Source organism: Streptomyces sp. NPDC085932 (assembly GCF_044540525.1).
GTDB classification, from domain to species: domain Bacteria; phylum Actinomycetota; class Actinomycetes; order Streptomycetales; family Streptomycetaceae; genus Streptomyces; species Streptomyces levis.
In genome coordinates this window covers 57672-114410 of sequence record NZ_JBITSJ010000002.1, presented here as the reverse complement: position 1 = coordinate 114410, position 56739 = coordinate 57672, and the positions used below count along the sequence as shown (strand labels likewise).

The 56739-nt window shown below is 72.9% G+C and carries 48 protein-coding genes, 1 tRNA gene and 1 other RNA gene (1 of these 50 cut by a window edge); 9 read left to right on the top strand and 41 right to left on the bottom strand.

The genetic code is table 11. From position 1 onward, the window contains the following. Positions 1 to 32: 32 nt before the first annotated feature. Together ACIGAQ_RS09690 and ACIGAQ_RS09685 are read left to right on the top strand one after the other, a co-directional pair. A complete protein-coding gene (locus ACIGAQ_RS09690) occupies positions 33 to 620 on the top strand; it encodes an ArsR/SmtB family transcription factor (RefSeq protein WP_399783097.1) in 588 nt (195 codons plus the stop codon). Position 621: 1 nt separating this feature from the next. Then, positions 622 to 795, top strand: coding sequence for a hypothetical protein (locus tag ACIGAQ_RS09685; RefSeq protein WP_362275313.1), 174 nt, complete (start codon positions 622 to 624; stop codon positions 793 to 795). On the opposite strand, the gene ACIGAQ_RS09680 is transcribed toward ACIGAQ_RS09685, so the two are convergent. The 6 genes from ACIGAQ_RS09680 to ACIGAQ_RS09655 all read right to left on the bottom strand — a co-directional run bounded on the left by ACIGAQ_RS09680 (position 792) and on the right by ACIGAQ_RS09655 (position 6955). Continuing rightward, positions 792 to 1583, bottom strand: a complete 792-nt coding sequence (locus ACIGAQ_RS09680) for a S16 family serine protease (protein ID WP_362275316.1) — start codon at positions 1581 to 1583, stop codon at positions 792 to 794. The genes ACIGAQ_RS09685 and ACIGAQ_RS09680 overlap by 4 nt on opposite strands. A gap of 120 nt (positions 1584 to 1703) precedes the next feature. Further along, the gene (locus ACIGAQ_RS09675; RefSeq protein ID WP_311688227.1) at positions 1704 to 2345 is read right to left on the bottom strand and encodes a helix-turn-helix domain-containing protein; all 642 of its coding nucleotides are present in this window, start codon (positions 2343 to 2345) and stop codon (positions 1704 to 1706) included. A gap of 300 nt (positions 2346 to 2645) precedes the next feature. Next, positions 2646 to 4445 carry a DEAD/DEAH box helicase gene (locus ACIGAQ_RS09670; protein WP_311688226.1) on the bottom strand — a complete coding sequence of 600 codons (1800 nt, stop codon included), beginning with the start codon at positions 4443 to 4445 and terminating at the stop codon, positions 2646 to 2648. 137 nt (positions 4446 to 4582) lie between these two features. Continuing rightward, positions 4583 to 4978, bottom strand: coding sequence for a type II toxin-antitoxin system death-on-curing family toxin (locus ACIGAQ_RS09665; protein WP_399780897.1), 396 nt, complete (start codon positions 4976 to 4978; stop codon positions 4583 to 4585). Beyond that, complete coding sequence (locus tag ACIGAQ_RS09660) at positions 4975 to 5175, bottom strand: hypothetical protein (RefSeq protein WP_311688224.1); 201 nt, start codon at positions 5173 to 5175, stop codon at positions 4975 to 4977. Before ACIGAQ_RS09660 ends, ACIGAQ_RS09665 begins: the two co-directional genes overlap by 4 nt. Positions 5176 to 5461: 286 nt before the next feature. Continuing rightward, on the bottom strand, positions 5462 to 6955 hold the full coding sequence (locus ACIGAQ_RS09655; RefSeq protein WP_399780893.1) for an MFS transporter: 1494 nt from the start codon (positions 6953 to 6955) through the stop codon (positions 5462 to 5464). 241 nt (positions 6956 to 7196) lie between these two features. On the opposite strand from ACIGAQ_RS09655, the gene ACIGAQ_RS09650 reads away from it, so the two are divergent. Further along, a tRNA-Cys gene (locus ACIGAQ_RS09650) sits at positions 7197 to 7268 on the top strand. Between the two features lie 51 nt (positions 7269 to 7319). Here the strand turns inward: ACIGAQ_RS09650 and ACIGAQ_RS09645 are convergent. After that, entirely contained in the window at positions 7320 to 7802 is a 483-nt protein-coding gene (locus ACIGAQ_RS09645) for a DUF6083 domain-containing protein (protein ID WP_362275323.1), read from the bottom strand. A 258-nt stretch (positions 7803 to 8060) separates the two neighbouring features. Between ACIGAQ_RS09645 and ACIGAQ_RS09640 the strand changes: the two genes are divergently transcribed. Beyond that, positions 8061 to 9266 carry an LAETG motif-containing sortase-dependent surface protein gene (locus tag ACIGAQ_RS09640; RefSeq protein ID WP_399780890.1) on the top strand — a complete coding sequence of 402 codons (1206 nt, stop codon included), beginning with the start codon at positions 8061 to 8063 and terminating at the stop codon, positions 9264 to 9266. Positions 9267 to 9277: 11 nt separating this feature from the next. On the opposite strand, the gene ACIGAQ_RS09635 is transcribed toward ACIGAQ_RS09640, so the two are convergent. From ACIGAQ_RS09635 to ACIGAQ_RS09585, 11 genes are all read right to left on the bottom strand, one after another. Next, a complete protein-coding gene (locus tag ACIGAQ_RS09635; RefSeq protein ID WP_399780887.1) occupies positions 9278 to 10444 on the bottom strand; it encodes an SUKH-4 family immunity protein in 1167 nt (388 codons plus the stop codon). A gap of 168 nt (positions 10445 to 10612) precedes the next feature. Beyond that, on the bottom strand, positions 10613 to 11152 hold the full coding sequence (locus tag ACIGAQ_RS09630; protein ID WP_399780884.1) for an AAA family ATPase: 540 nt from the start codon (positions 11150 to 11152) through the stop codon (positions 10613 to 10615). Continuing rightward, entirely contained in the window at positions 11152 to 13461 is a 2310-nt protein-coding gene (locus tag ACIGAQ_RS09625) for a xanthine dehydrogenase family protein molybdopterin-binding subunit (protein ID WP_399780882.1), read from the bottom strand. The genes ACIGAQ_RS09630 and ACIGAQ_RS09625 overlap by 1 nt, the downstream gene beginning before the upstream one ends. After that, a complete protein-coding gene (locus tag ACIGAQ_RS09620; protein WP_399780879.1) occupies positions 13458 to 16037 on the bottom strand; it encodes a 2Fe-2S iron-sulfur cluster-binding protein in 2580 nt (859 codons plus the stop codon). Before ACIGAQ_RS09620 ends, ACIGAQ_RS09625 begins: the two co-directional genes overlap by 4 nt. Next, a complete protein-coding gene (locus ACIGAQ_RS09615; protein WP_311688216.1) occupies positions 16034 to 16927 on the bottom strand; it encodes an FAD binding domain-containing protein in 894 nt (297 codons plus the stop codon). The genes ACIGAQ_RS09620 and ACIGAQ_RS09615 overlap by 4 nt, the downstream gene beginning before the upstream one ends. Positions 16928 to 17197: 270 nt before the next feature. Then, positions 17198 to 18817: a beta-N-acetylhexosaminidase gene (locus tag ACIGAQ_RS09610; RefSeq protein ID WP_399780876.1), complete on the bottom strand. Its 1620-nt coding sequence runs from the start codon at positions 18815 to 18817 to the stop codon at positions 17198 to 17200. Between the two features lie 13 nt (positions 18818 to 18830). Then, positions 18831 to 19676: a carbohydrate ABC transporter permease gene (locus ACIGAQ_RS09605; protein ID WP_362275343.1), complete on the bottom strand. Its 846-nt coding sequence runs from the start codon at positions 19674 to 19676 to the stop codon at positions 18831 to 18833. Then, positions 19673 to 20755 (bottom strand): carbohydrate ABC transporter permease, encoded by a 1083-nt coding sequence (locus tag ACIGAQ_RS09600; RefSeq protein ID WP_399780872.1) that lies wholly within the window; start codon positions 20753 to 20755, stop codon positions 19673 to 19675. The genes ACIGAQ_RS09605 and ACIGAQ_RS09600 overlap by 4 nt, the downstream gene beginning before the upstream one ends. A gap of 5 nt (positions 20756 to 20760) precedes the next feature. Beyond that, the gene (locus ACIGAQ_RS09595; RefSeq protein ID WP_399780869.1) at positions 20761 to 22059 is read right to left on the bottom strand and encodes an extracellular solute-binding protein; all 1299 of its coding nucleotides are present in this window, start codon (positions 22057 to 22059) and stop codon (positions 20761 to 20763) included. A 233-nt stretch (positions 22060 to 22292) separates the two neighbouring features. After that, positions 22293 to 22577 carry a DUF3039 domain-containing protein gene (locus ACIGAQ_RS09590; RefSeq protein ID WP_311688212.1) on the bottom strand — a complete coding sequence of 95 codons (285 nt, stop codon included), beginning with the start codon at positions 22575 to 22577 and terminating at the stop codon, positions 22293 to 22295. A 29-nt stretch (positions 22578 to 22606) separates the two neighbouring features. Then, positions 22607 to 23179 (bottom strand): YqgE/AlgH family protein, encoded by a 573-nt coding sequence (locus ACIGAQ_RS09585; protein ID WP_311688211.1) that lies wholly within the window; start codon positions 23177 to 23179, stop codon positions 22607 to 22609. A 252-nt stretch (positions 23180 to 23431) separates the two neighbouring features. Here ACIGAQ_RS09585 and murA point away from each other — a divergent pair, with 252 nt between their 5' ends. Continuing rightward, positions 23432 to 24772 carry a UDP-N-acetylglucosamine 1-carboxyvinyltransferase gene (gene murA, locus ACIGAQ_RS09580; protein WP_311688210.1) on the top strand — a complete coding sequence of 447 codons (1341 nt, stop codon included), beginning with the start codon at positions 23432 to 23434 and terminating at the stop codon, positions 24770 to 24772. Positions 24773 to 24936: 164 nt separating this feature from the next. Here murA and ACIGAQ_RS09575 read toward each other — a convergent pair whose 3' ends face one another. From ACIGAQ_RS09575 to ACIGAQ_RS09510, 14 genes are all read right to left on the bottom strand, one after another. After that, the gene (locus ACIGAQ_RS09575) at positions 24937 to 25218 is read right to left on the bottom strand and encodes an HU family DNA-binding protein (protein ID WP_003990598.1); all 282 of its coding nucleotides are present in this window, start codon (positions 25216 to 25218) and stop codon (positions 24937 to 24939) included. A 331-nt stretch (positions 25219 to 25549) separates the two neighbouring features. Next, positions 25550 to 26983, bottom strand: a complete 1434-nt coding sequence (locus ACIGAQ_RS09570) for an NAD-dependent malic enzyme (protein ID WP_311688209.1) — start codon at positions 26981 to 26983, stop codon at positions 25550 to 25552. 347 nt (positions 26984 to 27330) lie between these two features. Further along, positions 27331 to 29619, bottom strand: a complete 2289-nt coding sequence (locus ACIGAQ_RS09565; protein ID WP_399780864.1) for a HelD family protein — start codon at positions 29617 to 29619, stop codon at positions 27331 to 27333. A gap of 60 nt (positions 29620 to 29679) precedes the next feature. Next, positions 29680 to 30513, bottom strand: coding sequence for a zf-HC2 domain-containing protein (locus ACIGAQ_RS09560; RefSeq protein WP_362275356.1), 834 nt, complete (start codon positions 30511 to 30513; stop codon positions 29680 to 29682). Further along, entirely contained in the window at positions 30513 to 31034 is a 522-nt protein-coding gene (locus ACIGAQ_RS09555; RefSeq protein WP_010039908.1) for a sigma-70 family RNA polymerase sigma factor, read from the bottom strand. Before ACIGAQ_RS09555 ends, ACIGAQ_RS09560 begins: the two co-directional genes overlap by 1 nt. A gap of 352 nt (positions 31035 to 31386) precedes the next feature. Beyond that, positions 31387 to 31980 carry an ABATE domain-containing protein gene (locus ACIGAQ_RS09550; RefSeq protein WP_311688206.1) on the bottom strand — a complete coding sequence of 198 codons (594 nt, stop codon included), beginning with the start codon at positions 31978 to 31980 and terminating at the stop codon, positions 31387 to 31389. A 572-nt stretch (positions 31981 to 32552) separates the two neighbouring features. Next, on the bottom strand, positions 32553 to 33704 hold the full coding sequence (locus ACIGAQ_RS09545) for a uroporphyrinogen-III synthase (RefSeq protein ID WP_399780859.1): 1152 nt from the start codon (positions 33702 to 33704) through the stop codon (positions 32553 to 32555). 117 nt (positions 33705 to 33821) lie between these two features. Beyond that, complete coding sequence (locus ACIGAQ_RS09540; protein WP_311688204.1) at positions 33822 to 35207, bottom strand: nitrate/nitrite transporter; 1386 nt, start codon at positions 35205 to 35207, stop codon at positions 33822 to 33824. Between the two features lie 195 nt (positions 35208 to 35402). Then, positions 35403 to 36620, bottom strand: coding sequence for an acyltransferase family protein (locus ACIGAQ_RS09535; RefSeq protein ID WP_399780855.1), 1218 nt, complete (start codon positions 36618 to 36620; stop codon positions 35403 to 35405). Beyond that, positions 36617 to 38809 carry a bifunctional polysaccharide deacetylase/glycosyltransferase family 2 protein gene (locus ACIGAQ_RS09530; RefSeq protein ID WP_399780852.1) on the bottom strand — a complete coding sequence of 731 codons (2193 nt, stop codon included), beginning with the start codon at positions 38807 to 38809 and terminating at the stop codon, positions 36617 to 36619. The genes ACIGAQ_RS09535 and ACIGAQ_RS09530 overlap by 4 nt, the downstream gene beginning before the upstream one ends. A gap of 569 nt (positions 38810 to 39378) precedes the next feature. Then, positions 39379 to 40473, bottom strand: a complete 1095-nt coding sequence (locus ACIGAQ_RS09525) for a hypothetical protein (RefSeq protein WP_399780849.1) — start codon at positions 40471 to 40473, stop codon at positions 39379 to 39381. A 165-nt stretch (positions 40474 to 40638) separates the two neighbouring features. Next, positions 40639 to 41604 carry a LysR family transcriptional regulator gene (locus ACIGAQ_RS09520; RefSeq protein ID WP_399780846.1) on the bottom strand — a complete coding sequence of 322 codons (966 nt, stop codon included), beginning with the start codon at positions 41602 to 41604 and terminating at the stop codon, positions 40639 to 40641. A 35-nt stretch (positions 41605 to 41639) separates the two neighbouring features. Next, on the bottom strand, positions 41640 to 42443 hold the full coding sequence (locus ACIGAQ_RS09515; protein ID WP_399780843.1) for a hypothetical protein: 804 nt from the start codon (positions 42441 to 42443) through the stop codon (positions 41640 to 41642). Positions 42444 to 42454: 11 nt separating this feature from the next. Further along, a complete protein-coding gene (locus tag ACIGAQ_RS09510) occupies positions 42455 to 42700 on the bottom strand; it encodes a hypothetical protein (RefSeq protein WP_399780840.1) in 246 nt (81 codons plus the stop codon). Positions 42701 to 42984: 284 nt separating this feature from the next. On the opposite strand from ACIGAQ_RS09510, the gene ACIGAQ_RS09505 reads away from it, so the two are divergent. Both ACIGAQ_RS09505 and ACIGAQ_RS09500 read left to right on the top strand, forming a co-directional pair. Next, positions 42985 to 44193 carry an MFS transporter gene (locus ACIGAQ_RS09505; RefSeq protein WP_399780837.1) on the top strand — a complete coding sequence of 403 codons (1209 nt, stop codon included), beginning with the start codon at positions 42985 to 42987 and terminating at the stop codon, positions 44191 to 44193. 116 nt (positions 44194 to 44309) lie between these two features. Beyond that, positions 44310 to 45275, top strand: a complete 966-nt coding sequence (locus tag ACIGAQ_RS09500) for a LacI family DNA-binding transcriptional regulator (RefSeq protein WP_399780834.1) — start codon at positions 44310 to 44312, stop codon at positions 45273 to 45275. A 48-nt stretch (positions 45276 to 45323) separates the two neighbouring features. Here ACIGAQ_RS09500 and ssrA read toward each other — a convergent pair. The 5 genes from ssrA to ftsE form a co-directional block, all read right to left on the bottom strand. Beyond that, positions 45324 to 45712, bottom strand: a transfer-messenger RNA (tmRNA) gene (ssrA, locus tag ACIGAQ_RS09495). A 99-nt stretch (positions 45713 to 45811) separates the two neighbouring features. Continuing rightward, positions 45812 to 46294, bottom strand: a complete 483-nt coding sequence (smpB, locus tag ACIGAQ_RS09490; RefSeq protein WP_311688373.1) for an SsrA-binding protein SmpB — start codon at positions 46292 to 46294, stop codon at positions 45812 to 45814. Positions 46295 to 46340: 46 nt separating this feature from the next. Next, positions 46341 to 47507, bottom strand: coding sequence for a S41 family peptidase (locus ACIGAQ_RS09485; protein ID WP_399780830.1), 1167 nt, complete (start codon positions 47505 to 47507; stop codon positions 46341 to 46343). Between the two features lie 68 nt (positions 47508 to 47575). Then, positions 47576 to 48493 (bottom strand): permease-like cell division protein FtsX, encoded by a 918-nt coding sequence (gene ftsX, locus ACIGAQ_RS09480; RefSeq protein WP_094052196.1) that lies wholly within the window; start codon positions 48491 to 48493, stop codon positions 47576 to 47578. A gap of 41 nt (positions 48494 to 48534) precedes the next feature. Then, positions 48535 to 49224 (bottom strand): cell division ATP-binding protein FtsE, encoded by a 690-nt coding sequence (ftsE, locus tag ACIGAQ_RS09475; protein WP_003990615.1) that lies wholly within the window; start codon positions 49222 to 49224, stop codon positions 48535 to 48537. A gap of 236 nt (positions 49225 to 49460) precedes the next feature. Here ftsE and ACIGAQ_RS09470 point away from each other — a divergent pair, with 236 nt between their 5' ends. Then, a complete protein-coding gene (locus ACIGAQ_RS09470; RefSeq protein WP_094052195.1) occupies positions 49461 to 49652 on the top strand; it encodes a hypothetical protein in 192 nt (63 codons plus the stop codon). A gap of 128 nt (positions 49653 to 49780) precedes the next feature. Here the strand turns inward: ACIGAQ_RS09470 and ACIGAQ_RS09465 are convergent, their stop codons facing one another. The 4 genes from ACIGAQ_RS09465 to ACIGAQ_RS09450 all read right to left on the bottom strand — a co-directional run bounded on the left by ACIGAQ_RS09465 (position 49781) and on the right by ACIGAQ_RS09450 (position 55089). Then, entirely contained in the window at positions 49781 to 50389 is a 609-nt protein-coding gene (locus tag ACIGAQ_RS09465; RefSeq protein WP_311688371.1) for a hypothetical protein, read from the bottom strand. Positions 50390 to 50677: 288 nt separating this feature from the next. Continuing rightward, positions 50678 to 51784, bottom strand: a complete 1107-nt coding sequence (gene prfB / locus ACIGAQ_RS09460; protein WP_311688370.1) for a peptide chain release factor 2 — start codon at positions 51782 to 51784, stop codon at positions 50678 to 50680. 231 nt (positions 51785 to 52015) lie between these two features. Next, the gene (locus ACIGAQ_RS09455) at positions 52016 to 53263 is read right to left on the bottom strand and encodes a serine/threonine-protein kinase (RefSeq protein WP_311688369.1); all 1248 of its coding nucleotides are present in this window, start codon (positions 53261 to 53263) and stop codon (positions 52016 to 52018) included. A gap of 122 nt (positions 53264 to 53385) precedes the next feature. Beyond that, positions 53386 to 55089: a serine/threonine-protein kinase gene (locus ACIGAQ_RS09450; protein ID WP_399780825.1), complete on the bottom strand. Its 1704-nt coding sequence runs from the start codon at positions 55087 to 55089 to the stop codon at positions 53386 to 53388. Between the two features lie 363 nt (positions 55090 to 55452). On the opposite strand from ACIGAQ_RS09450, the gene ACIGAQ_RS09445 reads away from it, so the two are divergent. Then, positions 55453 to 56739, top strand: partial view of an FHA domain-containing protein gene (locus ACIGAQ_RS09445; RefSeq protein ID WP_399780822.1) — the 5' end (the start) only. 2952 nt of this gene lie beyond the right edge of the window; 1287 of the gene's 4239 nt are visible here — the first part of the coding sequence; the start codon lies at positions 55453 to 55455; the stop codon falls past the right edge of the window.

The window sequence follows — 56739 nt, the reverse complement described above, 5'->3', positions numbered from 1 at the left end:
TTGCAAGGGTTCCTTTGCAAGGATATCTTTGCATCGTGACGGAACCAGAGAAACCAGAAGTAAGGCAGCTCGACGCCCGTTCCCTGCGCGGGCTCGCACACCCCTTGCGGATCCAGTTGCTGGACGCGCTGCGCTTCGGCGGCCCGGCCACGGCCTCCCAACTGGCGGCGAGGCTCGGCGAGTCCAGCGGCGCCACCAGCTACCACCTGCGCCAACTCGCGGAGTACGGCTTCGTCGAGGACGCCCCCGAGCGGGGCAAGGGACGCGAGCGGTGGTGGAAGGCGGCCCAGCTGGGCCTCCGCTTCGACGACGCGCTGCTCACCGACGCGGACCCGGCCGTACGCGGCGCGGCGGACCTGTACGTGCACGAGGTCGCCACCGCGCAGACCCGGGCCGTGTCGACCTGGCTGGGCAACCGCGACTCATGGCCCGAGGAGTGGACCCGCGTCTGGGACCTGAGCAGCTGGACGCTGCGCCTGACACCCGAGACGACCCAGGAACTCGTCGAGAAGATGCACGCGCTGCTCGACAGCTACCGCGACCGCGTGTCCGACGAGGACACCCCCGGATCCGAGCAGGTCCGCTTCCACACCCACGCCTTCCCGATCAGGACGGACTGAGATGCACCCCGACATCCACCTCGCCCTGCACCACGCCCGTGCCGCCGATCTCCGTGCCGAGGCCGGTCTCCGGCCGGCGCGCCGCAGCGACCTGCGGACGCGTCTGGGCTGGACCCTCGTCGAGGTCGGGCTGAAGCTCGCCACCCGGCCCCGGCAGGCCGCCGCCGCCGTCTAGCAGCTCGGCACGGACCCCTTGCCCGTCTGCAGGGCCAGCAGGGAACTCACCGTGCCCTTGAGCGTCGTGACCGGGATCAGCCGCAGGCCCTTCGGCAGCTCGGCGCGCGCGTCCGCGCACTCCGCCTTCGGCACCAGGAACACGGTCGCGCCGTCCCGCTTCGCGGCCTGCGTCTTCAGGGCGACGCCCCCGACCGCGCCGACCGTGCCGTCCGCCTCGATCGTGCCCGTACCCGCGATGACACGGCCGCCCGTGAGGTCACCGCCCGTGCCGTCGCCGTCGAGCTTGTCGACGATCCCGAGGGAGAAGAGCAGCCCCGCACTGGGTCCGCCCACGTCGGCGAGCCTCAGGCTGACCTTGACGTCGCCGGCGTCGAGTCCGAGGTAGTCGAGCGCGGCCTCGGTCGCCGCGTCCTGGGACTCCTTCATCTGCTTCTCGTTGTGCCGCTCGATCTCCTTGACCGTGTCCCCGCGCGGGTACAGCGCGTCGCGCGGCATCACGGCCTCGTCGGTGCGGAACCAGCTGTCCACGACGTCGGGCAGGGTGACGCGGGTGTCCGGCGAGGTCGCGACGATGGTCGTCATCCGCAGCTGCCCACGGGTGTCCCGGGTCGGCGCGCCCGAGATGGTGATCACCGGCTCGCCCTTGTGCTCGCCGAGCACGTTCGCCGTCTCGCCCGGCTGCGCCACCGAGAACGGCAGCGGCGCGAACACGGCCGTGGCGAGCAGGGCCACGACGGGCAGGGCGCAGACGGCGAGGGCCTGGGGGCGCGTGAGGCGAGAGAACACGGGATCAATCTAACGCGGGGCGGGGAAACCTCCCGAGGGCAGGTCGTCACGCTCGCGCGCGCACCCGGCCCGAGCCGTCGGCCCAGGAGCGAGCTGTCGGGCCCGGGCCGCCGGTTCGGTTCAGCGCAGTGCTTCCGCGACCTCGCGGGCCGCGTCGACCACGCGCTCTCCGACCCGTTCCGGTACGACGTCGGCCAGCATCACCACGCCCACGCTGCCCTCGACGCCCGTCACGCCCAGCAGCGGGGCCGCCGCCCCGCACGCGCCCGCTTCCAGTTCGCCGTGGGTGAGCGTGTAGCCCGGGTCCGACCGAGGGTGCTGCCGGGCGGCGAGGATGGCCTTGCCGGCGGCGCCCCGGTCCAGCGGGTGCCGGAACCCGGCCCGGTAGGCGACGTGGTAGTCCGTCCAGGTCGGCTCCACCACTGCCACGGCGAGCGCGTCCGCCCCGTCGACCAGGGTCAGGTGCGCGGTGGCGCCGATGTCCTCGGCCAGCGACCGCAGCGCCGGCATCGCGGCCTCCCGGACCAGCGGGTGGACCTGCCGCCCCAGACGCAGCACACCGAGCCCGACCCGGGCACGTCCGCCCAGGTCACGGCGTATGAGTGCGTGCTGCTCCAGCGTGGCGAGCAACCGGTACACCACGGTCCGGTTCACCCCCAGGCGGAGCGAGAGCTCGGTCACGGTCAGTCCGTGGTCGGTGTCGGCGAGCAGCTTGAGGACCCGCAGTCCCCGGTCGAGCGTCTGGGAGGTCTCCGCGGTCACGACGCCCACTCCTTAGTGGTGAGGTCGGCGGCCCCCTGGTCGGCGGATGCGTCACCGAGTCCCGTCGGCAACGCGCTTCAGAGGCCGCCGATCGGCCGGCGGCCCGGCCTGTCCGGGCCGCGTCGCTTCACGGCTGCGCTCCGCGGCGGCGCTGCCACGGGGCGTGTGCGTAGCGGGACAGTAGCGAAGGGGGTTCGCTGAGCGGAAGGCTCCGTCCAGAATCCGGGCACGGCCCCGGGCGTAGTGCTTCTGTTTGGGGCGGTATGCACGCCCCCCAGGTTGTGAGGGCCTCCGGGCACGTCACTTCATGCGGGTGGCCCACTCCTGCACCTTGGCGATGCGCTGGCGCAGCTGCCCGGCCGTCGCCTCGGCCGCGGGCGGTCCCCCGCACACGCGCCGCAGCTCGGTGTGGATCACGCCGTGCGGCTTGCCGCTCTGGTGGACGTACGCACCGACCATGGTGTTGAGCTGGCGGCGCAGTTCCATCATCTCCTTGTGGGAGACGACCGGCCGCCGCTCGGCGGGCAGTTCGAGCAGGTCGGCCTCCTCGTCCGGCTTCTTGCGGCTGTGCGCGATCTGCCGGGCCTGCCGCTTCTGCAGCAGCAGCTGGACCTGGTCGGGCTCCAGCAGTCCCGGGATGCCGAGGTAGTCCTGCTCCTCCTCGCTGCCGGGGTGGGCCTGCATGCCGAACTCGGCGCCGTTGTACATGACCCGGTCGAAGACGGCGTCGGACTCCAGCGCCTCGAAGGGCAGCATGTCCTGCTCGCCGGTGTCCTCGTCCTGCTCCTTGTTCGCCTCGTCCATCTCCTTCTCGGACTCGGCGTAGGGGTCCTCCTCGCCCTCCTTCTTGGGCTTGTCGAGGACGTGGTCGCGCTCGCGCTCCATCTCGTTGGCGAAGGAGAGCAGGTCGGGCACGGTCGGCAGGAACACGGAGGCGGTCTCGCCGCGCCGCCGGGACCGCACGAAACGGCCGACGGCCTGGGCGAAGAACAAGGGTGTGGAGATGGTGGTGGCGTACACGCCGACCGCCAGGCGCGGCACGTCGACGCCCTCGGACACCATCCGCACCGCGACCATCCACCGGTCGGTGTTGTTGCTGAACTCGTCGATCCGCTCGGAGGCGCCGGAGTCGTCGGACAGCACGAGGGTCGCCTTGCTGCCGGTGATCTCCCGGATCAGCTTGGCGTAGGCGCGGGCCGAGTCCTGGTCCGAGGCGATGACGAGCGCGCCGGCGTCCGGGATGGCCTTCCTGACCTCGGTCAGCCGCTGGTCGGCCGCGCGCAGCACGGACGGCATCCACTCCCCGCGCGGATCGAGCGCCGTCCGCCAGGCCTGGCTGATGGCGTCCTTGGTCATGGGCTCGCCCAGCCGGGCGGCGACCTCGTCACCGGCCTTGGTGCGCCAGCGCATGTTGCCGCTGTAGGAGAGGAAGATGACCGGCCGGACGACGTTGTCGGCGAGGGCGTTGCCGTAGCCATAGGTGTAGTCGGCGGCGGAGCGCCGGATGCCGTCGTTGCCCTCCTCGTACGTGACGAAGGGGATGGGGTTGGTGTCGGACCGGAAGGGCGTACCGGTCAGCGCCAGCCGCCGGGTCGCCGGCTCGAACGCCTCCAGGCAGGCCTCGCCCCAGGACTTGCTGTCACCGGCGTGGTGGATCTCGTCGAGGATGACGAGGGTCTTGCGCTGCTCGACGCGGTTGCGGTGCAGCATGGGCCGGACGCCGACGCCGGCGTACGTCACGGCGACCCCGTGGTACTCCCGGCCGAGCGGCCCCGCGCTGTACTCCGGGTCGAGCTTGATCCCTATCCGCGCGGCGGCCTCGGCCCACTGCTTCTTCAGGTGCTCGGTCGGGGCCACCACGGTCACCTGCTGCACGACGTGGTGGTGCAGCAGCCAGGAGGCCAGCGTCAGGGCGAAGGTCGTCTTGCCGGCGCCGGGGGTGGCGACCGCCAGGAAGTCCCGCGGCTGCTCCTGGATGTACTTCTCCATCGCGCCCTGCTGCCAGGCGCGGAGCTTGCTGGCGGTGCCCCAGGGGGCGCGCCCGGGGAACGCCGGGGAGAGGTGGTGCGAGGCAGTGCTGGTGCCGGCGGTGGTAGTCACGGTCTCCGTTGGGGGTCGGGCGGCTCGTTCGAGGGAGCCTGACGGCTCGGCTACGTATGACAACCGGGCCACCCTACCGGCGCGTCCCACCCGTCACGGCGCGGACCGGGCCGCGTCACCGGCGGGTGGGACCGACGTCACAGCTCCCTCAAACGCCCCGCGATCCTCCCGACCTCCGTCTCCGCCCCGGACGCCACGTCGACGACCAGCGTGTACGCCACGTCCCGGTCCACCCCGGCCAGGTCGACGCCGTTGAGGGCGAGGAAGGTGGCGGTGGCCAGCCAGGCGGTGCGCTTGTTGCCGTCCACCAGGGGGTGGTTGGCGGCGACGGCGTGCAGCAGGGCGGCCGCCTGCTCGTACAGGTCCTCGTAGGCGGCCGTGCCGAACATCCGGGCCCGCGGGCGGTGCACGGCGGAGGCGAGCAGCCCCGGGGCGCGCGCCTCGGGGGGCCGCCCGCCGAAAGCGACCTCGGCGACGGCGGTGACCTCGTCGACGGTCAGGTACCGGGTCCGCCGGGTCATTCGCCGAGTCATTCGCCGAGCCTCCTCAACAGGTCGGCGTGGTCCCGCGCGAGCCCCTCCGCGACGGCACGCACCCGCCCGCCCTCCTCGCGCAGGTGGCCGCGCAGGGCCTCCAGCACCACCTCTTCCGGCGTGCGGCCGCGCGCGTCCGCGAGGTCGTCGAGGGACTGCCGCAGGGATGGGCCGAGGGACAGGAGGATGTCGGACATGGGGCCGAGGCTACGGCCGGGGCCCGCACCCCGACGACCGATTTCCGGCCCGTGGCCCCGCGACCGTCCACCGGCCGACCCGACTCCACGGCCGGCGTCCCCGCGCCGGCTCGGCTACGGCGGCGTCCCCGCACCGGTCGGGCTACGGCCGGTGTTTGCGCAGTCGGCACGGCTGCGCTGGTGTCCCGCAGTCGGGTCGGCTACCGCCCACGTTCCCGCACCGGTCCGGCTACCGCCCGCGTTCCCGTACCGGTCCGGTTACGGCCGGAGTCCCGCACCGGCCCGGCTACGGCCGGTGTTCTCGGAGTCGGGTCGACACCCAGGCTCCCGCCAGGGCCACCGCCGCCATCGGCAGGAAGACCGCGGCGAAGGCGGCCGGGTGGGAGCCGGAGGCGTGGGAGGTGGAGTGGGAGACCGTGCCGCCGCCCAGGGCCGCGAAGGCGGCGCCGCCGGCGGACAGCAGGACGACGTTGGAGAGGCCGTCGGAGATCTGCAGGGCGGCGGAGTTGCTGCCCGCCTCCTCCGGGGCGGAGAGCTTCAGCAGGAGCACGCTCGTGGAGGAGATGACGAGCCCCATGCCGAAGCAGCCCACGCCCCAGGCGGCGGCCACGGTCCAGACGGGCACGGAGTCGACGAGCACGCTCGGCGCCGTGGCGATGGCCGCGGCGACCAGGAGCATGCCGACGGTCGTCAGCCGCTCCCGGTGCGGTTCGAGCCGCGACCGCGACTGCACCCAGGATCCCAGCGCCCACGTCCCCCCGCCCGCGGCGAGCGAGAACCCGGCCAGGGTCGGGCTGAGCCCCCGCTGGGTGACCAGCATCAGCGGCACGAACGACTCCGCGGCGATGAACGACCCCGCCGCGACGCCGCGCAGCAGCACGACGGACGGCAGCCCGCGGGCGGCCCGGTACGTGCCGCGCGGCAGCAGCCCGAGCACGGCGGGCACGAGCAGGGCCGCGCCGAGCGCCGCCGGCAGGAGTGACAGGGGGCGCAGGTCCTGCGCGGCGTACTGGAGGAGACCGGCGCCGAGGGAAATGGCGAGGGCGAGCCGGATCCGGCGGCGGTCGGCGGAGGCCCCGGGGCGGCGGGCCTCGGCCGCGCTCTCCGATGCCCCGGGCGCGTCCGGACCACCCGCCGGTCCGGACGCGCGTCGGCGGATCTGCGGCAGGGCGAAGGCGAGCGGGAGCAGGACGAGGACGGGGATCCCCACGAACACCCAGCGCCACCCGAGCTGCTCGGTGACCGTGCCGGCGGCGAGGGGGCCCACGATCGACGGCACGATCCAGGCCGCCGCGAAGGCCGCCATGATCGCCGGCCGCAGCCGCTCCGGATAGGCCCGCCCGACGACCACGTACAGCGCGACGATCACCATCCCGCCGCCGAGCCCCTGCACGGCCCGCCCCAGGATGAACACCCACATCGCACCGGCGGTCCCGGACAGCAGCAGCCCGGCGCCGAAGGAGGCGATGCCCCAGGTCAACGGTGCGAGGGGCCCGTGCCGGTCCGACCACTGCCCGGCGAGCACCATCCCGAACAGGCTCGTCGTGAAGTACCCGGAGAACGCGAACGCGTACAGCGAGATGCCGTCCAGCTCCCGTGCGGCGACGGGCATCGCCGTACCGACGGCCGTCGCCTCGAAGGCGATGAGCAGCACGACGGAGACGATCCCGATGCTCAGCGCCCGGTGCCCCGGCCCCAGGACACCCTCGTGCTCTTCTCCGGGCACGGACGGAACGGCGGCACCCACGACATCGGCGTCACGCGGCTTGTGGTCAGGCATGCCCGCCAGCGTAAGGTCCACACGGCGGTTTGACCCCTGTCGCAAGACGCTCCCGACCCGAGACCTTGGTCGTACGCCCTCCCCCGCCACCGCCTTTCGTGAACGCCGTATGGCAGTCGCATTGCACGCCCCGGGCCACCCTTGAGCCCGACTTCCCGAGCACCGTACGGTCGGTGCACCGAGAGTTCGAGTCCGACCGCGGAACAAGGCCGTGTGCCGCAGACGCCGTCGCCTCAATCCCGGCCGTGTGCCCGAGTGGTTCAGGGGCTCGCCTGCAAAGCGAGTTACGTGGGTTCGAATCCCGCCACGGCCTCTCCATGCCCACGAGGGGGCTCCGCAGCTCACCGGAGCCCCCTCAAGAGGCTCAGCCCGCTCGCGGGAGGGGGTCCGAGGGGCCCGGGGGTGTGTCCCCGGTCGGTGGGCGGTGGTGCAGGCCGGGCTCCTGCAGGCGTAGGCCCGGGCAGGTGATGCGGTGGGGTACGCGGCACATCGCTCCCGGTGCGGGCTCGTCGTCGCGGCTGTTCCAGGCCGTGCCGTCGGAGTCGACGTACCAGCGGTGCCACGGCGGCACCCGGTGAGCCGGCATCCGCAGGTCCGGTTCGAGCAGGACGTGCCAGCCGTAGTACGTGATGCACCGGTCGCCCACGAGCCCGCAGGTGGGGCAGAGCGGTGGCGCGGGTGGCTCCGGGCCGGTGGCGCCCTCCAGTGCCGCCTGGGCACGGTCGGTCTTCTCCCACGGCTGTGGAGCGTGCGGTGGCCGCTGCCGGTGCCCGTCGGGTCCGCGCCCGTCGGGGCCGTGCAGCGGGATGACGCCGGACTCGTCCGTGTTCCCCATGGTGTCCCCCATGCAGACGAGCGTGTGACCGGGCACCGACAGGGGGGAAGGGCGCGTGAAGGGCGCACCAAGGGCAAGTCGCCGGGTCGCCGGGGGCCGTTGCGCGGCGCGGGAGGCGCGCGACCGGCCCGCCACCGCGCGGAACCCGAACGAACCGGTGGCCGAGCGCACAACCCAGAGCCCCTTTCAGGTGTCCAGGACATGACCGGTAGCCGACGCTCCGGTCGTCGTGCCCTGCGGCGCGACCGGCATCCGACAAGGAGAACCACCGTGCACCTGCGCCCCCCGGCAGCCGTCCTGGCCGCTGCCGTGATCGCCGTCGCCGGACCCGCTGTCGCCGCGCCCCTGGCGCATGCCGAGGAGGGCGGGCCGGACCTGGTCGTCTCGACGCTCCCGGCCGCGTCCCTCAAGCCGGGCGAGGTGTACGACGAGACCGTCACGCTCACCAACAAGGGCACGGCGGCCGTGGACGGCGTCACCTTCCGGGTGCGTCTGACGCGCGGGCTGGACTTTCCCGAGCAGGTGAAGGGCTGCACCTACTCGACCGTCCAGGACCAGGTCAGGCAGGCGCTGTGCGAGCTCGACACGGTCGTCGAACCGGGCGCCTCCGTCACCACGCCCGTCCGGTTCAAGGCGCTCGGCAAGGCCCTGATGGAGGCCGTCGAGTACGGCACGAGCGCGAGCGGCGACGCGCCCGGTGAAGGCTACGACGACAGTCACCGGCGGATGACCCTGACCGCGGACAACACCGCCGACCTCGTCGCGGTCGGTGAGGACACCGAAGCCCTCGCCGGCGAGCAGCAGTCCGTCACGGTGACCCTGCGCAACGACGGCCCCGGCTGGGTGCAGAACCAGGACAGCGACGACCTCCCGGGCCTGCTGGTGCAGATACCGCCGGGCACCACCGCCGTCGAGGTGCCCAAGGACTGCGCGCCGTTCGGGATCGACGGCCCGAGCGCACCGCAGGGCACCCCGGGCAAGCCCAAGTACGTCTGCTGGCCCGCGAACGGCACCCTCGACGTCGGCCAGTCCCTCGCCTACACCTTCCTGCTGCAGGTCAAGGAGACCGCGCAGGACCCCGAGGGCAAGGTCACGGCGTCGTCCGTCTACGGCATCGCCCCCGCGTACGACAAGAACCGCGCCAACAACACCGCCCTGATCCGGATCGACCTGCCGAGCGACTACGAGCCCGGGCCGAGCCCGTCGGACGGCACCGACGGTGGCGGTGACGGCAACGCGCCGGAGGGCCAGGCCGCCGGCGGCACCGGCGCCACGGAGTCCCCCTCGGCCACGGCACCGGCCGGCACCACCGGTGGGTCGGGCGGCACCTCGTCCGGCGGTGCCACGGGCGGCAACCTCGCCGCCACCGGCTCCGACGGCACTCCCCTGATCGCCGGTGCCGCGGCGGCGGCCGCGGCGGTCGGTGGCGCCCTGGTGTTCGCCGTGCGCCGCCGCAGCGCCGCCGGGTCCGCCTGACGGCGGGCCCGTCAGAGCACCCCGCCCGCCTCGTCCTGGAACGTGGTCGTCCAGTAGTGCCGGGACGAGGCCGGGGTCGTGACGCCCGTGGGGTCGACCGTCGACAGGACCTGAAGCATCGTCATGGCCAGCTGGTCGTGGGCGTCGGTCGTCAGCTCGTGGTCCGCCTGGGCGTCGATCGCCCGCTCGCGGTGCAGGAGCCACAGCGTGAAGGCGAGGGTCGAGACGTCCGTGTTGAGGGGGTGGAGCGTCGCCTCGGGTTCGCTCCAGTTGAGGACCGCTCCCGTGACGCCGTCGACGACCAGGCTGTGGTCCTCGATCAGATGGCCGAGGCGTATCAGCCGGTCGGCGCCGGCGGGGAGCCGCGCCGGGGTGTCCGCGTCGGCGTGGAACTCGGCCAGGGTCGCCAGCGGGACGTCCGTGTCCAGGGAGAACACATGGGCGTCCTCCGGGAGGCCCACCTCGCGCAGGAAGCGGCGCGTCGGTTCGTGCGTGAGCGTCGCCGGGAAGTCCACGTCCTCGAAGCGCGCCACCCTGCCCGGGCCGAACTCCTGGTCCAGGAGGCGGTGCGGCAGGTCGAGGGAGAGACCCGAGGCGCCGGAGCGGCCCGCGACCAGGGACAGGGGCCGGATCAGGGCGGCCATCTTCCAGAACGGGGCCGGTTCGCCGTCCGCTCCGTCCCGGAAGACGGACAGCAGGTGCTGGGAGGCCTCCGCCACCGCCTTCGGGCCGTAACGGCCGGCGTAGGAGGCGAACTGGCCGCGCAGGCCCGCCAGTTCGTCCGTCGCCTCCGCGAAGCGGACCAGCGTCCGCAGGGAGGGGGCCAGGGGGCGCCGGTCCATGAGGTCGGGCCGGTCGTGCAGGACGTACGTCGTCGAGATCTCGCCCGTCGCACCGTCCAGCAGGACCGATTCGGTCTCCAGGCCCGCGGGCCCCAGCAGACCGCCGATCACCAGCTGTTCGCGCAGCTCCGCCGCGAGGCGGTCGCCGGGGTCGCCCGTGGAGTCCGCCACCGTGCGCAGGCCGTCCCGGCGCAGGTCGTCGAAGCTCAGCACACCGCTGTCGGCCGGCAGACCCGGTCCGGTCAGCCAGTGCCGCGTCGACGCGTGCGTGACCCACGGGTCCAGTGCGGACTCGGTCAGGGTGATCACCGCGGCACCGGCATCGGTCGTACTCATGGGCTCCCCCGCATGCGCTTGCTCCCGTCCCCGGCGGAGCACGGCGGATCGCCCGGCCAGGCCCGGCAGCCGTCCCCCACTGACCGGAACACTACGCCCCACCACTGACATCGCCCCGGAACAGCGACGCGTGCCCGGCGGGCACAACGCGTCCGTCCCTGATGACGCTCAGAGGACCCTCGCGCGTTCCCTTCCCGCGAGAATCGCCTCGACCGTCTGCCCCACCGTCAGCTCCGAGGTGTCCAGCCACAGTCCGATCCGCGGGGTCCGCGTGCGCAGCACCTCGTCCAGCGCTCCGACCGTCCAGCCGGCGCCGTAGCCCGTCTTGGTCCGTTCCGCCTCCCGCGCGGCCACCGCCTCGGGACGCGGCGCGAGGACGACCACGTACAGCGGGCGGGTGCGCACCAGGCCGGTGTAGGCCGTCACGTCCTCGCCGAGCACCACGTCCTGGACGACCGCCGTGAAACCGGCCTCGGCGTAGGCGTCCGCCGTGGCGGCCGACAGCCGGTGGCGCAGGAGCAGTTGCTCGCGCGCCGCGCCGTCCGCTCCGGGGACGTACTCCTCCCGGCCCGACACGATCATGCGCCGGAACACGTCGCCGCGGACGTGCACGGCCTTCGGCAGGGTCTCGGCCAGCGCCTGCGCGACCGTGGACTTGCCGGCCGCCATCACGCCGGTGACCAGCACGACTCCGCCCGCGAAGGTCATCAGGCCCGCTCCGTGACCACCGCTGCCTGGGGGCGGATCGGCAGCCGGTTCACGGGGCGGCCCGTCGCGGCCCGTACGGCGGAGGCGACCGCGGCGGGCGAGGCCACCACCGGCACCGCGCTGACCGCCTTGGCCCCGAAGGGCGCGACCACGTCCCGTTCCTCGACCAGCCGCACGATGCGGATGTCGGGCGCGTCGAGGGCGGTCGGCAGGGCGTACCCGGTCAGGTCCGGGTGGCGGATCAGACCGCGGGGCGTGCGCAGGTTCTCCGTGAGCGCGATGCCCACGCCCTGGGTGACGCCCGCCTCGATCCGCGCGGCCAGCTGGGCGGGGTTGAGCACCCGGCCCACGTCCTGGGCGACGGCCAGTTCCACGACCCGTACGGAGCCGATCTCGATGTCGACGTCCACCACCGCGCGGATCGCGCAGAAGGCCATGCCGACGAAGGCGTCGCCCTGGCCGGCCTCGTTCAGCGGCTCGGTGGGGTGCGGGCGGCACTGGGCGGTGGCCCACAGTTCCTTGCCGTCCAGCGCCTCGGTGACGGTCGTCGAGAGGACCCCGTCGTACGAGGTGATCTTGCCGTCGGTGATCTGGAGCAGCTCGGTCGACATGCCGAACTTGTGCGCGAGCGGCTGCAGGAGCTGCGTGCGGACCATCTTGGCCGCGCGCTCCACGGCGCCGCCCGACACCCAGGTGTGGCGGCCGCGGCAGCCCGCGCCCGCGGGGGGCTGGTCGGTGTCGACGGGCGCCACGTGCACCTCGTCGATGCCGAGGGTCTCCTGGACGATCTGCCGGGCCAGGGTGGTGAAGCCCTGGCCGGTCTCGACGGCCGCGCACAGCACCGTCGCGACGCCGTCGTGGACCTTCACGGTCGCCGTGGAGACCTCGTCGGCGCCCTCAGCGCCGAGCATGTGCACCATGCCCACGCCGTAGCCCACGCCCCGGCGCACCGCGCCCGGCTCGCCCGCGCCCTCGGGGCCGCCGGGCAGCAGCCACTCGTCCTCGGGGGTGTCCTTGGGCAGCGGCGGGAGCGGGAAGTCCCGTACGGCCTGGAGCAGTTCGGCGACCGGGGCCGGGCAGGTCACGGTCTGGCCGGTCGGCAGGACGTCACCGGTCGCCATGGCGTTGCGCAGGCGCACTTCCGCCGGGTCGAGGCCGAGCTTCTTGGCGATCTTGTCCATCTGCGCCTCGTACGCGGCGCAGACCTGCATGGCGCCCTCGCCGCGCACGTGGCCCGACGGGGGGTTGTTGGTGCGTACGGCCCAGCCCTCGATGAAGGCGTTCGGGACGACGTACGGGCCGCAGGCGAAGGCGACGGCGGCGGCCAGCGCGTCACCGGAGGTGTCGGCGTAGGCGCCCGCGTCGAGCAGGATCTGCGCCTCGACCTTGACGAGTCTGCCCTCGCCGTCGGCGTGGTGCCGGTAGCGCAGGAGGGTGGGGTGCCGGTGGGTGTGGCCGAGGAAGGACTCCTCGCGGGTGGCGGTGAGCTTCACCGGGCAGCCGGTGCGCAGCGCCAGCAGGCCGAGGGGCAGTTGGAAGCCCTGGTCCTCGCGGTCGGCGGTGGCGCCGGGCACGCCGGTGACGACGACCTTGACGCGCTCGGGTTCCAGACCGAAGGCGGCGGCGGCCGTGTCGCGGTCGGCGTGCGGGTCGGTGGAGGCGAGGTAGAGCTCCACGCCGCCGTCCGGGCGCGGGACGGCGAGGCCGGCCTCGGCGCCGATGGGCGCGGGGTCCTGGCGGCCGATGCGGTACAGGCCCTCGACGACGATCTCGCCGGCCGCCTCGGGGTCGCCGTGGTGCAGCGGGATGTGCCGGATCAGGTTGCCGTCGGGGTGCAGCGGTTCGGCCTCGAAGGCCTGCTCCGGGTCGGTCACCGGGTCGAGCACCTCGTACTCGACGATGACGGCGGCCGCGGCCATGCGCGCGGTGTCCGGGTGGTCGGCGGCGACGGCGGCGATGGGCTCGCCGTGGTGGCGCACGACCTCGGAGGCGAAGACGGGGCGGTCGGCCTTGCCGCGGCCGTGCAACGGGCTGCCGGGCACGTCCTCGTGGGTGACGACGGCGCGCACCCCGGGCATCTCGCGCGCGTGGGTGGTGTCGATGGACACGATGCGCGCGTGCGGGTGCGGGGAGCGCAGCACGGCCGCCCACAGCAGGCCCTCGGCCCACAGGTCGGCGGCGTACGGGAAGGTGCCCTCCGTCTTGGCGCGGGCGTCGGCGGCCGGGAGGGAGGCGCCGAGGCCGTGCGGCAGGGGGTCGGGTGCGGGGGCGGCCTCCGCGGCCTGCGCGGTGGCTGCTTCGTTGCTCACGCCTGGCCTCCGTCCTGGCCGTAGGGCTGGTCGTGCGGTTGCGGAGAGTGCGGTTCGGGTGCGTGCGGTTCCGGGGCCACCCCGAAGGCCGACGCGTTCACGCCACCTGCGCCGGGGCCCGCCTGGTGCGGGATCCGGGGCTCGTCGCCGTCGCCGTCGCCCGGGGCGGCGTGCGCCTCGCGCTCGGCGACGACCTCCTTGACGGCGTCCACCACGCCCCGGTAGCCGGAGCAGCGGCACAGGTTGCCGCACAGCGCCTGGCGGGTCTCCAGCTCGGTGGGGGCGGGGTTGCCCTCCAGCAGGTCGTGGACGGTCATCGCCATGCCGGGGATGCAGAAGCCGCACTGCACGGCACCGCAGCGCGCGAGCGCCCGCTGCACGTCCGACGGCTGCCCGTCCTCGGCCAGCCCCTCCACGGTGCGGACCTCGCTGCCGGCGGCGGTCACGGCCGGGACGAGGCAGGAGGCGACGAGGCGCCCGTCGACCTGGACGTTGCACGCCCCGCACTCGCCCTGCGAGCAGCCGTCCTTGGCGCCCGCGAGCCCGAGCCGCTCCCGCAGCACGTAGAGCAGGGATTCGCCGATCCACGCGTCGGTGACGGGCCGCTCGGCGCCGTTCACGCGCAGGACGTAGGAGGCGAGGGGGTGTTCCTCCTGCGGCGCGGCGGAGTCGGCGGCCGGGGCGGAGGGGTCCTCGCCGGGTGTCGCGCCGCCCTGCGCCGGGGCGGCGGGCGTCTCGCCGTCAACGGCCCCGGCGTCGGCCGTCCCCGGCCCGCCCTCCGCTTCGGCGCGGGCCGGGAGCGGTCCGGCGGCATCGGCGGGCCCGTCGGCGCCGTCCGCGCCTTCTGCGGCCCTCGGCTCGCCGTCTGAGCCCTCCGCGTCGCCAGTGGGCTCACCGGGCCCGGTGGTGGGCTGTGAGGCCTCCTGAGCGTCGCGCGCGGCCCCGCCGGCTTCCGCTTCGGGCGCGGGCACGGGGCTCCCGGTGCCCTCCCCGGAGGGATGGGCGTGGGACGGGGCGGCGGCGGGCTGCTCGGGTCCGGGGGCAGCGGCTCGCTCGTCCGGCGTGTGGGCCTCGGGGTCGGACACGGGTGCTTCGGGACCCTGGCCGGGTACGCCCGCCTGCTCCGGCATGTGACCGGGCGGGCCCGGGTGTCCCGGCTGTCCGGGCTGTCCCGGGTGTCCGGGCCCATGACCGGGTTCGCCGACCGGCTCCGGGGCCTGCCCGGTTTCGCCGGTCCGGTCCGTGCCGTGCCCCGGGAAGCCCGGCGACGTCGCCTCGCGGTCGGCGTAGCCCCTGGGGCCGGGCGTGGGGTCGGCGTAGCCCGAGGCTCCCTGCGCGTGCCCGGGGAAGTCCTGGGACTCCGGCCCGCGGCCCGCGAAGCCGACCTCATCCGGCCCGTGCCCGGCGGCATCCGCCCGGCCCGAACCGTCGGCGGTACCCGGGCGTTCCGGGGCGGCGTCCGTGAAGCCCGGGGAGTCCGCCCCGGGAGCCGCGAAGCCGGACTGTTCCGGCGCGTGGCCGGGCGTGGCGGGTGCGGCGGCGTGACCGGGTGCCGCGTGTTCACCCGGGCCGGCGCCGTGCGACGGGCGGTGCGCGTGCCCCGGGTCCGCCTCGTGCGGCAGGGGCCCGGCGGACGCCTGCTCCGGGGCGTGGGGGCCCCGCATGCCGGGGTCGCCGGCGTATCCGGCGGCGGGTTCGGTGCCCTCCGGCCGGCCGTGCCCGTGGTCCTGCCCGGGCAGGAACGCGTGGCCCTGCCCGGCCCCTTGCCCGTGCCCCTGGCCGGCATCGTGCCCATACCCCGGCTCGGCGCCCTGCCCATGCCCCGGCGCGGCGCCCTGGCCCTGGTCATGCCCGTGGGGCGCCTCGCCCGCGTGGCCCGGGTCGTGCCCGGCTCCCTGCTCGTACCCCTGCCCCGGCTCGTCCTCCTGCTGCCCCCACGGCCGTCCGGCCGCCTGGGACGCCCACGGGGCGGGCGCGCCGCCCGGGAGCGTGGCCGGCGGGGTGCCGCCCCACTGCTCGACCAGCGACGACGTGGTGAACTCGCCCGACTCGTCCGGCAGGTCTCCCCCGGCGACGGGGATGGACCACTGCCCGGTCACGTCGTGGCCGGGCGCGGACTCGGCCGCCGCGGGCTCCTCGAAGGTCCACTGCCCGGTGACGCCCGGGTCGTACGTGAAGCGGTCGTCCCCGCCGTGCTGCGCCGCCCCGGCGCCGTACGGCGTGCCGTAGGACGCGTCGGAGGTGCCGTAGGGCTGCTCCCCGGCGTCCTGGCCCTGCTGCCGCGCCGCGTGCGGGTCGTGCCACTGGGCGCCGTCCACGGGCGCGCCGGGCACCGGCCACGCGCCCGTGGCGGCCGGGTCGGTGCCGGCGGTCGTCGCGGGGGCGACCGTTATCTGCGGCGGTACGTAGCCGTGGCCCGGCGCGGCGAGCGGGCTGTCGGCGGCCAGCAGGGCGTCGACGCCTCCCTCGGGCAGTTCGACGAAGGCGGTGGCGCCGTCGTCGTACTCGCCCTGGGGCAGCGGGTCCCAGCGGCTCCCGCTGCGGGGCGTGCCCTCTCCGTGCTGGTCGTCGGTCACGACAGCGCCCTCCCCAGTGCTCGTCGGGCCAGCGCGGCGACGGTGCGCCGCAGGTGCAGTACGGCCGGCGGGAGCTGCGGTACGGAGCCGTCCTCGCCCGGGGCCGCGTCGGGGATGCAGGCCGCGGCGACGTACTCCCCGAAGGCGTTCAGGGCCTCCGGGACGAGCGTACGGCTGTTGTCCCAGTCGATGAGTCCGCCGACCCACTGCTCGGCCTCCAGGGGCCGCAGCGGCATCGGCGCTATGGCGCCCACCGCGCAGCGCACGCCCCGGCGCGCGGGGTCCAGCACCAGCGCCACGGAGGCGACCGCGCGACCCGGGCCGGTGCGGCCGGTCGCCTTGAGGAAGACCTGCGGGGCGTGCAGCAGCGGCACGCGCACGTAGCCGATGAGTTCACCGGCGCGCAGCAGGTCCATCCCGGCGAGCAGGTGCGACACCGGGATCTCCCGGCGGGCGCCGCCCGGGCCCGCGATGATCAGGGTGGCCTCCAGGGCGGCCAGCACCGGCAGCGCGTCCCCGGTGGGGGCCGCCGAGGCGATGTTGCCGCCCAGGGTGCCCGCGTTGCGGATGTGCGGCGGGCCCGCGGCGCGCGCGGCGGCGGCGAGCGCCGGGATCAGGGCCGCGAAGTCGGGGCGGCCCATGCGCGCGTGCGTGAGGCCGGCGCCGAGCAGCGCGTGACCGTCCTGGTACTGCCAGCCGCGGATCTCGCTGATCCGGCCGAGGCCCACCAGCGCGGCGGGCCTGAGCTGCCCGGAGTTGACGGCGGCCATCAGGTCGGTGCCACCCGCGACGGGCACGGCGGCGGGCACGGCGGTGAGTGCCGCGACGGCCTCGTCCAGCGTCGTGGGCAGCGTGACGGCCTGCGCCGCCTGCGGTGCGTGCGTGGTCAAACCGGCTGCCCCTTCCCGCTGCCCCACCTGGTCCCACCTGTGCTGCCGTACGGTACGTGCTGACAGGGCGGACGTGGCAACTCTGGCACATCTTGGCGAGAGCCGAAGACACGGGTCCGCTAGGAGGCATTCGCCCACCTCACCGGGGAGATGGTCCGTTTTCGCACAGGTTCACCAGTGCATGCCGATTGGCACTTTCGGTGACCCTTGTGCGCTTTTTCCGCGGCCTGTTCGAGCTGTTCGGGGCTGTTCGGCGGTGGTGGCCGGGGGCTACAGCCGGGGCGGCGGACCGTCGATCGGGCGGCCCAGCACCCCGGGCCGCCGCTGCCAGGGCAGCGGGCCGGCGGGGGACCGGTAGGCGACACCCAGGGCGTCGAGCCGCCGGTAGTGGGCGGCCATCCGGCGCTCGAAGCCGGCGAAGTCCCGGTCCGCCGGGGCGGGCAGCGCGCTCCAGGCGACCTCGGCGAAGGCGGCGAGCCGGGGGAACGCCTGGTAGTCCACGCGCGCGTGGTCCTCCATCACCTCCGTCCACAGGTTGGCCTGGGTGCCCAGCACGTGCCGGGCCTCCTCGGGCGTCAACTCCGGGGGAACGGGCTCGAACCGGTAGACGTCCTCCAGGGTGCGCACCCACCCGATCGGTACCGGCTCGTCGGGGCCCGGAGCCTGACGGTGGTCCAGATACACCTGCTGCTCGGGGCACATGACGACGTCGTGGCCGGCCCGGGCGGCGGCGATGCCCCCGGCGTAGCCGCGCCAGGAGGACACGGCCGCGCCCTGGGCCAGGCCGCCCTCCAGGATCTCGTCCCAGCCGATCAGCCGCCGCCCGCGCGCGGCGAGCCAGCCGTCGAAGTGCCCGATGAACCAGGACTGGAGCTCGTCCTCGCCCGCGAGCCCGAGTTCCCGGATGCGCGCCTGCGCGGTGGGAGAGAGCCGCCACTGCTCCTTGGGGCATTCGTCGCCGCCGATGTGCACGAACTCCGAGGGGAACAGCGCCAGCACCTCCTCGAAGACGCCCTCGTAGAAGCGCAGGGTGGTGTCGGTGGGGGCGAGGACGTTCGGGTTGATTCCCCAGGTGTCCCAGACGGAGAGCGCGGAGGTGTCGACGACGTCGGTGTTGCCGAGTTCCGGGTACGCGGCGATGGCGGCCTGCGAGTGTCCGGGCACGTCGATTTCCGGGACGACGGTGATATGCCGCTCGGCGGCGTAGGCGACGATCTCCCGGATGTCGTCCTGGGTGTAGTAGCCCCCGTGCGGCTTCTCCTCCCACAAGGGCGAGGCGCGGTGGCCGGTTTTGGTACGGGCGCGCCAGGAGCCGATCTCGGTCAGCCGGGGATGCCGCTCGATCTCGATGCGCCAGCCCTGGTCGTCCGTCAGGTGGAAGTGGAAGACGTTGAGTTTGTGCGCCGCCATCAGATCGAGGTACCGCAGGACGCCTTCCTTGGGCATGAAGTGCCGGGCGACGTCGAGCATCAGGCCGCGCCAGCGGAAGCGCGGGGCGTCCTCGACGGTGACGGCGGGCAGCTCCCACGTCCGCTTCCCCGACACCGGGGCGCGGCGGAAGGCTTCGGGGCCCAGGAGCTGACGGAAGGTCTGGGCGCCCCAGAACAGGCCGGTCACGTCGGCCCCTTCGACGAGGGCCCGCCCGGCGCCCACCGTGAGGCGGTACGCCTCGGGCCCGCCGAGACCGGGCCGCACCCGCAGGTGGAGCGCGCCCGTGCCGCCGGTGCGCGGGTCCAGCGGCAGGCCGGTCGCCGCGCCCACGGTCGCCCGCAGCCACCGCGCGGCCGGTTCGGCGCCGGGGCCCGCCTCCAGGGCGGTGCCGGCGCCGAGCACGAAGCCGGGTCCGTTCCCGGTCTCGATGCGCCGGGGCGCCGGAATCAGGTCCGTCACAGGAGAAGTCACATCAGTCCTTCACCGCTCCGCCCAGTCCGGAGACCAGGCGCCGCTGTACGAGTACGAAGAAGACCAGCACCGGAATCGTCATCACCGTGGACGCGGCCATGACGCCGCCCCAGTCCGGGTCGTCGGGCTTGTAGAAGACCAGCAGGGCCATCGGCAGCGTCGACTGCGAGGTGTCGCTGATGATGAACGACTTGGCGAACAGGAAGTCGTTCCAGGCGGAGATGAACGAGAACACACTGGTGGCCACGAGGCCCGGCAGGACGAGGGGGAAAAGGATCTGCCACAGGAATCGCGCCCGGCTCGCCCCGTCGATGTACGCGGCCTCCTCCAGCGCCTCCGGAACGGCTTTCACGAACCCCCGCAGCATCCAGATCGCGAACGGCAGCGAGAAGGCGATGTGGGGCAGGATCAGCGAGCCCAGCGTGTTCAGCTGACCGGCGTCCCGCATGAGGAAGAAGAGGGGGATGGTGAGGGCTTCCACCGGCACCATCTGGGCCACCAGAAACATGATCAGCAAGGTGGTCCGCAGACGGAAGCGGAATCGTGTCACGGCGGTGGCGGCGAGAAACGCGATCAGCGCGGAGGCGATCACGACACTGCACGCGACCACGAGGCTGTTGAGGAAGTAGCGGCCGAATTCCTGTTGCCCGAAGACGCGCTGAAAGGAATCCAGGGAGGGCGCGAGCGTCCACGGCCTGGGCTCGCTCGACTCGATCTCCCCGGCCGGTTTGAAGGCGCTGAGCACCATCCAGTAGAGGGGGAAGGCGACGACCAGCGCGATGAGCAGGGCGGAGACCTCGGCGGCCAGCCGGCCCGGGCGGCGCACACGGGCGCGAAGAAGATTCACAGTTCCTCCCCCTGCCGGCGCAGCAGCCGCAGGTACACCAGGGTGACGGCGAGCAGGATCAACAGCATCACGACGCCGATCGCGGAGCCGAGGCCGTACTGCGAGGACGCGAAGGCCTGCTGGTAGGCGTAGACGTTGAGGACCAGGTTCTGGCCGGCGATGCCGCCGCCGTTCGTCATGACGTAGATCTGCGTGAACACCTTGAAGTCCCAGATGACCGACTGGATCGTGACGACGACCAGGATCGGCCGGAGCATCGGGGCGAGGACGGAACGCCAGATCCGCCACTGCGAGGCGCCGTCGAGGGAGGCGGCCTCCAGCACTTCGGCGGGTACGGCGCGGATGCCGGCGTACACGGTCACCATCACGAACGGGAAGGAGCACCAGACCACTTCGAGCAGGACGAGGAGGAAGGCGCTGATCCGGCCGTAGGTCCAGGAGTGGTCGCCGAGGCCCAGCATCCGGTTGACCGGGCCGAAGTCCGGGTCGAAGAGGAACAGCCACACCGTCGAGCCGGTCACGGCCGGGGTGGCCCACGCGCCGAGCGCGGCGAGCATCAGCGCGAGGCGCGGCAGGGCCCGCACACGGGTGAGCAGCACGGCCAGGGCGCATCCGACCGCGAGCGTGGAGACGACGCAGGCCGCCGCGAACAGCACGGTGGCGAGCAGCACCTGCCAGAACTGCGGGTCCCCGAACAGCTCGGCGTAGTTGCCGAACCCCTCGAAGGTGGCCGGTTCCCCGCCGCTCACCTGCGCCTGCGTGTACTGGAAGAAGGAGATCAGCCCGAGCTGGTAGATCGGGTAGACGAGCAGCCCGCCGAGCACGACGAGCGCGGGCGCGAGGTACAGCCAGGGCGTCCAGCCGCCGGACACGAGCGGGGAGGTGCGGGCCGCTCCCCGGCGTCTGGTGCGGCCCTTCCCGCCCGGCGGCCGCACCGCCGCCGCGCGGGGCTCGCCGGCCCCGTCCGCGGCGGCCTGCGGGGAGGGGGCAGGTCCGGCCGGCGGGGCGAGGGGTGCGGCGACGGCGACCGGGGGCGCCGCGGGGCGGCCGGGGTCCGCCGGCTGCGCACGGTCGTTCATCCCGCTCACCCGGCCGAGCCGAACGCCGTGTTCATCTTCTTCGCGGCGTCCTCGGAGGCCCGGGCCACGTCCTTCTTGCCGCTGATGACCTCCTGGAACATCGTCGGCAGGACGAGCTGGGAGTCGATCTGGGCCCAGCCCGGGGACGCGGGGACGAACTTGGTGCCGGCCGAGAGGGTCTCGACGAAGGGCTTCACGAAGGGCTCCTCCCGGGCGACCTGCCGGCGGACGTCCGTGAAGGTGGGCAGGAAGCCCATCGCGTCGAAGAGTTCGGCCTGGGTCCGCTTCGAGGCGAGCCGCTCCATCAGCTGCACGGCGAGCGTGCGGTGCGAGGTGCTCTTCAGCACGCCGATGTTGTTGCCGCCGGCGAAGGCGGGCGCGATCGAGCCGGGCTTCACTCCGGGCAGCGGGACGACGGCGTACTTGCCCTTGACCTTCCCGGCCTCGACGGCGGTGTGGCTGAAGTCGCCGCCGATGGCCATGCCGGCCTTGCCCGCGGCGAACGCGGAGATCGTGTCGTTGCCGCCCATGCCCGCGCACTTGGCGGCCGGGCAGTTGTCGTCGCCGAAGAGGGAGGTGTACGCCTCGATGCCCTTGCGGGCCTTCGGGCTGTCGATGCCGGAGGCGTACGAGCCGCCCTTGCCGGTCGCGAGTTCACCGCCGTTGGCCCACACGAACGGCATCGCGCCGTAGGTGTAGGCGCCGCCGACGACCAGGCCGTACAGCTCGGGCTTCGCCGCGCGGATCTCGCGGGCGGTGGAGGCGAGTTCGGCCATCGTCCTCGGGACGGACAGGCCGAGCTCCTCGAACACGTCGGTGCGGTAGTACAGGGCGCGCACGCCCACGTAGAGGGGCGCGCCGTAGACCTTGCCGTCCACGGTGACCGACTGCCTGGCGGTCGGGTCGGTGTCCTTCGCCTCGCTCCAGTCGCCGAACTCCTTCGTGACGTCGAGGAGTCCGCCGTCCTTCACGTAGCCGGCCGTGTCGGTGTTGCCGTACTCCATGAGGTCCGGAGCGGAGGCGGGGTCGTTGAAGGCGGCCTTGACTCGCTGGGCGCGGGTGTCGATGGGGATGTACTCGACGCTGACCTCGGTGCCCCGGTGGGCCTTCTCGAAGTCGGCGACGACGGAGTCGACGACCTTCTCCTTGGGGGTGTTGCCGACCTCCTGGAAGAGCCACACGCGCAGCGTGCCGGTCTTCTCGTCCTTGTCGGAGGAGGTGTTGCCGGAGGTCTGGGGGGCGCAGGCGGTGGCCAGGAGGGCGGCGAGCGCGCCGAGGCCGACGAGACGGGGGGACAGCTTCATGAAGTGGTCCTCCGAGGGAGCAGCGGGAGTGTTGCAACATGCGCAATGAAGGTTTCGCTGTGCACAACACTTCGGAGGCTAGGGACTTCATGAACACGCCCACAAGAGGTCTCAACCACTCTGTGACCGGCGGACGCACCCCGTGCAACGCCCGGACAGCACAAAAGCCCCCAGGGCACGCAAAACGCACCCTGGAGGCTTACGCCACGCGGACCGGACCTGACGGATTGGGCTTACTTGTCGCCCTTGCCGCCCTTGTCGTCGCCGCCGGAGCCCATGGACTCGTAGATCTCCTTGCACATGGGACACACGGGGTACTTCTTCGGGTCGCGGCCCGGAACCCAGACCTTGCCGCACAGCGCCACGACGGGGGTGCCGTCGAGGGCGCTCGCCATGATCTTGTCCTTCTGGACGTAATGGGCGAAGCGCTCGTGGTCACCGTCACCGTGAGAGGTCTGCGGCGTCGGCTCTACGAGGGTCCCCGTACCAGTCCCGCGCTCGGGCTCGAGAGTGCTCATAGGCCCAAGGGTACTGAAGCTCACACGCATCAGTTGAGCGAAGGGTCGTCCGGGTACGTCGCCACCATCGCCAGCTCGTTGCGCTGGCGGCGCAGCACCTCGCGCCAGAGCCGCTCCGGGGAGGGACAGGACACGTCGCCGGGCTCGGACTCCACGACGTACCAGGCGCCGTCGACCAGCTCGTCCTCCAGCTGGCCCGGGCCCCAGCCGGCGTAGCCGGCGAAGATCCGCAGGGAGCCGAGGGCGGAGGCCAGCAGCTCCGGCGGGGCCTCCAGGTCGACCAGCCCGATCGCGCCGTGCACCCGGCGCCAGCCGAGCGGGGCGGCCTCCCCGGCCGCGCCGCCGGGGACGACGGCGACCCCGAGGGCGGAGTCCAGCGACACCGGGCCGCCCTGGAAGACCACGCCCGGTTCGACGGCGAGATCTCCCCAGCCCTCCAGGATGTCGCCCACGTCCACCGGGGTGGGGCGGTTGAGGACGACACCGAGGGAGCCCTCCTCGTCGTGGTCGAGGAGCAGCACCACCGCGCGGTCGAAGTTCGGGTCCGCCAGGGCGGGCGTGGCCACGAGCAACCGCCCTGTGAGCGAGGACACCTCGGTCATGCCAGACATGATCCCGCATCTTCCCTTTCCGTGGGGAGCGATGCGGGCGTCCGGAGTGCGCGCAGCTCAGGGCGCACCGGTGCGTCCCGAGCGCACGAAGGTGATCGTGACCCCATGTGCCCGGCACGGAACGGTTCGTGTTGTGACAGAGCTATGACGTGGCTGGGTCCGTCTCAGGCTTACAGAAGGGGGGTGGAGGGCGATTACCCTTTCCCTCCTGGCCCCTGCCCGACTCCACGGAACGCGAGATTCATGACCGTCAACGACGATGTCCTGCTTGTCCACGGCGGAACCCCGCTGGAGGGCGAGATCCGTGTCCGCGGTGCGAAGAACCTCGTACCGAAGGCCATGGTGGCGGCGCTGCTCGGCAGCGCTCCGAGCCGGCTGCGCAATGTTCCGGACATCCGCGACGTGCGAGTCGTACGGGGTCTGCTGCAGCTGCACGGTGTGACGGTCCGTCCGGGTGACGAGCCCGGCGAACTGGTGATGGACCCGACCCGCGTGGAGAGCGCGAACGTCGCTGACATCGATGCCCACGCCGGTTCCAGCCGTATCCCGATCCTGTTCTGCGGCCCGCTGCTGCACCGCCTCGGCCACGCCTTCATCCCCGGCCTCGGCGGCTGCGACATCGGCGGCCGGCCCATCGACTTCCACTTCGAGGTGCTGCGGCAGTTCGGCGCGAAGATCGAGAAGCGGGCGGACGGCCAGTACCTGGAGGCTCCGCGCCGGCTGCGCGGCACCAAGATCCGGCTGCCCTACCCGTCCGTCGGCGCGACCGAGCAGGTGCTGCTGACGGCCGTCCTCGCCGAGGGCGTCACGGAGTTGTCCAACGCGGCCGTCGAGCCGGAGATCGAGGACCTCATCTGCGTGCTGCAGAAGATGGGCGCGATCATCGCGATGGACACCGACCGGACGATCCGCATCACCGGTGTGGACCAGCTCGGCGGCTACAACCACCGCGCCCTGCCCGACCGGCTGGAGGCCGCGTCCTGGGCGTCGGCGGCGCTGGCGACCGAGGGCAACATCTACGTCCGCGGCGCGCAGCAGCGCTCGATGATGACGTTCCTGAACACCTACCGGAAGGTGGGCGGTGCCTTCGAGATCGACGACGAGGGCATCCGCTTCTGGCACCCCGGCGGGCAGCTGAAGTCCATCGCGCTGGAGACGGACGTCCACCCGGGCTTCCAGACCGACTGGCAGCAGCCGCTGGTGGTCGCCCTGACGCAGGCCACGGGCCTGTCCATCATCCACGAGACGGTCTACGAGTCCCGCCTGGGCTTCACGTCCGCGCTGAACCAGATGGGCGCGCACATCCAGCTCTACCGCGAGTGCCTGGGCGGCTCCGACTGCCGCTTCGGCCAGCGCAACTTCCTGCACTCCGCGGTCGTCTCCGGCCCCACCCGGCTCCAGGGCGCCGACCTGGTCATCCCCGACCTGCGCGGCGGCTTCTCGTACCTGATCGCGGCCCTGGCGGCCCAGGGCACGTCCCGGGTCCACGGCATCGGCCTGATCAACCGCGGCTACGAGAACTTCATGGAGAAGCTCGTCGAGCTCGGCGCCAAGGTCGAACTGCCGGGCAAGGCGCTCGGCTAGTCCCGGCCGGACCACGCACGCCGAGGGGCGGCCACCTGGATCAGGTGGCCGCCCCTCGGCATGTCATGCGGCTCTCGGCGAGCTCGCGCCCCTGAGGGGCGCGGGGAACTGCGCGACCAGCCACAGGCGGCCCGCAGTTGCCCACGGCGCACGCGATGGAACGCTTACTTGCCCTTGGCGGCTTCCTTGAGCTTCGAGCCCGCGGAGACCTTCACGCTGTAGCCGGCCGGGATCTGGATCGGCTCGCCGGTCTGCGGGTTGCGGGCGGTGCGAGCGGCACGGTGGGTGCGCTCGAAGGTCAGGAAGCCGGGGATGGTGACCTTCTCGTCCCCCTTGGAGACGATGTCGCCGACGACGTCGGCGAACGCGGCCAGCACGGCGTCGGCGTCCTTGCGGGTCACCTCGGCGCGGTCGGCCAGCGCGGCCACCAGCTCACTGCGGTTCATGTTGTTACTCCCGTGTTCATCTTGCCGTTGAGGCGTCAGATCGAAGCCGATGCTGCCAGGGTCCTCGATGAGTCCCCGGACCCGGGTCCGTCGTCAGACCCTCGCGCCCAGGGACGCATCCTGCCCCTACCTGCGGCGGGAAAGCCAATCCGGCACCCGCAGGAGTCGTGAGAACACCCTTGGGGAGTCACACGAAAAGAGGGCCTGAGCCTGGCCGCCACGATAGCTCCGCTGCTGACGGGGGTCGTGCGACGCGCCGGTCCCCCGGCGGCCGTGGGCTTGCTCACAGTCCCGGGGACGACCGTCCCGAAGGCCCCGGTACGCCTGGTTCTCAGACCGCGGAGGGGCTGTTCGCCGTCGCGCCGGCCGCCTTGGCCGCCTCCCGCACCGCACCGGCCACCGCGCCCGCGACCTTGTCGTTGAAGACGCTCGGAATGATGTAGTTCGGGTTCAGCTCGTCCTCGGTCACCACGTTCGCCAGGGCGGTCGCGGCGGCCAGCATCATCTCCGTGTTGACGGTGCGGGACTGCGCGTCCAGCAGGCCGCGGAAGACGCCCGGGAAGACCAGCACGTTGTTGATCTGGTTCGGGAAGTCGGAGCGGCCCGTGGCCACAACGGCCGCGGTCTGACGGGCGATTGCCGGGTCGACCTCGGGGTCCGGGTTCGCGAGCGCGAACACGATGGCCCCCTCGGCCATGGCGGCCACGTCGTCGCCGTCGAGGACGTTCGGGGCGGAGACGCCGATGAAGACGTCCGCGCCGCGCACGGCCTCCTTCAGGGTGCCGGTGAGGCCCTCGGGGTTGGTGTTGTCGGCGATCCAGCGCAGCGCCGAGTCCGGGGCGGCGTCCACCAGGTCCTCGCGGCCGGCGTGCACCACGCCGTGGATGTCGGCGACGACGGCGTTCTTCACGCCGGCGGCGAGCAGCAGCTTGAGGATGGCCGTACCGGCGGCGCCGGCGCCGGACATCACGACGCGGATGCTCTCGATCGCCTTGCCCGCGACGCGCAGGGCGTTGGTGAGCGCGGCCAGGACGACGATCGCGGTGCCGTGCTGGTCGTCGTGGAAGACCGGGATGTCCAGGGCCTCGCGCAGCCGGGCCTCGATCTCGAAGCAGCGCGGGGCGGAGATGTCCTCCAGGTTGATGCCCGCGAAGCCCGGGGCGATCGCCTTGACGATCTCGACGATCGCGTCGGTGTCCTGGGTGTCGAGGCAGATCGGCCAGGCGTCGATGCCGGCGAATCGCTTGAACAGGGCCGCCTTGCCCTCCATCACCGGCAGCGCGGCCTTGGGACCGATGTTGCCCAGGCCCAGCACGGCCGAGCCGTCGGTCACGACCGCAACGGAGTTGCGCTTGATGGTCAGGCGACGGGCGTCCTCGGGGTTCTCGGCGATCGCCATGCAGACGCGGGCGACACCGGGCGTGTAGACCATGGACAGGTCGTCACGGTTGCGGATGGGGTGCTTCGACGCCATCTCGATCTTGCCGCCGAGGTGCATGAGGAAGGTCCGGTCCGAGACCTTGCCCAGGGTGACGCCCTCGATGCCGCGGAGCTCCTCGACGATCTCGTCCGCGTGGGCGGTCGAGGTCGCCGCGATCGTGACGTCGATGCGGAGCTTCTCGTGACCGGACGCGGTGACGTCGAGGCCGGTCACCGAGCCTCCGGAGGACTCCACGGCGGTGGTGAGCTGCGAGACGGCGGTTCCGCTCGCGGGCACCTCCAGCCGGACCGTCATCGAGTAGGAGACGCTGGGCGCCGTTGCCATGGCCGACTTCCTCTGCTTTCACCTGACGCTGTTTTGTGCCGTCCGATCGTCGCACCTACCGCTCGGTAGCGGGTAGCCGCCCTCGATTGCGAACGTTTTGTTCGCGGCACGGTCAGCGAAAAGAGACCCACGTCACGCTGACGTGGGTCTCTTCCGGTAAGTCAGTGGCACCGACCCGCCATGCTCGCCTCGCGGCAAGTGGTCGCTCGTAGCGACGAAGGTTGGGCCCGGGGGCTTGGATCGGGCCGGTGCCACATCCAGGCTAACAAACGGATCCCGTAAGGCCATTCCCGTACCGGGAGTTCATTTCGCCGGCAAGTGGGTATCGGGTGCCGTGCTTCCCGCCGTCAGTCCCTGAGCAGGTCGGGCACGCCCGCCGCGTCGGGCTCGTCCCGCTCGGCGGAGACGACCGTGAGCTGCTGGGTGGCCCGGGTCAGTGCGACGTAGAGCACACGCAGTCCGGCCGGTGACTCGTCGGCGATCTCCGCCGGGGAGACCACGACCGTCGCGTCGTACTCCAGGCCCTTGGCCTCCAGGCTGCCGAGTGCCACGACCCGGTCGCCGAGCCCGGCGAGCCAGCGCCGGGCCTCCTCGCGCCGCTGCATGGCGACGACCACGCCGACCGTGCCGTCGACCCGTTCCAGCAGCCGGGCGGCCTCCTCGCGGACGGTGGCGCCCAGGCTCTCCCCGACGACCGTGTAGCGCGGCTCGACGCCGGTGGAGCGGACCGCCTTCGGGGAGACGGAGCCGGGCATCGCGAGGGCGAGGACCTTCGCGGCGAGCTCGGCGATCTCCGCCGGGTTGCGGTAGTTCACGGTCAGCTCGAAGCGGCGGCGCGGGCGGGTGCCCAGGGCCTCGTCGCGGGCCTCGGCGGCCTCGTCCGGGTCGGACCAGGAGGACTGCGCCGGGTCGCCGACGACCGTCCAGGTGGCGTGCCGGCCGCGGCGGCCGACCATGCGCCACTGCATCGGGGTGAGGTCCTGCGCCTCGTCGACGATCACGTGGGCGTACTCGACGCGCTCCTGGGCGAGCCGCTCGGCCCGCTCGCGCTGGGTCTCCTCGCGCACCGGCATCAGCTCCTCCAGGCCGGTGAGCTGGTCCAGCGGGTCCAGCTCGCGCTTCCTGCGGGGACGGGCCGGGGCGCCGAGGATGGCCTGGAGCTCGTCGAGCAGCGCGATGTCGTGCACGGAGCGGCCCTCCCGCTTGAGGGAGCGGGCCACCTTCCGGATCTCACCGGGGTTGAGGATCCGCCGGGCCCAGCGGCCGAGGCGGCGTTCGTCGGCCATGACGTCCAGGACGGCGGCCGGGGTCAGCTCCGGCCACCAGGCGTCGAGGAAGGCGAGGAAGTCGTCCTCGGAGGTGATGTCCTCGTCGAAGGAGGAGCGCAGCTCGGCCGCGAGCTCCGGGTCGGTGTGCCGGCCGGCGGCCCCGGAGCGCTCCCACAGGGCGTCGAGCAGGAGCCTTCGGGCGCGCGGGCGCAGCAGGTTGACGGGGGCGGTGCCGCCGAGGGCGGCGCGCCGGATGCCGGCGAGCTCCTCGGCCTCCAGCTCCAGGCGGCGGCCGAAGGCGACCACGCGCAGCCGGGCCGGTGAATCCTTCAGCTCCAGGGCGCCGCGGGCGGCCTTGCGCAGCACCTTCAGCATGCGCGAGGAGCCCTTGGCGCGGGCCACGGACGGGGAGTCGTAGAGGGTGGCCTCGGCGCCCTCGACCAGGGAGCCGATGGCGCGGATGGCGACCTGGCCCTCCTCGCCCAGGGAGGGCAGCACGCCCTCGGTGTAGGCGACGAGCAGCGGGGTCGGCGAGACGATCAGGATGCCGCCCGCGTAGCGCCGCCGGTCCTGGTAGAGGAGGTAGGCCGCGCGGTGCAGCGCGACGGCGGTCTTGCCGGTGCCCGGGCCGCCCTCGACGTAGGTCACGGAGGCGGCGGGGGCGCGGATGACCAGGTCCTGCTCGGCCTGGATGGAGGCGACGATGTCGCGCATGGTGTGGCTGCGGGCCTGGCCGAGTGCGGCCATCAGGGCGCCGTCGCCGAGGGCGGGCAGTTCACGGCCGTCGAGGAAGGCCGTCAGCTCGGGACGCATCAGGTCGTCCTCCACGCCGAGGACCTTGCGGCCCTTGGAGCGGATGACCCGGCGGCGCACGACGCGGCCCGGGTCGACGGGCGTCGACCGGTAGAAGGGCGCGGCGGCCGGGGCCCGCCAGTCGATGACCAGCGGGGCGTAGTCCTGGTCGAGCACGCCGATGCGCCCGATGTGCAGGGTCTCGGCGATGTCTGCGGTGTTGTCCGGGCGCACCGCGCCCTCCGCCGGCTCGACCGCGGTGTACGCGCCGTCCGGTCCCTTCTTGCCGTCCTTGCCGAGCAGCAGGTCGATACGGCCGAAGAGGAAGTCCTCGAACTCGTTGTTGAGCCGGTTGAGGTGGATGCCCGCGCGGAAGACCTGGGCGTCCCGCTCGGCGAGTGCGCCGGGCGTGCCGACCTGGCCGCGCTGGGCTGCGTCGTTCATCAGGAACTCCGCCTCGTGGATCTTCTCCTCGAGGCGCCGGTACACCCGGTCCAGGTGTTCCTGTTCGACAGCGATCTCGCGGTCTCTCAAGGAGTGGTCGAGCGCGGCTTCCTGCTGAGCCTGAGCGGCCACCGGGCCCCCTTCTGACGTGCTGGGCAGCCGTCCACCGTACGCGAAGGGGACCCGGTAAGGCTACGCGTCGACCTCGACCAGCCGCTTGCCGTCGAAGGTGACGACCTCGAAGTGGTCGATCTCGTTCGGCTCGAAGGCGGCGCCGCCCTGGACGTACAGGGGCTGCTTGGCCTTCTCCGTCTTGGCGTCGGGCAGGCCGTAACCCCACTCCGGGACGGACCAGGAGGACAGGGTCTCCCGCTCGCCGTTCTTGCCGACCGCGACGAGGGCGCACTTGAGCGGGCCCCGGACGTTCTTGAGCTCGGTGACCACGCCCGTGCCCCAGTCCTTCTTCTGGACGGCGACCGTCGCGGTGACCTTGGTGTTCGGATCGGTGGCGGAGATCTTGTCGGAGATGCCGTCGAAGGCCTGCTTGGCGGGGCTCGCCGCGAGCGGGCGCTGCTCGGCGCCGCCGCTGTCACCGCCGCCGCCGTTCGTCGCGACCGCGACGAAGGGGCCGCCCACGATCAGCGCGCCGGCCGCGGCCACCATGTAGAGGCTGCGGCGCCGCTTCTGGGCGCGGCGGTCGGCGACCTCGTCGACCAGCTTCTCCACCAGGCGCGGGCGGGGCTTCGCGGAGAGCGACTCACCGATCGCGGGTGTGCTTCCGGAGCCGGGGAGGTCGGCGAGGGCGGCGAGCATGGGCTCCATGCCGGCCAGCTCGTCGAGCTGCTGGGCGCACCATTCGCAGGTGGCGAGGTGGGCCTCGAAGGCGGTCGCTTCGGCGTCGTCGAGGATGCCGAGGGCGTACGCGCCCACGGTCTCGTGCTCGTTCGGCACCGGAGATTCCTGCATGGGGCCAGACATACCCATGCCTCCCGTACCGAACCCTTGGTTACCCCCGTAAACACTCATCACGCCGTCACCCCCCGCTCCTCCAGTGCCAGCTTCATCGAACGCAGGGCGTAGAACACCCTGGAGCGGACCGTTCCGCTGGGTATGCCCAGGGTCTCGGCCGCCTCATTGACGGTACGCCCCTTGAAGTACGTCTCGACGAGCACCTCCCGGTGAGCGGGGGTCAGGTCGTCGAGTGCGTCCGAGAGAGTCATCAGCCACAGCGCCTTGTCGATCTCGTCCTCCGCGGGGATGACCTCCAGCGGCGACGGGTCGACCTCCTGCGGCCGGGCCTGCCGGCTGCGGTGGCCGTCGATGACGATGCGCCGGGCGACCGTCACCAGCCAGGGGCGTACCGATCCGGTCGCCCGATTGAGCTGACCGGCGTTCTTCCAGGCACGGATGAGCGTCTCCTGCACGACGTCCTCGGCGCGCTGCCGGTCTCCGGCGACCAGGCGCAGGACGTATGCCAGCAGGGGTCCGGCGTGTTCGCGATAGAGCGCACGCATCAGCTCCTCGTCGGGTTCCGAGGGCTGGGACATGCGATGTCGGGCCCTCGGTGCTCGTTCATTGGCCACGACGGAATCCTTGCGCACGCCCACCTCCGATGTCCGGGGGTTCCCCCAGTCGGTCGCTCGACAAGCCGTACGGAAGCGAGCCGTTGGGCGTTCAAAGGAAGGCGACAGATTTCTTCGAAGTGACGTGACGACCGGGACATGGGGTCACATTCCCACCCCGCGTTCTTTACATTTCCGCCACATCGGCCCGATCGAGCCGGGCCTTCCCTACGGGGCCGTAGGTAAACGGCGTGTAATCGAAATCACTTCGGCCGTGCGGTCACAGAAGTCGCATTCGGGACACGGAATTTCCGTGCACGGACCACTCAATTCCGTTTCAGGCGCGGGCGAGTGCGGCACGGCGGCGGTGGCGGGCGACGCGTTCGCGGTTCCCGCAGACCTCGCTGGAGCACCAGCGCCTGCGGCGTCCCCGGGAGGTGTCGAGATACACGATCCGGCAGTTGTCCCCCTCGCACTGGCGCAGGGCCGCGCGCGCCACGGGGTCGGTGAGCAGGTCCACGGCGTCCCGGGCCACGGAGGCGAGCAGGGCGGCGCAGTCGGGCGGGCCGTCCAACTGCCGGACGAGCCGGCCGTCTTCGCCGCGGACCGCGCGGGGCGCCGGGGGCGCGGTCCGGGCCAGGTCGTTGACGCGCGCGAGCGCGAAGTCGTACGTCGTCACTCCCGCGCCCGGCCAGCCGCGCACCAACCGGTCGATCTGGGTGCGCAGTTCGCGGAAGGCGGCAGGCCAGGTGGCGTCGGCGTGGGCCAGGACGGTGTCCGCCGGGACCAGTCCGGAGCCGGTGATCCAGGCGCGCAGCACGGGCAGGGAGTCGAGCCGTTCCTGCGGGTGCGTGGTGGAGAGCAGATCCAGGCAGATCCGCCCGGCGTCGAACCGCAGCTCGTAGGGGGCCGTGGCCGTACCCAGTGCCATGTGCCTGTCACCGCCTAGGTCGGTGAGACGCCAGTGAGGGCTCCAGAACCGTTCCCCTCTTACAGTGCCCGCCCCACGGCGCGCCGGAAAGACCTCGCGCGGCAGGTCCTGCCCATCCCGGCCCCCGGCCGACCGCCCCTGTGGCCCAGGTCCACGACGACTCGGCGATGCACCGCACGGCACAACGCCCGGATCACCTCGGTCCGCCCCCGACCGCCCACGGGCCACCGCGGTCCGCCCCCGTCCGCCCTCGGACCACCGCAGTCCGCGCCCATCCGCCCGCGGACCGCCGAGGACCACAGCCCCACCGCCCCCGCACCACCGCGGGCCACCGCCCGGCCACTCACGGACCACCGACGACCGCCAATCAACCGCCCACCCACGACCGCGAGCCGACCACCCACGCACCACCGACGACCCCAGCCCAACCACCCCCGCACCCGCCGCGTCCGCCCCGGCGGGCGTGTCGGCGGTGGGGGTGCGGTCGCCGGGCAGGCGGCCGCACCTGTAGCCCGACAGGACTCGTATGTGTGCGCCCGGCGCGTTCGCGCTCCCCCTCCCCCGGGCGGGCCTCACGTGTCCGCGTACTTCGTCTCCGTCGCCGGGTCCAGGGCCAGGCGGTAGCCGCGTTTGACCACCGTCTGGATCAGCTTGGGCGTGCCCAGGGCCGTGCGCAGGCGGGCCATGGCCGTTTCGACGGCGTGTTCGTCGCGGCCCGAGCCGGGCAGGGCGCGGAGCAACTCCGCACGGGCGACGACCCAGCCGGGACGGCGGGACAGCGCCCGCAGCAGGGACATGCCGGCCGGCGGCACGGGCTTGAGGGCGCCGTCGACCAGTACGGCGTGCCCGCGGATCTCCACCCGGTGCCCGGCGATCGGCAGTGCGCGCGCCCGCCCGGGCAGCTCCTGGCAGAGCAGCTGCACCAGCGGCCCGAGACGGAACCGCTCGGGCTGGATCGTGTCGATGCCGCGGGACTGCAGCGGCAGGGCGGTCACCGGGCCCACGCAGGCCGGCACCACGTCATGGCTGAGGGCGGCCAGCACCTCGGGCAGCAGGCCGCGTTCCTCCGCCCGGGACAGCAGCGAGGCCGCCGCCGGCGCGCTGGTGAACGTGACCGCGTCCAGGCCCCGGGCGACCGTCGCGTCGAGCAGCCGGTCCACCGGCCCGAGGTCCTCCGGCGGCATCCACCGGTACACCGGCACCCCGACCACCTCGGCCCCGCCCTCCCGCAGCGCCTCCACGAACCCCGGCAGCGGCTCCCCGTGCAGCTGGATCGCGATGCGCTGTCCCTCGACGCCTTCCTCCAGCAGCCGGTCGAGCACCTCCGCCATGGACTCCGACGACGGTGACCACTCCTCCGTCAGCCCCGCGGCCCGGACCGCGCCCTTCACCTTCGGCCCGCGCGCCAGGATCCGTACACCGCCCAGCCGGGAGAGCAGGTCCTCGCCCAGGGCCCAGCCGTCGGCGGCCTCGACCCAGCCCCGGAAGCCGATGGCGGTGGTGGCCACCACGATGTCGGGCGCCTGCTGCACGATGTCCTTCGTCGCGGCCAGCAGTTCGCTGTCGTCGGCGAGCGGCACGATCCGCAGGGCGGGGGCGTGCAGGACGGCGGCGCCCCGCCGCTGCAGCAGCACTCCCAGCTCGTCGGCCCGGCGCGCGGCCGTCACACCCACGGTGAAACCCGCCAGGGGCCCGTGGTCCGGTCGCTGTTCTTCCTCGTACATGGCTCTCGTCCCGCACTCGAGTCGTCGTACTGCGTGGGTACGGCGTACCTACATGCCGATCGAGCCTGTCAACGGCTCGTGACAGGCCCGGATCGGCTCGATGTCGCTGGTGTTACGTCACACCTCGGCGTAGCTGAGCTGCGGCTTCGCCTCCGAGGCCGCCGACGTGGCGGGTACCCGGGGAGCCGTACGCCGAAGGTATACGGCCCAGGTGACCGCGAAGCACACCGCGTAGAAGGCGAGGAAGGCGACGAACGCGCCGGTGCCGGAACCGTAGGAGAGGAAGGACTGACGGAAGGCGAGGTTGATGCCGACGCCGCCGAGCGCGCCGACCGCGCCGATGAGTCCCATGGAGGCCCCGGAGAGCCGCCGCCCGTAGGCCGCCGCCGCCTCGCCCTGAAGCCCCCGGGCGAGGGCCTTGTTCTGGAAGATGCCCGGGATCATCTTGAACGTGGAGCCGTTGCCGAGCCCGCTGAGCACGAACAGCACCACGAAGGCCGCGGTGAACAGTGCCAGCGACTTCTCCATGGAGGCGCCGATCAGGACCGCCGTGGCGACACCCATCGCCACGTAGTTCCACAGGCTGATCTTCGCGCCGCCGTAGCGGTCGGCGAGCCAGCCGCCGAGCGGACGGATCAGCGAGCCGAGCAGCGGGCCGATGAAGGTGACGTACGCGGCCTCCAGCGGCGTGCGGCCGAACTGGTTCTGCAGAACCTGGCCGAAGGCGAAGCTGTAGCCGATGAACGAGCCGAAGGTGCCGATGTAGAGCACGGACATGATCCACGTGTGGGCGTCCCGGGCGGCGTCCTTGGCGGCGCCGGTGTCGTTCTTGACGTTCTCCAGGTTGTCCATGAACAGCGCGGCCAGCACGGCGGCCACGACGATCAGCGGGATGTAGACGCCCAGCAGCACGCGCGGCCCGCCGCCGGCGCCGATGATCGCGAGCGCGGCCAGCTGGATCACCGGCACGCCGATGTTGCCGCCGCCCGCGTTCAGACCGAGGGCCCAGCCCTTCTTCCGCAGCGGGAAGAAGGCGTTGATGTTGGTCATGGAGGAGGCGAAGTTGCCACCGCCGACGCCGGCGAGCAGGCCGACCAGCAGGAAGGTGGAGAAGGAGGTGCCCGGCTCCATCACGGTGAACGCGGCGACGGTCGGGATCAGCAGCATGCCGGCCGAGACGATCGTCCAGTTCCGCCCGCCGAAGACGGCGACGGCGAAGGTGTAGGGGACGCGGACGACGGCGCCGACCAGGGTCACCATCGAGGTCAGCAGGAACTTGTCGGCGGGGGTGAGGCCGTACTCGGGGCCCATGAACAGCACCAGCACGGACCACAGGGTCCAGACCGAGAAGCCGATGTGCTCGGACAGCACGGAGAAGTAGAGGTTCCGGCGGGCCACCTTCTCGCCGGTCTCCTCCCAGAACGTCTCGTTCTCGGGATCCCAGTGCTGGATCCAGCGGCCGCCCCTGCTCGGGGGTGCGGGTGCCGTGCCGGGGCCTGTCATGACGCCTCCACTGTGCTCCGGGAACTCGGTGGTACTTCGAGTGACTGGTCCCGAAGGTAGGGAGAACGCGTTTCCTGCCTGTGCCACCGAGTGACCGCGAGGGAACTTTGCTCTCACCCCAGGCCGGGGTGGGATGAGAGGTTGTGCCGGTTTTCCGCGTCACGACCCCGGCCGGCGGCGAGACCGGCGGCCGGCTCAGCCGCCGGCGACGACTCGCCTCCGTTCCCGTCGCCGCCCCCGGCCCCGCCGCTCACCCGTCGGCCACAACCGAGGCCTCTGTCCGGCCGCCAGGTCCTCCGCCCAGCCGAAGGTCAGGATGCAGGCGCCGATGAGGAGCCAGACCAGGGCCAGGACCGGCCAGGGGCTTTCCAGGAGGCCGGGGACGTTCTGTTCCAGGAGGGGGAAGGCCCACAGGTGGTCCCAGAGGGTCGCCGCGATCAGGATGCAGGTGTTGTGCCAGAGGTAGATCGTGACGGCCCGGGAGTTGAGCAGGGTGATCGTGCCGGCGAAGGGGCGCAGCCGGCGGGGCCAGTCGGACCAGGACGGGCTGACGTGGAGCAGCAGCAGGACCGTGCCGAAGGACCACAGGGCCTGGGCCAGGGGCATGCTGTCGAGGTCGTTGCCGGTGCCGAAGTCGTGGTGCAGGGCGTACCAGAGGCCGGCCAGGGCGATGACGGGCGCCACGGACGGGACGACGTAGCGCGGCAGCCGCCGCAGGATGCCCTCCTGGTGGGCCATGCCGAGGATCCAGCAGGCGCCGAACGTGGAGAAGTCCGTGAGCGCCGAGGGGATCCGCTCGCCGGGCAGGGTGAGCCAGCCCTGCTCGAAGGCGACGGCCAGGACGACCGGCGCGGACAGCGTGACCACCGGCAGGGCGCGCAGGGCCTTCAGCAGCAGCGGGGACAGCAGGACGTACCAGAGGTAGGCGCGGATGTACCAGAGCGGGCCCGCGAGGTCCGCCGCCCAGTTGTCGCCGATGAGGCCGGGCACGCCGGGCAGCCCCTCGCCGTACGGCGGGTCGCTGAACGGGACGATCCAGAAGGTGAGGTGGAGCCACCACCAGCCGGGGTGGCCGTCGTCACCCGGTCCCCAGCCCTGGAGGACCATGGCGGTGACGCCCACGACGCCCAGCAGCCACAGCGGGGGCAGCAGCCGGCGCATGCGGCCGCGGATCACCTGGAGCGGCGGGCGCTTGAGCGAGCGGGCCATGAGGTTGCCGGCGAGCGCGAACATCACGCCCATGGAGGGGAACACCAGCGGCAGCCAGGCCCAGCCGGTCAGGTGGTAGAGCACCACCCGGAACAGCGCGAGGGCGCGCAGCAGGTCGAAGTAGCGGTCGCGTCCGGGCTTCGGCGAAGGGGGCTGTTCCTTCGGCAGGTCCGGCAGGGCCTCGGGGGCGGGGGCCGTGGTCATCCGACCGGCCTCCCGTCCATCTGCTGCTGCGGCGTGGCGGTCCCGCCCCCGGGCAGCCCCACCGCGCCCGTGCGCCGCAGCTTCTGCCAGCGCAGCCGGCCTCCGGTGAGGGCGGTGATCCAGGACTGGAGGAGGACGACGTACATGAGCTGCCGGTAGAGGAGTTGCTGCAGGGGCAGGGAGATGAGGTGGGTCATGCGTTCCTTGTCGAGGTGGAACGCGTAGGCCGCGCACACCCCTTGCACGGCGAGGACGCCCAGCCAGGCGCCGATGGTCTTCTCGGTCGGGCCGAACACCAGCCCGTACAGCAGGAACACGTCGATCAGCGGGGCGAGCAGCGGCGCCACGACCATGAACATCGACACCAGCGGCAGGCCGACCCGCCCGAAGCGGCCCGAGGGCCCGCGGTCGACGAGGGCCCGGCGGTGCTTCCAGATCGCCTGCATGGTGCCGTACGACCAGCGGTAGCGCTGGGACCACAGCTGCTGCACGGACTCGGGGGCCTCGGTCCAGGCGATGGCCTTCTCCGCGTAGACGACGTGCCAGCCGTCGCGGTGCAGGGCCATGGTGATGTCGGTGTCCTCGGCGAGCGTGTCGTCGCTCATGCCGCCGACCCGTTCCAGCGCGCTGCGCCGGAACGCGCCGACCGCGCCGGGGATGGTGGGCATGCAGCGCAGGACGTCGTACATGCGGCGGTCGAGGTTGAAGCCCATGACGTACTCGATGTGCTGCCAGGCCCCGATGAGCGAGTCGCGGTTGCCGACCTTGGCGTTGCCGGCGACGGCGCCCACGCGCGGGTCGCCGAAGGGCTGCACGAGTTCGCGGACGGTGGTGGGCTCGAAGACGGTGTCGCCGTCCATCATCACGATGATGTCGTGGCGGGCGTTGGCGATGCCCCGGTTGAGGGCGGCCGGCTTGCCCGCGTTGAGCTGGCGGACGACGCGTACGCCGGGCAGGCCGAGGTTCTCGACGATGCGCGCGGTGCCGTCGCTGGAGCCGTCGTCGATGACCAGCACCTCGATGGGATGGTCGCTGGCCACCAGGGAACGGACCGTCTGCTCGATGCACTTGGCCTCGTTGTAGGCGGGCACGAGCACGGACACCGGTTCGCTGACGGGCTCTCCCCAGCGGAAGCCCTTGCGCCGGACCCGGCGGGCGTGCGCGATGGAGAGGATCAGCATCAGCCCGAGACGGCCGAAGACCAGCACGCCGACGACGGCCAGGCCGGCGACGAGCACCCCGGTCGTCTTCTCCGAGGCCTGCACCAGGAAGACCCACGCGTCGCCCTTCAGCGCCTCCAGACCGGCGACCGGGCTGTGCGCGCTCGGGGCGTCCAGGGCGCCGGTGAGGGTGTGGAAGCGGTAGCCCTCGTCCTGGAGTCCGGAGATGTACCGATCGAGCGCGGCCACGGTCTGGGAGCGGTCGCCGCCGGAGTCGTGCATCAGCACGATGGCGCCCTTGCCGCCCTTCGGCGTGGCATTGCTGATGATCTTCTCGACTCCGGGCCGGCGCCAGTCCTCGCTGTCGGTGTCGTTGACGATGGTGATGTAGCCCTTGCTGCCGATGTACTCGGTGACCGGCCAGGAGTTGTTGTCCATGTTCCGGGCGTACGACGAGTAGGGCGGGCGGAACAGCGAGGTGCGGATGCCGGCCGCCCCGGCCAGCGCGAGCTGGTTCTGGGACAGTTCCCAGTCGACGCGGCTCTTGCTCTGCAGCGACAGGTCGGGGTGGTTGAAGGTGTGCAGGCCGATCTCGTGGCCCTCGTCGACCATGCGCTGGACGAGGTCGGGGTAGCGGGAGGCCATGGTGCCGGTGATGAAGAAGACGGCCCGGGCGTCGTGCTTCTTCAGCACGTCGAGCACCTTGGGCGTCCACTCCGGGTCGGGTCCGTCGTCGAAGGTGAGGACCAGTTCGTGGTCCGGCAGTTGCAGGCTGGTGGGGTCGCCGTCCCGGGTGTCGATGACGGGACCGCCCTTGAGGATGTCCTTCGGGACGCGGTCGTTGGCGGCGGGCGGGCCGACGCGGTGGTCGGCGAGGATCTCGCTGTGCACGTAGCCGCGCAGCATGAGCATCGCCATCAGCGCGACGAGGACGAGCAGGGGCAACAGCAGGCGCATGGGCAGGCGACGGCGCCTGGAGCCCCCACGGGCTCGTGACGCGGGCCCGGAACGGCGGACAGGGGATGCCATGGGTGGTGGTACCTCGGGGTGGTGCGGAGCGGGTGGTGCGGGGACGGGTGATGCGGCGAACTGATGCGAGGTTCTGGGGCGGGGCCGGGGCCGAGGTGGCGGCCGGGGGTGTGGCCGGGGTCGGGGCCGGGGTGGCGGCCTGGGGTGTGGCCGGGGTGTGAGGCCGGGGTCACCGGGCGGTGGCCGGGCGGGCGGACGGGGCGGACGGGGCGGTCGGGCGGACGGGGCGGTCGGGCGGTCGGGGCTGGGACGAGACTTCACGGCCAGTCCCGTACGGGCGCCCCGCGCGACCGAGCAGTGCGGGCGCCGCGCGACCGAGCGGTACAGGCGCCGTGCGATCGAGCGGGGCGGTGTCGCCGCTCTCCGCCGACCGCTCCGCGCACACGGTTCGCGTGCCGCCGCCCCGACGCCGGGGGTCCCGAGGCGTCCGGGGCCTCCGGACCCTCCGGGGCCTCCGGCCCGAGCGGCTCCCGCGGTCGCCGCCCGGCCGTGCCCCTCGGTGCGGGAGGCCGCGCGGCGGCCGCCGGAAGCCGGTCGGCGGCGGCCCGCGGCGATCGGCGACGGCCGGCCTAGACCGCCGGTGGCTCGGTGACGGGCTGCGGCTCCACCGGACCCTCGGCCACCGTGCCGGTGTCGCCACCCCCACCGCCACCGTCGCCGGTGCCTGTCGTCGTGGTCGGCTCCGGAGTGGAACCCCCCGTGGGTGTCGGGTCGGTGGCCGGCGTGCTCGGCGGGTCCGCCGGCTTGCTCGGGACCGGCTCGCTCGCGCCGCCGCCGCCCTGGGCCGGTGCGGTCCGGGACGCCTTCGGCGTCGGCTCGGCCGACGGATCGGGACGGCCGGAGCCTGCGGTGGCCTCCGGCCGGAGGGCGCTGGGCCCGGACGTGGGCATCGCGGTCTCGCCCGCGGCCGGTGTGCCGCTCGGGACGGTGGCGCCGGTGTCCGAGGCCGGGGCCGACTCCGCCGGCAGCGACGGGCTGTCGACCTGCCCGGCCGGCGGGTTCTCCTTCTGGCCCGGCACGGGCAGCCAGGGCGCGTTGGAGTTGCCCGACATCAGCGTGGCGACGATGACGACGGCGTAGACGCCGCAGGCCAGTGCCACGGCCATGCCGATCCGGCGGAAGCGGCGGCTGCGACGGCCTGACTCGTCGACGAAGACGGGGCGGTCGGCGACGGGGGCGGTGCCGGGGCCCTCCTTCACGTGCCGGACGAAGCCGTCCCCGAGCTGTACGGCGTCCAGCTGGACCGTGACCTCGTGCGGGTCGTGGGTGTGCTCGGCGGAACCGGCAGCGGAACCCGGAGCGGAACCGTCAGCGGATCCCGGAGCGGAACCGGCAGCGGAACCGGGGCCGTCCGCGACGGCCTCCTCCGGCTCCTGCCAGGGATCGCGGACGGCCGGCCGGGACGCCTCGGAGGTCGCGGCCCCCTTGGACGTCGCGGACGCCTGGGCCGAGGGGAGCGAGTCGGCCTCGCCCTCCTTCTGCTTCGGAATGCCGCGCAGTATCTCGGTCCCGGCGGGCAGGCGCGCACCGGTCGCCCGGACGTCGCCCTCGGGAAAGACCTGCGTGGCTCTGCCGTCCCGGGCTCTGCCGTCCGCGGTGAGTTCACCGGTCGCGGCAGCGGCCTGGGGCCATTCGGGTTGGGCGTCTTCTCGCCACTTTGTCACGCGCACGCACTTCCCCCCACGGGATGGTTCAGGTGCGCTTTCGACCTGAGCACCCGCCGTCGGACCGGGCCCCCACCCGTCCGAGCGCCCCCTATTACCACACCGTGCTCAGGCGTCGAATGTAGCGCACGAGCAGGTTTCGTGTGGGCGCCGTGTCGAATCGTGTCAATCGTGAGACGCCATGAGGACATGATCGGCGGCCGGAATCCATCCCCCCGCAGGCCGCCGCAGCCACCCCTCCTCCGCCGCCAGCCGGGCCGCCGCCCCGCGCAGCGCGTCGAACGCGGGATGGGTCAGGCCCCTGCGCCACACCAGGGAGACGGGCGACAACGGCACGGGATCGACCAGCGGCCGCACCACGGTCGACGGCAGGGCCGGGAACCCCACGACGGCCAGGATCGGGTGACGTGTCCTGGCCATGATCCGCTGGAACTCCTCTTCCCCGACGGCCAGCGGCGCGGGCGGCGCGAGTTCGATCCCCCGCTCTTCGAAGAGGAGCCGCGCGAGGTCCGTCCACTCCGGCGTGCGGGGATTGCCGGCACCCGCGTAGACGGTCTCGCCGGCCAGTTCGGCGAGCGGCACTTCGGCCGTACCGGCGAGCCGGTGGTCCTCGGGCAGTACGACCGCCATCGGCTCGTACCGCACGGGCTGGTGGCCGAGCCCGCTGCGCAGCGCCGGGTCCAGTCCGGCGAACCGTCCGAACGACACGTCCAGCCGGCCCGCGAGCAGCTCGCCGGCGGCCCAGGTCAGGCCGCTCTCGTAGCGGGCCATCAGCTCGTGTCCGGGGGCGAGTTCGCGTGCCAGGTGCAGCACGCGGCGCGGTGTGACCAGGCCCGGGGAGTTGAGGTCGACGAGCAGGGGCCGGGCCTGGCCGAAGGCGGCCAGCAGGTCGTCCTGCGCCCGCAGCACGCGCCGGGCGTGCGGCAGCAGCCGCTCCCCGTCGGGCGTGAGCGTCACCTGCCGGGTGGTCCGCACGAACAGCTCGGCCCTCAGCTCCCGCTCCAGCTTCCGCACGTCCCGGCTGAGCGCCTGCTGGGCCACGTGGAGGCGGAGCGCGGCTCGGGTGAAGTGCAGTTCCTCCGCGACGGTGACGAAGGCACGCAGGAGGCGCGGGTCGAGAGGGGCGGGCATGCCGTGAACCTACAGCGGGCGGCGGCCCCGGGGGGTCAGGGGTCGGTGCGCTGCCCCCGGGCCTCGTTCCCGCCCTTCGACGCGTCCCCTCCGGTGGGCGCGCTGGCCTGGCCCACCCGGTGCCGGGGCGCCGACCGTACGGGCGGGCGCGTCAGGGTGATCTGCCGGACGACCTGCTGGAAGCAGGCCAGGGCCGCGATGCCGGGCAGGGCCGCCGCCGCGGTGCCGAGCACGGTCCTGGGCGCCTGGACGACACAGAGCAGCACGGCGACGCAGGAGAAGACGAGCACGACGCACCAGGAGTGCGCGGCCCGGCGCTGGTGCAGCGCGGCCCGCAGGACGGACAACGACGCCACCAGCCAGGGCCCGTAGACCAGCAGGGGCCACCAGGTGCGCAGGCCGCGCTCGGCCGGGGACGCGGCGACCAGGCGCAGGGGGTCGTAGGCGACGATGCCGCTCAGCAGGCTCACGGCGGTGGCGATCACGGCCGCCAGGGCCGCGACCAGGAAGCTGGTGGTGCGCAGCAGGCGCGGGGCCCTACGGGTGCGGACCTTGCGGTGGCGCCGGGGGACGTCCCGGACGGGCGGGAGTTCCTCGGTGATGTCCTGGAGCCGCCTCATCCGCTCGCCGCCGGGGGCGGGGACCGGTTCCGCGGCCGCGGGCGGTGGCTCGTCGCGGGGTGCGGGGATCCGTGACGCCTCCTGCTGGAGGGCTTCTTCGAGGATGAAGGCCAGTTCCTCGGCCGGGTCCCAGGTGGGGTCGGGCGGGGTCAGCGGGGTGACGAAGTCCCGGGTCGGGGCCCGGTGGCGTCCCGTGCCTTCGATTCCGTTGTCGTACATGACGCGGCCCGCTATTCCGCGAGCGCGAAAGCGGGCCATTCCGTCGCACTGATCCACCGTCGGGCGAGGTCCTTTTCCAGGCCGCTCATGGCGTCGATGAAATCGCGCAGCACCGGTTCGGTCACCTGCAGCGTGACCGGGCAACCGCCTCTGGTGAGCGTGCCGTTGACGGTGGCGGACGAGTGCGCCGGTGCCGGAATGTAGGTGTACGGGCCGAGCGTTACCGCCCAGCCGTCTTTCCTGGTCGCCTCGGTCATGTACCGACTAACCGTCGGCCCACTTCGGCGGATGCGCGGCAAACGAGTGAAGGATTTTCCCGAATGAGCATCTTTTCCATGCGCAATGAGGAGCATTAGGAATCTCCATATCGCTGTATGAAGAACAAGCAGCGAATGTTTTCCGCCATGTCTTTTTCCGCCACGGCCGTCCGGCCCGCCCGGCGAAGGCCCGCGGCCCGGGGCGCGGATTCACACCGCAGGTGCGTGAGTCGGCACGGAACAGGTGTTGGACGGCGTGATCACCGCCGGGCGACGGTGGGCTCATGCCGCATCTCGCCCCCTACCGACGCCTGTTCCGCCTGCCCGGCGCCCGCGCCTTCACCGCCGGGAACCTGATCGCCCGGCTGCCGATGGGCATGTTCAGCGTCAGCGCGGTCGTCATGATCGCCGGGACGCGGGGCTCGTACGCGCTGGCCGGTGCCGTCACGGCGACGGGGCTCGCGGCGACCGCGGTGGTCGCCCCGTGGACCGCGCGCCTGGTGGACCGGCACGGCCAGGCCCGGGTGGCCCTGCCCGCCACACTGATCGCCGTCCTCGGCTCCCTCGCCCTGCTGCTCTGCGTCCGCCACGACGCCCCGGACTGGACCCTGTTCGCCTCCTACGCCGCCACCGCCACCACCCCCAACATCGGCGGCATGTCCCGGGCCCGCTGGGCGCATCTGCTGCCGGGTGACGCGGAGGGACTGCACACCGCCAACTCCTTCGAGCAGGCCGCGGACGAACTGTGCTTCATGCTGGGCCCGGTGCTCGCGGCCCTCCTGTGCGGGGCGCTGTTCCCGGAGGCGGGCACGCTCGTCGGCGCGGTGCTGCTGCTGACCGGCATGGTGCTGTTCACGAGCCGGCGCGCGACGGAGCCACCGGTCCGGCGGCACATACCCGGCAAGCCGCCGCTGCGCGCGCCCGGCATGCCCTCGCTGCTCGCGGTCTGCCTGGCGATGGGTGGCGTCTTCGGCGCGACGGAGGTCGTCACGCTCGCCTTCGCGGACGCCGCGGGGCACCGGACCGCGGCCGGTGCCGTGCTGGCCCTCCAGGCGGCAGGCTCCTGCGCGGCCGGCCTGCTCTACGGCGCCGCGCGCCCGGCCGGGCCGGCCGCGGGCCGGCTGGCGTGGTGCGTGGCCGCCATGACCGCGCTGCTGACCCTGCCGCTGCTCGCGGCCGCCCTCACCGGGTCACTCCCGCTCCTGGCGGCGGCCCTGCTGGTGGCCGGGATGGCCACCGCCCCGACGATGGTCACGACCATGACGCTGGTCCAGCAGCGCACGCCCGAGGGCCGGCTCAACGAGGGCATGACCCTCGCGGTGACCGGCCTGCTCGGCGGCATCGCCGGTGGCAGCGCGCTCGGCGGCTGGACGGTGGAGCACGCCTCGGCGACGGCGGGCTACGCGGTTCCGGTGGCGGCCGCCGCCCTGGCTCTCGCACTCGCCCTGACCGGCGTGTCGAACCGCTTCGCCAATCAGCCCATGCCCCATTGACGCCCTCCCGCCCCCCGCATACCTTCGACCGTCGAAGCGCTTCAACGTCGGGCACCGGGACAGTGAGGGACTCCCATGAAGTTCACCGGCGGCTACCGGGTGCCGGAGCCGGCCTGATGGTCAGGATCACGGACGTCGCGCGCCGGGCCGGAGTGTCCCCGAGCACCGTGTCGTACGCGCTGAGCGGCAAGCGCCCCATCTCCGCGGCCACCCGGCGGCGCGTGGAGGAGGCCGCCCGGGAACTCGGCTACCGCCCGCAGTCCGGCCCGGCCACGTACGGCGTCTCGAACGTCCTGGCCGTGGCGGCTCCGCTGCGCGGCGGCGTCCACCTCCCGGCGATGATGCGGCTGACGGCGTCGGTGGTGACGGCGGCCCGCGCGCATGACCACGACGTGCTGCTCCTCACGCACGAGGACGGCCTGAACCGCCTCGGCGGTCCGGCCCCGGGGGACGCGTTGCTGCTCCTGGACGTCGCCCTCCGCGACCCGCGGCTGCCCCGGCTGCGCTCCCTGGGCCGCCCCGCCGCCCTGATCGGCCTGCCCGCCCATCCGCCCGGTCTGCCCTGCGTCGACCTGGACTACCGCGCGGCGGGCGAGGCCTGTGTGCGCCATCTGGCCCGGCTCGGGCACCGCGCCGTCGCGCTGGCCGGTCCGCCGCCGGAGGTCTATCTGCGGGAGACCGCCTCGGCCCGCCGCCTGGTCGAGGGCTTCACGGCGGCGGCCGACCGGCACCGGCTGGCCTCGTCGGTGCACCCGGCCGAGCCGTCCGCGGCCCAGGCCCTCGCGGACCGGCTGCTGCGCGCCCGTCCCGCCCCGACCGCCGTGGTCGTCCAGAACGACCCCCTGTTGGTCCCCCTGCTCACGGCCCTGCGGCAGCGCGGCCGGCGCATCCCGGAGGACCTGTCGGTTCTGGCCGTGGGCACCGACGTCCCCGAGACGGTCTCGGCCGTCACGGTGCCGTCGGCGGAGCTGGGCGCCCTCGGGGTGGAGCTGCTGCTGCGGGAGCGGACGGGCGCGCCCGGACCGGAGACGACCTTGCTGCCGCCGCGGCTGACGGAGCGAGGCAGTACGGGCCGGGCATGACGAAGGCCCCGCCGCTCGGAAGCGACGGGGCCTTCGCCCACATGGGATGAGTGGAGATGGCGGGAATCGAACCCGCGTCCAACGGTGTGGAACCAGGGCTTCTCCGTGTGCAGTTCGCTGCGATTTTCTCGGCCCCGGCGATCACGCGAACAAGTCGCCGACGGGCCCAGTCACTGTTTGATTTCCCATCGAACCCCGTGACCGGGCTCGATGGTTTAGTTCCCTAGCTTATGCCAGGATCCGGGCCGGGAACGCTCCCGGGCTGACACCCATTAGGGTCCTTCAGTCACTGCTTATCAGGCAGCGAGGGCGAAGGACTGGGAATCGCGCTTGGTGTTGGCGATTATTTTTTTGCGACATATGGTTTACGAGATCATTGCCGCTTCCTCGACACGCTTCCCCTGCTTCGACAGCCGCTGTCGAAACCGATCATCCCCATGTTGTGTTGACAATCCCCTCCGGAGAGGGGCGCGTACCCGCTGTGAGGTACAGGCACCATCGTACGTGACCAACGCAGGTCGGTGCCAGCGTATTCCCTACCTCGCGCGCTGCCTCCGCTTCACCGCCGCGATCGCGCGGTCGGTCTCCCGGCGGTCCTGCTTCTCGCGCAGGGTCTGCCGCTTGTCGTACTCCTTCTTGCCCTTCGCCAGCGCGATCTCGACCTTGGCGCGACCGTCCTTGAAGTACAGCGCGAGCGGCACGATGGTGTGACCCGTCTCGCCCGTCTTCGACTCCAGCTTGTCGATCTCGGCGCGGTGCAGCAGCAGTTTCCGCTTGCGGCGGGCGCTGTGGTTGGTCCAGGTGCCCTGGCTGTACTCCGGCACGTGCACGTTGTGCAGCCAGGCCTCGTGCCCGTCCATCTGCACGAACCCGTCGACCAGCGACGCCCGCCCCTGGCGCAGCGACTTCACCTCGGTGCCGGTGAGGACCAGACCGGCCTCGTAGGTGTCGATGATGTGGTAGTCGTGCCGCGCCTTCTTGTTCTGCGCGATCAGCTTGCGCCCTTGTTCCTTAGCCATAGTGCCGCCCATTTTCGCACTACACAGGGGGCTCGCGGGAAGTGGATTACGACGGGGTCGCCAGGCCCCGCAGGACGCTCTCGGCCCGCTGCAGGGCTCCCTCGTCCGCCTCCAGGTCGGGGGTGATGCCGCGGCCGTCGACCCCGCGGCCGGAGGGAGTGCGGTAGTGCCCCACGGTCAGCTCCGCGACGGAGCCGTCGGGCAGCCGGCTCGGCATCTGGACCGAGCCCTTGCCGAAGGTGCGGGAGCCCACGACCAGGGCGCGTCCGCGGTCCTGCAGGGCGCCGGTGAGGAGCTCGGCCGCGCTCATGGTGCCGCCGTCGACGAGAGTGACCAGCGGTCTCGTGGTGTCGCCGCCCGGCTCGGCGTGCAGGGCGCGCTGGGCGCCGTCGACGTCGTAGGTGGCGACCAGTCCGCCGTCGAGGAAGGCGGAGGCGGCGGTGACGGCCTCGGTGACCAGTCCGCCGGAGTTGCCGCGCAGGTCGAGGACGATGCCGCCGGGCGGGGCCTGCCGGACGGCGGCGCGGACCTGGTCGCCGGAGTCCTTGGTGAATTTGGTGACCTTGATGACGGTGACCGGTCCCGCGGTCTCCCGGACGGTGACCGAGTCGGTGGAGAGCTGGGCTCGGCGCAGCGTCTCGGTCCACGCGCGCGTGCCGCGCTCCAGGCCGAGGCGGACGGTGGTGCCGGCGGGGGCGTCGGTGGCGTCCCCGCGCAGTAACGAGACCACCTCGGTGACCGGCCGTCCGTCGGTCTCGCGGCCGTCGACGCTGCGCAGCACGTCGCCGGGGCGGACCCCGGCGGTGGCGGCGGGCGAGCCGGCGCGCACCTTCGTCACCTCGATACGGCCGTCGCGCTCGCTGCGCGCCCACAGGCCGACGCCGGTGTACTCGCCGTCGAGGGCGTCCTCGAACTCCTCGTACTCGCCCTCGGAGTAGACGGCGCCCCAGCGGTCACCGCTGCGGCTGACGGCGCGCTGCGCGGCCTCCACGGGGGACTTGCCGTCGGCCATCGCCTCCTCGGCCGCCCTGGTGACCTCCGCGTGGTGCCCGGCCGGCCGGGCCGAACGGGTCTCGTGCGGCGCGGACTTCCGGTCGCCCTGCGGCAGCGCTCCGGTCGCCGCACCGGCGGCGAGCACGCTCGCGAAGACCAAGGTCAGGGCGGCCCCGCGGCGGATGCGACGGGGCTGACAGAACGGGTCACGACCTGACATGCCGGTGAGTCTAGGACAAGGGGAAGGGCCGTACGGTCCGTTGACCGTACGGCCCCTCTTGGCGTGCGTCACACCTTCAAGTACTTGCGCAGCGCGAAGAACGCGGCCAACGCGGGCATCAGCAGGCTCGTGGCGAGGATGAGCGGCAGCTTGGTCAGGACGGCGTCCCAGCCGATGAAGTTGATCAGTGTGAGCTGATCCGCCAGGGCCAGTCCGTGGTCGATGATGAAGTACCGCGCGACGAGCAGGAAGGCGCACGCGAGGGTGCCGCCGATGAGTCCGGCGACCGCGGCCTCCATGATGAACGGCGCCTGGATGTAGAAGCCCGAGGCGCCGACCAGGCGCATGATGCCGGTCTCGCGCCGCCGGCTGAACGCCGAGACGCGCACGGTGTTGACGATCAGCATCAGCGCGACGACCAGCATCAGCGCCATCACCGCGCGCGCGGCCCAGTTCATGCCCTCCAGCAGCTTGAAGAGGTTGTCCAGGGTCTCCTTCTGATCCTGCACGGACTGCACGCCGTCCCGGCCGTTGAAGGCGGTGGCGACCACCTGGTACTTCTCCGGGTCCTTCAACTTGATGCGGTACGACTCCTGCATCTGGTCCGGCGTGAGGGAGGCGGCCAGCGGGGAGTCGCCGAACTGCTCCTTGTAGTGCTTGTACGCCTGGTCCTGCGACTCGTACGTGACCTGCTGGACGACGTCCATCTTGTCGAGGTCGCTCTTGATCTGCTTCTTCTGGTCCTCGGTCACCGCGCCCTTGGCGCAGTTGGGGTCGGACTCGGCGTCGGACTTGTTGCAGAGGAAGATCGAGACGTTGACCTTGTCGTACCAGTAGCCCTTCATGGTGTTGACCTGGTCGCTCATCAGGAGCGACCCGCCGAACAGGGCCAGCGACAGGGCGACGGAGACGATGACGGCGAAGGTCATCGTCAGGTTGCGGCGGAGACCGACGCCGATCTCCGACAGGACGAACTGGGCGCGCATGGCGGCTGGTTATGCCTTTCCGTGGATCTCGGGAAGCGGTCTCAGTGCTGGTAGCCGTAGACGCCGCGGGCCTGGTCGCGGACGAGGCGGCCCTTCTCCAGCTCGATGACGCGCTTGCGCATCTGGTCCACGATGTTCTGGTCGTGCGTGGCCATCACCACGGTCGTGCCCGTCCGGTTGATGCGGTCGAGCAGCTTCATGATGCCGACGGAGGTCTGCGGGTCGAGGTTGCCGGTGGGCTCGTCGGCGATGAGCAGCTTCGGCCGGTTGACGAAGGCCCGCGCGATGGCGACGCGCTGCTGCTCACCACCGGACAGTTCGCCGGGCATCCGGTCCTCCTTGCCGCCGAGCCCGACGAGGTCGAGCACCTGCGGCACGGACTTGCGGATCTCGCCGCGGGACTTGCCGATGACCTCCTGCGCGAAGGCGACGTTCTCGCCGACCGTCTTGTTCGGCAGCAGCCGGAAGTCCTGGAAGACCGTCCCCAGCTGGCGCCGCATCTGCGGCACCTTCCAGTTGGAGAGGCGGGCGAGGTCCTTGCCCAGGACGTGCACCTGGCCGTGGCTGCACCGCTCCTCGCGGAGGATCAGCCGCAGGAAGGTGGACTTTCCGGAGCCGGAGGACCCCACGAGGAACACGAACTCGCCCTTCTCGACCTCCAGGGAGACATCCCTGAGGGCGGGGCGGGTCTGCTTGGGGTAGACCTTGGAGACATTGTCGAATCGGATCACGGATGCACCACGGGTCGCCGGGGGTAGATGAGCGTGACCATACGCGACCCGGGCACGGCACCGCAGTCACCGGTCGCGGTTGCGCAGCGGATGTGCCGTTTTGTACGTCCCTCCGGCGGGGCGGGGAACTGTGCGAGCGGCGCGCACCCTCCGGAGGAACCTGGCAGAGTGGAGGGGGAACATTCCCACCCCCACGAACGTTGGACACGTGGAACCGTCGCAAGGAGGGCAAGCGCATGACGTACGACCGGCTGGTGTGCGCGAACTGTGCGGCCCCCGTGAGCGAGGGCCGCTGCCCCGTGTGCCGCGCGAACCGCGAGCGCCTGCAGCAGGAGAACTTCCTCGCGGGCCTGAGCCCGATGGCGCTGATCGCCCTGCTGACGGTCCTGATCGCGGCCGTGGCCCTGCTGGCGCACCAGACCGCGTGACGGCGTAGCCCCCTGCGAGGCGGCTCTCCCGGAGAGCCGGCCCCTCCCGACCGCATGGCGAAGGGCCCGGAGCGTGCTGCTCCGGGCCCTTCGCGCTGTGCGCACGGTCCGTGCGGGCGCGGCTACCGTCAGGCGGCGGCGCCGCCCCGGCCGCCCATCAGGCGCGGCAGGACGCGGAAGCCGACACCGCCGGCGATCATCGTGGCGGCGCCGATCACCAGGAAGGTGGTCTGCGCGGCACCCGTCTCGGCGAGCTCCGGACCGCCGGCCTGGGCCTGCGGCGCGGGGGTGTTGTCCGAGCCGGTGTCGGTGAGGGCCGAGGAGCCCTGCTCCTGGGTGGAGGCGCCACCGTCGGGGTCGGCGTTGTTGCCGCCGCCGTTGCCGCCACCGTTGGCGTTGCCGTTCCCGCCGCCGTTGCCGTTGCCGTTCCCGTTGCCCGGGTTGCTCGGCTCGTCCGTCGGGTCCTCGGTCGGCTCGGTGGGCTCGTCCGTGGGCTCGGCCGGGGGCTCCTCGGTCGACGGCGGGTCGGTCGGGAGGTTGGTGGGAATGCCGGTCGGCTCCTCCGTCGGCGTGGGCGTCGGCGACGGGGCCGGCGACTCCTCGGCGCACAGGATGCCGAGCAGGCACTCCTCGCTCTCCGCGGCGGAAGCGGCACCGGCGGCGGTCAGCGAGGCACCGGCGGCGATCACGGCACCGGCCGCTATCCGCGCGACACGGATCCGCGTCTTCTTCGTCATGTGGTTGCTACCCCCAGTAGCTCATCGTCATTAGGCAGCGTCGGGGCTGTGCTCGACGGGGACGGCTGCGGTGAGAGGCCCCCGGTTCACATGCGCCCCAGAGACACGCATGCCGCGCTTCACCCTTCCCACTTTTCAAAGACACGTCAAGGCCGTTTGCGGACGCCATGTCCAACTACGGGGGCTATGCCGGGAGTCTGAGCTCGTGAGTGTGATGTAAAACCCAGACATGCGGGTACAGAAAAGGCAACTACCGCCCTGCGGGCGGCAGTTGCCTTGTCGACAAACTTACTTCTCCTGCTGCTTGCGCCAGCGAATTCCGGCCTCCAGGAAGCCGTCGATCTCGCCGTTGAACACGGCCTCGGGGTTGCCGACCTCGAACTCCGTGCGCAGGTCCTTCACCATCTGGTACGGGTGCAGGACGTACGAACGCATCTGGTTGCCCCAGGAGTTGCCGCCGTCGCCCTTGAGGGCGTCCATCTTGGCCTGCTCCTCCTGGCGGCGCCGCTCCAGCAGCTTGGCCTGGAGGACGTTCATGGCCGTGGCCTTGTTCTGGATCTGCGAGCGCTCGTTCTGGCAGGAGACGACGATGCCGGTGGGGAGGTGGGTGATGCGCACCGCGGAGTCCGTGGTGTTCACGCCCTGGCCGCCGGGGCCCGACGAGCGGTACACGTCGATCCGCAGCTCGCTCTCGTCGATGTCGACGTGGTCGGACTGCTCGACCACGGGCAGGACCTCGACACCCGCGAAGGACGTCTGCCGGCGGCCCTGGTTGTCGAACGGCGAGATGCGCACCAGCCGGTGCGTGCCCTGCTCGACGGAGAGGGTGCCGTAGGCGTAGGGCGCCTGGACGGCGAAGGTGGTCGACTTGATGCCGGCCTCTTCCGCGTACGACGTCTCGATGAGTTCGGTCTTGTAGCCGCGCTGCTCGGCCCAGCGCAGGTACATGCGCTGGAGCTTCTCGGCGAAGTCGGCGGCGTCGACGCCGCCGGCCTCGGCGCGGATGTTCACCAGGGCCTCGCGGGAGTCGTACTCGCCGGACAGGAGGGTGCGGACCTCCATCTCGTCCAGCGCCTTCTTCACGGCGGCCAGCTCGGACTCGGCCTCGGCACGGGTGTCCGGGTCGTCCTCCTCCTCGGCCATCTCGAAGAGGACACCGAGGTCGTCGATGCGACCGCGCAGGGCCTCGGCCTTGCGCACCTCCGCCTGGAGGTGCGACAGCTTGCTGGTGATCTTCTGCGCCTCATCGGGGTTGTCCCACAGGGACGGCGCGGCCGCCTGCTCCTCGAGCACGGCGATGTCTGCCCTCATCTTCTCGAGGTCCAGAACGGCCTCGATCGACTCCATGGTCGAGGAGAGGGACTTGAGCTCTTCGGATACGTCGACGACTGCCACGCCCTCCAGCGTAACGGCTCCGCCCGGCGACCATGCCCGGGCGGCCGCCGGGACGCCGGGGCCGGGACGCCCCGGCCGATCGCGAAACCCCCGCCGAGCGGCCTCCGGCGCACCTGCCCCGGCGGCCCGCCGACCGCTCGGCACGGCACCGTCCGGTCCGCCGCGGCAGGCGGCTGCCGGACCGGCCGGCTGCGGCCCGCGGTGGTGGGAGCCGGTGCCGGTGCCCGCGGGTCAGGGGGACTGCGGTGCCGAGTTCCTCGTGTCCTGGGGCGGGGCGTCCGTGTCGTCGCCCGACGAGGTCAGCCAGGCCCCGACGCCGACCGCCGCCGCCAGGGCGACCGCGCCCGCGCCCAGCGCCACCCTGCGGCGGCGGGCGACGGCGCGGTTGCGGGCCGAGCCCGGGCGGGGGGCGCCGGGGGCGCGAGGGGCCCGGGCCGTGCCGTGCGCACCGCCGGCCAGCTCGTCGGGGGCCGGGACGCGCATCGAGGTGTGCGTGTCCCGGTTGGAGTCGGCCGGCTTCGCGCCCGGCACCAGGGGGACCGCGCCCCGGCGCCGGACCCGCTCCCCGGCCGGCGCGGGTCCGGCGGACCGTTCCTCACGCTCGGCCTCCTGCGCGGACTCCGTGTCCGGCTCGTCCACCTCCAGGGGCGGCATGCCCGCCAGCATCGGCAGCAGCTCCCTCAGCCGCGCCCCGAGCTCCGAGGCGCGCAGCCGGGAGGCCGGGGCCTTGGCCAGGCACTGCACGAGCAGCTGCCACAGCTCGTCGGGGATGCCGGGCAGCGGGACGACCGTCTCCGTGACGTGCCGGCGCAGCACCGCGCCCGGATGGCCGCCGCCGAACGGGGTGAAGCCGGCGAGCAGCTCGTACAGGACGGTGGCGAGCGCGTAGATGTCGACGGACGCGCGCGGGGGCAGGCCCTCGACGATCTCGGGGGCGAGGTAGTCCGGCGTGCCGATGATCTTCGTGGCCTTGGTGCGGCGCGGGGTGTCGATGAGCTTCGCGACCCCGAAGTCGGTCAGCAGCGCGCGGTGGGAGCCGCCGGGGCCGAGCGGGCCCTGCATGTCCAGCAGGACGTTCTCCGGCTTGACGTCCCGGTGCACGACCCCGGCGGCGTGGGCGGCCGCGAGGCCGTCGGCGATGTCGGCGGCGATCGCGACGGCCGCCTCGGGGGCGAGGCGCCGGTCCCGGTCCAGGCGGGTGCGCAGGTCCGTGCCGCGGACCAGGTCCATGACGAGGGCCAGGTCGTTGCCGTCGACGACCAGGTCGCGCACCGACACCACGTGCGGGTGCTCCAGGCCGAGCAGGGCCGTGCGCTCCTGCACGAAGCGCCCGACGAGTTCCTGGTCGGACGCGAGGTCCTCGCGCAGCAGCTTGATGGCGACGGGGCCTTCCGGTCCCTCGCCCAGCCACACCGTGCCGGCGCTGCCCCGCCCGAGGATCTGGTGGGCGGTGTACCGGCTGCCGATCTTCCGTGCCAAGGCTGCTCCTACCGACGCGTGTTGTCGCTAAAACTACGCGTCCGAGGAGCCAACCTTCACCGCGGAGACGGAAATCACCCGCCAGGTGTCGACAAATCACCAACCCCGCGGGGTGGTTCGGGTCAGTTCGTGCCCGAACCGCTCCCGCCGAGCTGCTCGAACCAGCCGGTCGCGGTGGAGAACCAGTCGGTGAGCTGTTCCCAGTAGCCCTTGGTGGTGCCGATCCACTCCTGCAGCGGGCTCAGTTCCCAGATCAGCCAGCCGGCGACGAACAGGATGACGATCGTGAACAGACAGCCCTTCAGGCAGCCCAGGCCGGGGATGCGCATCGGGTTGGCGCTGCGCTGCCGCGGCTGCCGGGGCTCACGCTGGGGCCGCTGCGGCTGCTGGGGCTGGGCCGGGGGCGCCGGCGGGGCGTAGCGCTGCGGCGGCTGGGGCCGCTGCTGCTGCGGCTGTGGGGCGTACTGCTGGGGCTGCTGCTGTTGCTGCGGGTAGCCGTAGCCGGGGCCCGGCGGGGGCGCCTGGCGGCGCGGGGGCTGCTGCGGCCGGGCGACCTGGCGCTGCGGGCGGCGGCGCAGCGGATCCTCGTTCGGGTCGAGGTACTGGACCTGCGTCTGCTCGTTGCGGTCGCGGGCCGCGCGCAGCTGGTTCTGCCAGGGGTGCGGGTCCTCGGGGCCGCCCTGCTGGTTCTGCTGTCCGGGGTGACCGGGCGAGCCCGGCGGGACCGGGGGCATGACGGCGGTCGGGTCGGCCGCGCCCCGGTGGGGCAGGACGGCGGTGGGGTCGGCGGCACCGGCCGGGCCGCCGGTGTGGGGCAGGACGCTGGTCGCCGCGTTCGGGTCGTAGGCGCCCGCGCCGTGCGGCAGGACCTGGGTCGGGTCGGCCGCGCCGGGCGTGTCCGGCACCGGCGCGGGGGCCGGGTCCGGTGCCAGGAGCGCGCCGACGCCCTCGGCGGCGGCGATCTGCGCGGAGTTCGCGTGCACGCCGATGCCCTCGGCGACGACGCGCAGGCCGCGGGCGAGGTTCACGGCGCTGGGCCGCTCGTCCGGGTTCTTGCGCAGGCAGCGCTCGATGACCGTCCACAGCGGGTCCGGGACCGTGGAGGGGCGGCGCGGCTCGGCGCTCAGGTGCTGGTGCAGCACTTCCAGGGCGGAGCCGCCGGAGAACGGCGGACGGCCGGTGACCAGCTCGTACAGCAGGATGCCGGCGCCGTAGATGTCGACGGCGGAGGTCTGCGGGCGGCCCTCCGCGGACTCGGGGGCCACGTACGCGGGCGTGCCGACGAACTCCTGGGTGCGGGTCAGGCCCGGCGAGTCGGCGAGGCGGGCGATGCCGAAGTCGGTCAGCAGCGGATGCATCCGCCCGTCGTACTGCTTCAGCAGGACGTTGGCCGGCTTGAGGTCGCGGTGGACGACGCCGTCGGCGTGGCTGGCGGCGAGCGCGTCGGCGATCTGGGCCGTGAGCAGCGCCGCCGCGACGGGGGTGAAGGGCCCGTTCTCGCGCAGGTAGCGGTGCAGGTCGGGGCCCTCGACGAGGTCCATCACCAGCGCCAGCAGCTCGCCCTCGACCACCAGGTCGCGGACCCGGACGATGTTCGGGTGGGTCAGCCGGAGCAGCACCGAGCGCTCCCGGAGGAACCGCATGACGATGTCCGGGTCGCCGGCCAGCTCCTCCTTGAGGACCTTGATCGCGACGGTCTCGCCGGGCTGTCCGGGCACGGCCGCCTCGGCGCCCGCCGTCTCGCGCTGGCGGGCTCGCCAGACGGTGCCCGTGGCGCCGCGTCCGAGCGGCTCCTCGAGCAGGTACTTGCTGCCTACCGGCCGCACGTCATGCGCTCCCTGGTGCTTGCCTTGCCTGCTGACCTGTCCGACCCACTGTAGTGCCGGGTCGCCGCGGACCGGAGTGTCGTCTTTCTGTGCGTCTTACGTATCCGCTCTCACAGTCGTTCGAAGGAAAGACGCTCACCTCGGTCTCGTGGTTGCCGGGAACGAACGTGACCGATCTCAAGACGACGCCTGTGGGTCATCTCTCAGGCACTTTTGCGGGCAGAGCCGACCAATCAAGATCACCTTTTCCCGAGCGAGGGGCGCGGTGTCAGTGGCAGGTGCGAGGATGCGTGCAGTACTGGCCGACGTGCCGGGGCGGGGCGGGGGGGCTCCGCGCCCGGGCAGAAGGGACCGCTGACGGCGATGCAGATCCGGCTGACCGTCGTAGATCCGCTGGGCGCATCGGCTCCGGGGCGGGAGAGCGCCCCACGCAGCGACGTCCTGGTCACGGCACCGGCCGGTACGGCACTCGCGGCGGTGGCCTCGGCGCTCGCCCAGGTGGTCTCCGGCGGTGACGGTTCGGGCACGCCGGTGCTGTACGCCGGGGAGCAGCGACTGGACGCCCAGCGCTGCACGCTCGGCGAGCCCCCGCTGACCGACGGTGCGGTGCTGTCCGTGGGCGCGCCCGGCGAGCCGGAGCCGCATCCCGAGTGGGACGACGCCCCGGCCCAGCTGCAGGTGGTCGCGGGCCCCGACGCCGGCGGTGTCCATCTCCTGCACGGCGGCGAGATCCGTATCGGCCGCTCCGCCGACGCGGACGTGCCCCTGGACGACCCGGACGTCTCCCGGCTGCACTGCGCGGTGACGGTGGCCGCGGACGGCCGCGTCTCGGTCGCCGACCTGGACTCCACGAACGGCACGACGCTGGACGGGGCGCGGGTGGGTGCCCGGGCGGTCCGTTTCGCGCCCGGGGCGCTGCTGCGGATCGGCGAGTCGGCCCTGCGGCTGGCTCCCGCCGGGGGGCCGGGGGGCCGGGTCGAGACCACGCCGGACGGGGAAGGACACGTGCGCGTCCCCGGGCCCGCCGGGGACGACACGACCTCGCCCGCGCGCGAGGCGGCTCCACGAGCGGCGGCCCCTTCCGGCCCCACACGGCACGCCTACGGCACGACGGCCCGGAGCACCGCGGGCGCCTCGGAGCCGGGCTCCGGCGAGGCCGTGGTGCCCGGGCAGGGCGGTGCGCCGGGGATCGAGAACGAGGGCGGGACACCGGGGGTCGAGAACAGGGGCGAGAGGCCCGGGGAGGCAACGCGGCCGGGACCCGCCGGGACCGTGCCCGCCTCCCCCTCGCTCCTCCCGCCGGAGGGCAGCCTCAGGGCTCCCCGGCAGCGGGGTGCGACGACGCCGGCGGGCAATGACACGGACACGCACGCGGGCCGCTCCGGCATCGGGGCGTTCGAGGGACCGGCCTCGGACGGCTCGGGTGGGCAGGCCGGGGCGGCGTACGGGACCTGGGCCGCTGACGACACGGGGTGGGCTCGTACCGGGGCTGACGACACCGGGCGGCCTCGCACCGGGACCACTGACGCTGCCGGACGGCCTCACACCGGGGCCCTTGACAGCACCGGGCAGGCTCGTGCCGGGGCCGGGGGCGGTTTCGGGCACGGTGGGGTCCAGGCGCCGGGCACCGGCGGGCCGGTCGCTCCCCAC

Coding starts and splice junctions, on each gene's coding strand:
- ACIGAQ_RS09685 (WP_362275313.1), top strand. CDS start 622: ATGCACCCCGACATCCACCTCGCCCTGCACCACGCCCGTGCCGCCGAT.
- ACIGAQ_RS09665 (WP_399780897.1), bottom strand. CDS start 4,978: ATGACTCGGCGAATGACCCGGCGGACCCGGTACCTGACCGTCGACGAG.
- ACIGAQ_RS09660 (WP_311688224.1), bottom strand. CDS start 5,175: ATGTCCGACATCCTCCTGTCCCTCGGCCCATCCCTGCGGCAGTCCCTC.
- ACIGAQ_RS09655 (WP_399780893.1), bottom strand. CDS start 6,955: ATGCCTGACCACAAGCCGCGTGACGCCGATGTCGTGGGTGCCGCCGTT.
- ACIGAQ_RS09645 (WP_362275323.1), bottom strand. CDS start 7,802: ATGGGGGACACCATGGGGAACACGGACGAGTCCGGCGTCATCCCGCTG.
- ACIGAQ_RS09635 (WP_399780887.1), bottom strand. CDS start 10,444: ATGAGTACGACCGATGCCGGTGCCGCGGTGATCACCCTGACCGAGTCC.
- ACIGAQ_RS09630 (WP_399780884.1), bottom strand. CDS start 11,152: ATGACCTTCGCGGGCGGAGTCGTGCTGGTCACCGGCGTGATGGCGGCC.
- ACIGAQ_RS09600 (WP_399780872.1), bottom strand. CDS start 20,755: ATGAACGACCGTGCGCAGCCGGCGGACCCCGGCCGCCCCGCGGCGCCC.
- ACIGAQ_RS09595 (WP_399780869.1), bottom strand. CDS start 22,059: ATGAAGCTGTCCCCCCGTCTCGTCGGCCTCGGCGCGCTCGCCGCCCTC.
- ACIGAQ_RS09590 (WP_311688212.1), bottom strand. CDS start 22,577: ATGAGCACTCTCGAGCCCGAGCGCGGGACTGGTACGGGGACCCTCGTA.
- ACIGAQ_RS09585 (WP_311688211.1), bottom strand. CDS start 23,179: ATGACCGAGGTGTCCTCGCTCACAGGGCGGTTGCTCGTGGCCACGCCC.
- murA (WP_311688210.1), top strand. CDS start 23,432: ATGACCGTCAACGACGATGTCCTGCTTGTCCACGGCGGAACCCCGCTG.
- ACIGAQ_RS09575 (WP_003990598.1), bottom strand. CDS start 25,218: ATGAACCGCAGTGAGCTGGTGGCCGCGCTGGCCGACCGCGCCGAGGTG.
- ACIGAQ_RS09570 (WP_311688209.1), bottom strand. CDS start 26,983: ATGGCAACGGCGCCCAGCGTCTCCTACTCGATGACGGTCCGGCTGGAG.
- ACIGAQ_RS09560 (WP_362275356.1), bottom strand. CDS start 30,513: ATGAGTGTTTACGGGGGTAACCAAGGGTTCGGTACGGGAGGCATGGGT.
- ACIGAQ_RS09555 (WP_010039908.1), bottom strand. CDS start 31,034: ATGTCCCAGCCCTCGGAACCCGACGAGGAGCTGATGCGTGCGCTCTAT.
- ACIGAQ_RS09550 (WP_311688206.1), bottom strand. CDS start 31,980: ATGGCACTGGGTACGGCCACGGCCCCCTACGAGCTGCGGTTCGACGCC.
- ACIGAQ_RS09545 (WP_399780859.1), bottom strand. CDS start 33,704: ATGTACGAGGAAGAACAGCGACCGGACCACGGGCCCCTGGCGGGTTTC.
- ACIGAQ_RS09540 (WP_311688204.1), bottom strand. CDS start 35,207: ATGACAGGCCCCGGCACGGCACCCGCACCCCCGAGCAGGGGCGGCCGC.
- ACIGAQ_RS09535 (WP_399780855.1), bottom strand. CDS start 36,620: ATGACCACGGCCCCCGCCCCCGAGGCCCTGCCGGACCTGCCGAAGGAA.
- ACIGAQ_RS09530 (WP_399780852.1), bottom strand. CDS start 38,809: ATGGCATCCCCTGTCCGCCGTTCCGGGCCCGCGTCACGAGCCCGTGGG.
- ACIGAQ_RS09520 (WP_399780846.1), bottom strand. CDS start 41,604: ATGCCCGCCCCTCTCGACCCGCGCCTCCTGCGTGCCTTCGTCACCGTC.
- ACIGAQ_RS09515 (WP_399780843.1), bottom strand. CDS start 42,443: ATGTACGACAACGGAATCGAAGGCACGGGACGCCACCGGGCCCCGACC.
- ACIGAQ_RS09510 (WP_399780840.1), bottom strand. CDS start 42,700: ATGACCGAGGCGACCAGGAAAGACGGCTGGGCGGTAACGCTCGGCCCG.
- ACIGAQ_RS09505 (WP_399780837.1), top strand. CDS start 42,985: ATGCCGCATCTCGCCCCCTACCGACGCCTGTTCCGCCTGCCCGGCGCC.
- ACIGAQ_RS09500 (WP_399780834.1), top strand. CDS start 44,310: ATGGTCAGGATCACGGACGTCGCGCGCCGGGCCGGAGTGTCCCCGAGC.
- smpB (WP_311688373.1), bottom strand. CDS start 46,294: ATGGCTAAGGAACAAGGGCGCAAGCTGATCGCGCAGAACAAGAAGGCG.
- ACIGAQ_RS09485 (WP_399780830.1), bottom strand. CDS start 47,507: ATGTCAGGTCGTGACCCGTTCTGTCAGCCCCGTCGCATCCGCCGCGGG.
- ftsX (WP_094052196.1), bottom strand. CDS start 48,493: ATGCGCGCCCAGTTCGTCCTGTCGGAGATCGGCGTCGGTCTCCGCCGC.
- ACIGAQ_RS09470 (WP_094052195.1), top strand. CDS start 49,461: ATGACGTACGACCGGCTGGTGTGCGCGAACTGTGCGGCCCCCGTGAGC.
- ACIGAQ_RS09465 (WP_311688371.1), bottom strand. CDS start 50,389: ATGACGAAGAAGACGCGGATCCGTGTCGCGCGGATAGCGGCCGGTGCC.